The 43,306-nt window shown below is 68.8% G+C and carries 44 protein-coding genes and 1 pseudogene; 20 read left to right on the forward strand and 25 right to left on the reverse strand.

What is annotated here, in order from left to right; translation table 11 throughout:
- Nucleotides 1–130: 130 nt before the first annotated feature.
- Together KBZ33_RS15170 and KBZ33_RS15175 are read right to left on the reverse strand one after the other, a co-directional pair.
- Nucleotides 131–445 carry a hypothetical protein gene (locus tag KBZ33_RS15170; protein ID WP_254955262.1) on the reverse strand — a complete coding sequence of 105 codons (315 nt, stop codon included), beginning with the start codon at nucleotides 443–445 and terminating at the stop codon, nucleotides 131–133.
- Nucleotides 446–488: 43 nt separating this feature from the next.
- Nucleotides 489–1,337 carry a shikimate dehydrogenase gene (locus tag KBZ33_RS15175; protein ID WP_254955263.1) on the reverse strand — a complete coding sequence of 283 codons (849 nt, stop codon included), beginning with the start codon at nucleotides 1,335–1,337 and terminating at the stop codon, nucleotides 489–491.
- Between the two features lie 157 nt (nucleotides 1,338–1,494).
- Between KBZ33_RS15175 and KBZ33_RS15180 the strand changes: the two genes are divergently transcribed.
- The 3 genes from KBZ33_RS15180 to KBZ33_RS15190 all read left to right on the forward strand — a co-directional run bounded on the left by KBZ33_RS15180 (nucleotide 1,495) and on the right by KBZ33_RS15190 (nucleotide 3,403).
- Entirely contained in the window at nucleotides 1,495–2,187 is a 693-nt protein-coding gene (locus KBZ33_RS15180) for a hypothetical protein (protein ID WP_254955264.1), read from the forward strand.
- Nucleotides 2,157–2,567 (forward strand): hypothetical protein, encoded by a 411-nt coding sequence (locus tag KBZ33_RS15185; RefSeq protein ID WP_254955265.1) that lies wholly within the window; start codon nucleotides 2,157–2,159, stop codon nucleotides 2,565–2,567. Before KBZ33_RS15180 ends, KBZ33_RS15185 begins: the two co-directional genes overlap by 31 nt.
- Before the next feature lie 125 nt (nucleotides 2,568–2,692).
- Entirely contained in the window at nucleotides 2,693–3,403 is a 711-nt protein-coding gene (locus tag KBZ33_RS15190; protein WP_254955266.1) for a WYL domain-containing protein, read from the forward strand.
- A gap of 16 nt (nucleotides 3,404–3,419) precedes the next feature.
- Here KBZ33_RS15190 and KBZ33_RS15195 read toward each other — a convergent pair whose 3' ends face one another.
- Nucleotides 3,420–4,088, reverse strand: a complete 669-nt coding sequence (locus KBZ33_RS15195; protein WP_254955267.1) for a MarC family protein — start codon at nucleotides 4,086–4,088, stop codon at nucleotides 3,420–3,422.
- A gap of 14 nt (nucleotides 4,089–4,102) precedes the next feature.
- A complete protein-coding gene (locus KBZ33_RS15200; RefSeq protein ID WP_254955268.1) occupies nucleotides 4,103–5,113 on the reverse strand; it encodes an LCP family protein in 1,011 nt (336 codons plus the stop codon).
- Between the two features lie 139 nt (nucleotides 5,114–5,252).
- On the opposite strand from KBZ33_RS15200, the gene KBZ33_RS15205 reads away from it, so the two are divergent.
- Nucleotides 5,253–6,473 (forward strand): Coenzyme F420 hydrogenase/dehydrogenase, beta subunit C-terminal domain, encoded by a 1,221-nt coding sequence (locus tag KBZ33_RS15205; protein WP_254955269.1) that lies wholly within the window; start codon nucleotides 5,253–5,255, stop codon nucleotides 6,471–6,473.
- A complete protein-coding gene (gene malQ / locus KBZ33_RS15210; RefSeq protein WP_254955270.1) occupies nucleotides 6,470–8,023 on the forward strand; it encodes a 4-alpha-glucanotransferase in 1,554 nt (517 codons plus the stop codon). The genes KBZ33_RS15205 and malQ overlap by 4 nt, the downstream gene beginning before the upstream one ends.
- Here the strand turns inward: malQ and KBZ33_RS15215 are convergent.
- Together KBZ33_RS15215 and KBZ33_RS15220 are read right to left on the reverse strand one after the other, a co-directional pair.
- On the reverse strand, nucleotides 7,978–8,946 hold the full coding sequence (locus tag KBZ33_RS15215; protein ID WP_254955271.1) for a RodZ family helix-turn-helix domain-containing protein: 969 nt from the start codon (nucleotides 8,944–8,946) through the stop codon (nucleotides 7,978–7,980). The genes malQ and KBZ33_RS15215 overlap by 46 nt on opposite strands.
- A gap of 11 nt (nucleotides 8,947–8,957) precedes the next feature.
- A complete protein-coding gene (locus tag KBZ33_RS15220) occupies nucleotides 8,958–9,677 on the reverse strand; it encodes a pseudouridine synthase (protein WP_254955272.1) in 720 nt (239 codons plus the stop codon).
- Between the two features lie 89 nt (nucleotides 9,678–9,766).
- On the opposite strand from KBZ33_RS15220, the gene KBZ33_RS15225 reads away from it, so the two are divergent.
- Nucleotides 9,767–10,756, forward strand: coding sequence for an RpoD/SigA family RNA polymerase sigma factor (locus tag KBZ33_RS15225; RefSeq protein WP_255011830.1), 990 nt, complete (start codon nucleotides 9,767–9,769; stop codon nucleotides 10,754–10,756).
- Between the two features lie 66 nt (nucleotides 10,757–10,822).
- On the opposite strand, the gene KBZ33_RS15230 is transcribed toward KBZ33_RS15225, so the two are convergent.
- On the reverse strand, nucleotides 10,823–11,110 hold the full coding sequence (locus KBZ33_RS15230) for an RNA-binding protein (protein WP_254954381.1): 288 nt from the start codon (nucleotides 11,108–11,110) through the stop codon (nucleotides 10,823–10,825).
- Nucleotides 11,111–11,248: 138 nt separating this feature from the next.
- On the opposite strand from KBZ33_RS15230, the gene KBZ33_RS15235 reads away from it, so the two are divergent.
- The gene (locus tag KBZ33_RS15235; protein WP_254954382.1) at nucleotides 11,249–11,494 is read left to right on the forward strand and encodes a hypothetical protein; all 246 of its coding nucleotides are present in this window, start codon (nucleotides 11,249–11,251) and stop codon (nucleotides 11,492–11,494) included.
- A gap of 20 nt (nucleotides 11,495–11,514) precedes the next feature.
- Here KBZ33_RS15235 and KBZ33_RS15240 read toward each other — a convergent pair whose 3' ends face one another.
- From KBZ33_RS15240 to KBZ33_RS15255, 4 genes are all read right to left on the reverse strand, one after another.
- A complete protein-coding gene (locus KBZ33_RS15240) occupies nucleotides 11,515–11,715 on the reverse strand; it encodes a hypothetical protein (protein ID WP_255011831.1) in 201 nt (66 codons plus the stop codon).
- Between the two features lie 69 nt (nucleotides 11,716–11,784).
- Entirely contained in the window at nucleotides 11,785–12,273 is a 489-nt protein-coding gene (locus KBZ33_RS15245; protein WP_254954384.1) for a hypothetical protein, read from the reverse strand.
- Between the two features lie 53 nt (nucleotides 12,274–12,326).
- Complete coding sequence (locus KBZ33_RS15250) at nucleotides 12,327–15,200, reverse strand: hypothetical protein (protein ID WP_254954385.1); 2,874 nt, start codon at nucleotides 15,198–15,200, stop codon at nucleotides 12,327–12,329.
- Nucleotides 15,201–15,215: 15 nt separating this feature from the next.
- Nucleotides 15,216–16,880 (reverse strand): AarF/ABC1/UbiB kinase family protein, encoded by a 1,665-nt coding sequence (locus KBZ33_RS15255; RefSeq protein ID WP_261362474.1) that lies wholly within the window; start codon nucleotides 16,878–16,880, stop codon nucleotides 15,216–15,218.
- A gap of 49 nt (nucleotides 16,881–16,929) precedes the next feature.
- On the opposite strand from KBZ33_RS15255, the gene KBZ33_RS15260 reads away from it, so the two are divergent.
- Genes KBZ33_RS15260 through KBZ33_RS15270 form a run of 3 tightly spaced genes read left to right on the forward strand, consistent with a single transcriptional unit; the run spans nucleotide 16,930 to nucleotide 19,812 of the window.
- Nucleotides 16,930–18,291, forward strand: a complete 1,362-nt coding sequence (locus KBZ33_RS15260; RefSeq protein WP_254954387.1) for an aminotransferase class I/II-fold pyridoxal phosphate-dependent enzyme — start codon at nucleotides 16,930–16,932, stop codon at nucleotides 18,289–18,291.
- Nucleotides 18,292–18,296: 5 nt separating this feature from the next.
- Complete coding sequence (gene cbiT / locus KBZ33_RS15265; protein ID WP_254954410.1) at nucleotides 18,297–18,896, forward strand: precorrin-6Y C5,15-methyltransferase subunit CbiT; 600 nt, start codon at nucleotides 18,297–18,299, stop codon at nucleotides 18,894–18,896.
- 10 nt (nucleotides 18,897–18,906) lie between these two features.
- Nucleotides 18,907–19,812 carry a phosphatidate cytidylyltransferase gene (locus KBZ33_RS15270; RefSeq protein ID WP_254954388.1) on the forward strand — a complete coding sequence of 302 codons (906 nt, stop codon included), beginning with the start codon at nucleotides 18,907–18,909 and terminating at the stop codon, nucleotides 19,810–19,812.
- A 19-nt stretch (nucleotides 19,813–19,831) separates the two neighbouring features.
- On the opposite strand, the gene KBZ33_RS15275 is transcribed toward KBZ33_RS15270, so the two are convergent.
- A complete protein-coding gene (locus KBZ33_RS15275; RefSeq protein ID WP_254954389.1) occupies nucleotides 19,832–20,512 on the reverse strand; it encodes a DUF2993 domain-containing protein in 681 nt (226 codons plus the stop codon).
- Between the two features lie 33 nt (nucleotides 20,513–20,545).
- Nucleotides 20,546–20,857, reverse strand: a complete 312-nt coding sequence (locus tag KBZ33_RS15280) for a hypothetical protein (protein ID WP_254954390.1) — start codon at nucleotides 20,855–20,857, stop codon at nucleotides 20,546–20,548.
- 6 nt (nucleotides 20,858–20,863) lie between these two features.
- Between KBZ33_RS15280 and KBZ33_RS21635 the strand changes: the two genes are divergently transcribed.
- Nucleotides 20,864–22,396: an NAD(P)-binding protein gene (locus KBZ33_RS21635; RefSeq protein WP_315859213.1), complete on the forward strand. Its 1,533-nt coding sequence runs from the start codon at nucleotides 20,864–20,866 to the stop codon at nucleotides 22,394–22,396.
- Here the strand turns inward: KBZ33_RS21635 and KBZ33_RS15295 are convergent.
- The 5 genes from KBZ33_RS15295 to KBZ33_RS15315 form a co-directional block, all read right to left on the reverse strand.
- Nucleotides 22,347–22,808 (reverse strand): DUF1499 domain-containing protein, encoded by a 462-nt coding sequence (locus KBZ33_RS15295; protein WP_254954391.1) that lies wholly within the window; start codon nucleotides 22,806–22,808, stop codon nucleotides 22,347–22,349. The two genes, KBZ33_RS21635 and KBZ33_RS15295, sit on opposite strands and share 50 nt — an antisense overlap.
- Before the next feature lie 62 nt (nucleotides 22,809–22,870).
- Nucleotides 22,871–23,755 (reverse strand): alpha/beta fold hydrolase, encoded by an 885-nt coding sequence (locus KBZ33_RS15300; protein ID WP_254954392.1) that lies wholly within the window; start codon nucleotides 23,753–23,755, stop codon nucleotides 22,871–22,873.
- Nucleotides 23,752–24,855 carry an iron-containing alcohol dehydrogenase family protein gene (locus tag KBZ33_RS15305; RefSeq protein WP_254954394.1) on the reverse strand — a complete coding sequence of 368 codons (1,104 nt, stop codon included), beginning with the start codon at nucleotides 24,853–24,855 and terminating at the stop codon, nucleotides 23,752–23,754. Before KBZ33_RS15305 ends, KBZ33_RS15300 begins: the two co-directional genes overlap by 4 nt.
- A gap of 54 nt (nucleotides 24,856–24,909) precedes the next feature.
- Complete coding sequence (locus tag KBZ33_RS15310; RefSeq protein WP_254954395.1) at nucleotides 24,910–27,471, reverse strand: ATP-dependent Clp protease ATP-binding subunit; 2,562 nt, start codon at nucleotides 27,469–27,471, stop codon at nucleotides 24,910–24,912.
- 177 nt (nucleotides 27,472–27,648) lie between these two features.
- Nucleotides 27,649–28,113, reverse strand: a complete 465-nt coding sequence (locus tag KBZ33_RS15315) for a GNAT family N-acetyltransferase (RefSeq protein WP_254954396.1) — start codon at nucleotides 28,111–28,113, stop codon at nucleotides 27,649–27,651.
- A 62-nt stretch (nucleotides 28,114–28,175) separates the two neighbouring features.
- On the opposite strand from KBZ33_RS15315, the gene lysA reads away from it, so the two are divergent.
- From lysA to KBZ33_RS15350, 7 genes are read left to right on the forward strand one after another with little or no spacing between them, the layout of a single operon-like run.
- Complete coding sequence (gene lysA / locus KBZ33_RS15320) at nucleotides 28,176–29,591, forward strand: diaminopimelate decarboxylase (RefSeq protein WP_254954397.1); 1,416 nt, start codon at nucleotides 28,176–28,178, stop codon at nucleotides 29,589–29,591.
- Between the two features lie 48 nt (nucleotides 29,592–29,639).
- Nucleotides 29,640–30,455, forward strand: a complete 816-nt coding sequence (gene cdaA / locus KBZ33_RS15325; RefSeq protein WP_254954398.1) for a diadenylate cyclase CdaA — start codon at nucleotides 29,640–29,642, stop codon at nucleotides 30,453–30,455.
- Nucleotides 30,452–31,252: an isoprenyl transferase gene (locus KBZ33_RS15330; RefSeq protein WP_254954399.1), complete on the forward strand. Its 801-nt coding sequence runs from the start codon at nucleotides 30,452–30,454 to the stop codon at nucleotides 31,250–31,252. The genes cdaA and KBZ33_RS15330 overlap by 4 nt, the downstream gene beginning before the upstream one ends.
- Entirely contained in the window at nucleotides 31,249–32,232 is a 984-nt protein-coding gene (gene bioB, locus KBZ33_RS15335; protein ID WP_254954400.1) for a biotin synthase BioB, read from the forward strand. Before KBZ33_RS15330 ends, bioB begins: the two co-directional genes overlap by 4 nt.
- Nucleotides 32,229–33,173, forward strand: coding sequence for a rhodanese-related sulfurtransferase (locus KBZ33_RS15340; RefSeq protein WP_254954412.1), 945 nt, complete (start codon nucleotides 32,229–32,231; stop codon nucleotides 33,171–33,173). The genes bioB and KBZ33_RS15340 overlap by 4 nt, the downstream gene beginning before the upstream one ends.
- Before the next feature lie 4 nt (nucleotides 33,174–33,177).
- Nucleotides 33,178–34,182 (forward strand): DUF952 domain-containing protein, encoded by a 1,005-nt coding sequence (locus KBZ33_RS15345; RefSeq protein WP_254954401.1) that lies wholly within the window; start codon nucleotides 33,178–33,180, stop codon nucleotides 34,180–34,182.
- Complete coding sequence (locus tag KBZ33_RS15350) at nucleotides 34,176–34,676, forward strand: hypothetical protein (protein ID WP_254954402.1); 501 nt, start codon at nucleotides 34,176–34,178, stop codon at nucleotides 34,674–34,676. Before KBZ33_RS15345 ends, KBZ33_RS15350 begins: the two co-directional genes overlap by 7 nt.
- A gap of 520 nt (nucleotides 34,677–35,196) precedes the next feature.
- On the opposite strand, the gene KBZ33_RS15355 is transcribed toward KBZ33_RS15350, so the two are convergent.
- Nucleotides 35,197–35,376, reverse strand: coding sequence for a DUF2256 domain-containing protein (locus KBZ33_RS15355; protein WP_254954403.1), 180 nt, complete (start codon nucleotides 35,374–35,376; stop codon nucleotides 35,197–35,199).
- Between the two features lie 95 nt (nucleotides 35,377–35,471).
- Here KBZ33_RS15355 and KBZ33_RS15360 point away from each other — a divergent pair, with 95 nt between their 5' ends.
- Nucleotides 35,472–36,503 carry a magnesium transporter CorA family protein gene (locus KBZ33_RS15360; RefSeq protein ID WP_254954404.1) on the forward strand — a complete coding sequence of 344 codons (1,032 nt, stop codon included), beginning with the start codon at nucleotides 35,472–35,474 and terminating at the stop codon, nucleotides 36,501–36,503.
- Here the strand turns inward: KBZ33_RS15360 and KBZ33_RS15365 are convergent.
- From KBZ33_RS15365 to KBZ33_RS15380, 4 genes are read right to left on the reverse strand one after another with little or no spacing between them, the layout of a single operon-like run.
- Nucleotides 36,440–37,222 (reverse strand): ABC transporter ATP-binding protein, encoded by a 783-nt coding sequence (locus tag KBZ33_RS15365; protein ID WP_254954405.1) that lies wholly within the window; start codon nucleotides 37,220–37,222, stop codon nucleotides 36,440–36,442. The genes KBZ33_RS15360 and KBZ33_RS15365 overlap by 64 nt on opposite strands.
- The gene (locus tag KBZ33_RS15370; RefSeq protein ID WP_254954406.1) at nucleotides 37,219–38,364 is read right to left on the reverse strand and encodes an ABC transporter permease; all 1,146 of its coding nucleotides are present in this window, start codon (nucleotides 38,362–38,364) and stop codon (nucleotides 37,219–37,221) included. Before KBZ33_RS15370 ends, KBZ33_RS15365 begins: the two co-directional genes overlap by 4 nt.
- A complete protein-coding gene (locus tag KBZ33_RS15375; RefSeq protein WP_254954407.1) occupies nucleotides 38,361–39,572 on the reverse strand; it encodes an efflux RND transporter periplasmic adaptor subunit in 1,212 nt (403 codons plus the stop codon). Before KBZ33_RS15375 ends, KBZ33_RS15370 begins: the two co-directional genes overlap by 4 nt.
- Nucleotides 39,569–40,159: a TetR/AcrR family transcriptional regulator gene (locus KBZ33_RS15380; RefSeq protein ID WP_254954408.1), complete on the reverse strand. Its 591-nt coding sequence runs from the start codon at nucleotides 40,157–40,159 to the stop codon at nucleotides 39,569–39,571. The genes KBZ33_RS15375 and KBZ33_RS15380 overlap by 4 nt, the downstream gene beginning before the upstream one ends.
- A 98-nt stretch (nucleotides 40,160–40,257) precedes the next feature.
- Here KBZ33_RS15380 and KBZ33_RS15385 point away from each other — a divergent pair, with 98 nt between their 5' ends.
- On the forward strand, nucleotides 40,258–40,992 hold the full coding sequence (locus KBZ33_RS15385; protein ID WP_254954409.1) for a Mo-dependent nitrogenase C-terminal domain-containing protein: 735 nt from the start codon (nucleotides 40,258–40,260) through the stop codon (nucleotides 40,990–40,992).
- 25 nt (nucleotides 40,993–41,017) lie between these two features.
- On the opposite strand, the pseudogene KBZ33_RS21875 reads toward KBZ33_RS15385, so the two are convergent.
- Both KBZ33_RS21875 and KBZ33_RS15390 read right to left on the reverse strand, forming a co-directional pair.
- Nucleotides 41,018–41,212, reverse strand: a pseudogene (locus KBZ33_RS21875) (PAS domain S-box protein); the annotation flags it as partial.
- A 274-nt stretch (nucleotides 41,213–41,486) separates the two neighbouring features.
- The gene (locus KBZ33_RS15390) at nucleotides 41,487–42,932 is read right to left on the reverse strand and encodes an IS5 family transposase (protein WP_261362481.1); all 1,446 of its coding nucleotides are present in this window, start codon (nucleotides 42,930–42,932) and stop codon (nucleotides 41,487–41,489) included.
- Nucleotides 42,933–43,306: the final 374 nt, after the last annotated feature.

Below are 43,306 nucleotides of genomic sequence, written 5' to 3' on the forward strand. Positions count from 1 at the left end.
GGGATCCGCTCCTCGATCGAGACGTAGGAGAACAGGGAGCCGCTGCGCTCCTGTTGGCCTCGCATCAACGAATGGGCAGTTGATGCATTCTCGCAGAGGTGGCCGGGTTTTTCAGCAAACTCTTAGGCCCTCACTCGCCGCGTTCCTCACCGCCGTTCTCGCCCTCTTCGGCTTCACCGCCGGAGCCGCCCGCCGCTGGGGTGCCCGCCCCGGGTGCGCCGGGGTCCATCGTGACGCCGAGCTCACGGCAGGCGCCGATCGGATCGACGCCCGGTGCCAGGCCGAGGGCTTTGCGCAGCAGATCGATCTGGCTCACCGACTGGAGGTCGATCGTGTTGGCCACCTGCTGGCAGGCGATGGTCTGCAGGGCCCGGCCATCGGGGCGGCCGCACCCGGCCAGGAGGCCGAGGGCCGCAAGGGCGGCGAGAGAGACAACCCGAGTCATGGGGATGCCGGAGAGAACGCCCGCCAACGTAAAGGCGCCGGGCTCACTCGCCCAGGGCCTCGGCCACGGCGCGCTGGAACACCGCCTCCTCGGGGGTCACGCCGGTCCACTGCTCGAAGATCTGCATGGCCAGCTGCACCAGCATCTCGACGCCATCCACCACCGGGCAGCCGTGCTGCCGCGCCGTGGCCAGGAACGGGGTGATGCGGGGGTTGGTGATCACATCCACCACCACGCAGGCCGGATCGACCGTGTCCCAGCGGACGGGCACCGGCTCCAGCTCCGGCGCGCAGCCCAGGTGGGTGGCATTCATCAGCAGGCTGGTGCCCGCCGGCAGCGACACCTCCCCCTGCCAGGGCTGCCACACCGCCGGCACGCCGGAGGCGCGGGTGACGGTGTCCGCCACCTCCTGGCCCTGCTCCTGCCGCCGGGTGACCAGGGTGAGGTGGGCCGCACCGGCCCAGGCCATCTCCACCGCCATCGCCCGGCCGGCGCCGCCGGCCCCGAGCATCACCACCCGCTGGCCCGCCAGGGGCGCCAGCTTCTCGATCGCCTTCACCACCCCCTTGCCGTCGTTGTTGTGGCCGATCAGGCGGCCCGCCTCGATCGTGAGGTAGTTGGCGGCGCCGATGGCCCGCACGTCGTCATCGACGGCATCGAGCAGGGGCAGCACCGCCACCTTGTAGGGCACGGTGATGGCCATGCCGCGGTAGCCCAGGGGCACCAAGGCCCGCACCGCCAGGGCCAGGTCCTGGGTGTTGGCGATGTCGTTCTTCCAGAACTGCCAGCACAGACCGTGGTGGGCATAGACCGCATCGAACATGCGATCGATCGGGTTCTCGGCCACCGGATGGCCGAGCATGCCGGTCATCTGCTTCTGGGGGGGGATCACGGCGAGCGGGCGGCAGGCCCCAGGCTGGCAGGGGGTGGGGGTGATGCGGCGCGAGCGTTGAGATCAGTCGGCAACGATGCAATCGCCATGGCCAAGCCCGAGCGGCGGCCAGCACCGATCGCAGCAACAATGGGGCGCGTTCGAGGCAGAGGTCCTGGTGAGGGTGCAGCAGGGCTATGGCCGCCTCCAGGCGGCCGTGCCACTCGACAAGGAGAGCGGGTTGGCGCTGCTCACCGGACAGTTGCTGCTGTCGATGTTGGAGATGGCGCTTCCCGTCAAGGTGTTGGCGCTGCAACAACTGCAGGCTCAAGGCCGCAGCCTGCGCGCTCACCAACGGGAGGAACCCGATGACCTCCAGCTGGCCCGTCAGGAACTCGAGGGCCTCCTGCAGCAGATCCAGCCCGAGCCCTACAAGTTCTATGAGCGCTGGGAGGTGCTGCTCAGCACGGAGCGCGGCAGCCGGCGAACAGCAAGCCTGATCCGTGACCTCTGGCGCCACTTGCCAGAACAGTTGCGGCTGCGGCCTGAGGGGGCTGGCGATTTACGGCGCTTCAGAGGACTGCTGCAGGAAGCAAGGGGACTGTGCATCAAGCTCCAGCAGGACCGCCACCACGCCTCCCATTCCAAGGCCGATACGGCCTTTCACTCGCTCTCCTGGCATGTCATGGGGCCTGCTACGCCGATGTCGCCGCGATCCGTGGTGATCTGGGCTGGCTGGAGGCCAACGGTTTCTGTAGCGCCGTGCCCACCTCGGCACCGATCCAGTTGGCCCCGCTGGCCAAGGGTGCCCAGGGCCCCCTCCATGGCGGCCTGCCGCCCATGGGCGATGGGCCGGTGTTCCTGCGGGTGATGACCCTGCTGCGCCACCTGCTGCAGGTGCCCTTCGATCAGCCGGCCGAGCGCGGCGGCAACCTGCACCAGCACCTGATCGCCGCCACCGAGTCCATCCCGGGGGCCTACCTGCCGGGGGAAACGGCCAGCCTGCGCAAGGACCTCGAGAAGATCCTCACCCCCTACGGCTTCCGCGACCGCAACGACAACGTGCGCCATGGCTACTGCCTGGGCACCGCCGTGCTCTCGCCGCCACGGCTGCGGGAGCTCCACAACCTGGTTCGCCAGACCGCCGGGCGCCTCGCCGATCCCTCCGCCCAGGACCTGCGCACCGAACTCGATGAGCGACTGGGCTGGGCCGGCATCAGCGCCGATGGCCTGCCGCCGGTGCGTAGCTAGGCCCGCCACACGGTGGTGGACATGGCCCTGGTCCGTCGTGATTCGTTGGCCGCACCGCGCCGCGCCGAGGCGATCGAGACGGCGATCGTGGAACACCGGCGCGTGCTGCTGCATCGCTACCCGGGGTGGGCAGCTTTGCGGACAGCCCAGCCGGCGAGCTGCGGGTGTGGCCGCTGCAGCTGATCTTCCACAACGTGGGCTGGTATCTCCTGTTCGAGGAGGACCAGGTGGGCCATGGGCAGAGGCTGATCCGCAGCGAACGCCTCGATCGCCTCGCCATGCGCCAGGCCCACGGCGACCTGCGCCGCAGCCCAGAAGCACACCAGGCGGCCCTCAAGCGGCTGGAGCGGTTGCTGCACCACAGCGGCGGCATCTACTTCGGGGCGGATCTGGAGCAGCAACTCGCCATCGCGGGCGCCTCCCCCCAACGCCGCAGCCAGGCGCTGGTGACCCTGCGTTTCTGTTGCGCCCCCTGGGCCTTCGCCTTCATCCGCGAGGGCCTGCAGCGCTACCCGATCGAGCACACCCGCTTCTCCAGGCCGCTCGCCGGTGACACCTGGTGGCACCACCCCAGGGCCCCCCACGTGCTCGACCCCGGCCCGGCCGGCACCAGCCACCCCTACCCGGTGGAACTCGACCTGCCGAGCTGGACCGTGGCGGCCGACATCGACCTGCGCAGCTGGCTGTTCGCCTTCGGCGGCGGACTCCGCATCGAGCGCCCTGATGCTCTCAGCCAGGAGCTGGTGCAGCGCTGCCAGGAGGCGATCGAGGCCAACGGCAGCAAGGAACCCCACCCTGAGGGTTTCAGCTTCCGGAGGCGCGCCAGGCCCGATTGAGCGCCCCCGGCCACCCTCACATCCGCAACGTCACCTGCCCGAGGATGGTGCTGGCGCCGGTGGCGATGAACTGAACCCCGATCGCCAGGGTGAACAGGCCCATCACCTTGATCAGCACCGTCAGGCCCACATGGCCGAGCATCTTGGTGAGGCGGGTGGCGAAGGTGAACATCAGGCCGATCAGGATCGCCATGGCCAAGATGGCTGCAAACAGTTCAATGCGGTGGTTGAGGGTATGGGCACCTTCGGCGTACACCGTGATCGTCGACATCGTGCCGGCGCCGGTGGTGAGGGGAAGGGAGATCGGCACGATCGCCGAGGAGGTCATCTGCCCCACATCCATGTGCGACACATCGAAGTTCTTCTCGTGCGAATCTCCCGGATCGGTGGCATTGAGCATGCTCAGGCCGCTGAATCCCAGCAGCAGGCCGCCGGCGATCTGGAAGGCACTCACACTGATGCCGAAGAACTGCAGCACCGCCGTGCCGAGGACATAGGCACCCAGCATGATCAGCAGGCTGGACAAGGTGGTGATGCGAATCACCCGCCGCACGTGGCTGCTGGGCAACCCCTGGCTCAGGGTGAGGAAGGGCCCGATGGCGGGGAAGTTGTTGGCCACGGCGAACAACCCCAGCAGGTAGTGCTGGAAGGTGCTGGGCAGGAGCAGTTCGGGAGTGATGGCCATGGTGCCCAGTATCGCTATGGGGCCTCAGGCTCCTTCCACAGCGGTGGGGTTGCGCCGGGATCCAGCTGGCGCAGACCCTTGTGCTTCTCCTCGGCGGGCTTGAGCGGCAGGCTGGCGTACTGAACCGGCTTGCTGCCATCCAGTCCGGCCGCCAGCAGGCTCAGGGTCTCACTCGGCGAGAGGTTGGTCTCCAGCTTCGGCTGCAGCTGGCTCACCAGGAAGGGCAGCTTGGCCAGCCGCTCCGGCTGCAGCATCCGCTCCCGCAGGCTGGTGGCCACCAGTTGCTGGTTGCTGCGCCGGCCGGTGTCGCCGAGCCACGGGTCACGGAAGCGCACCAGCTGCTCCACCTTGGCTCCCCCCAGTTGCTGCAGCCCGGCCTCCAGGTCGATGGTCAGCTTCTGGCTCTTGTCGGTGTAGCTCATCCGCCGGGGCGGGCTGAGTTCCAGGCCCCCCAGGCCGTTGACCAGATCCCTCAGCGCCCCCCGCGGGAGCACCAGGTAACGGTCGGGACTGGGGGGCTGCAGCCCCACCAGCTCCCGCACCGCCTCGGCGGTGAGCGCCACACCCCCGAGGCGGAACGCCTCAGCGAGCCGTTTCGGGCCCTTCTGGCCAGGCAGGTTCACCGCCAGTTCGGTGGGCAAGTTGAGCACCTGCAGGGGTCCCTCGGGGTTGATGCGCACCAGCAGCAGGGCATCGGCGTTGGCCGGGCCGGCGGGGGCGGCACCATTGACCGGCGAGCCAATCCGCTCGGCATCGCTGCCGATCACCAGCAGGGTGATGGCCCGCGCCGGCTTGGCGGCCAGGCTGGCCGGGCCGACCTCGGGCGTGGGGGCCAGGGCCCGATCCGGCATCGGCCAGAGCAGCCCCAGGGTGGCCAGGCCCACCAGGGCGCCGGCGGCGGTGATGCCGAGGCTCTTCAGCCTCCGCCCGGTCAGCAGGGGCCGCTTCGGGGCCGAAGCCGCCACGGTGGATGTGGCGGAGCCGGGGGTTTCGGCGGGGCGGCGGGGCTTCCGGCGGGCGGGCATCGGGGCCGAAACGGAGGGGTGCTGGGGGCACTCTGACGCAGGCGTCGTCTCCCTTCGGTCCTGGCGCTATCAGGGGCCGGCGGCATCGAAGCGCAACGACGGATAGCTTGAGCGTCGAGCCATCGCGCCCCTCCACCGCTTGTCCACCGTTCCTTCACCGGCGCCGTCGTCGGTGGCGCCGCACGATCGAGCCCGACCCCTGGCCAAGGGCAGCCCCAAACCCGCCAGGGATCTCTGCAGCGACTGCGGCCTCTGCGACAGCCGCTGGGTGGCCTACGTGCGCCGGGCCTGCGCCTTCCTGGAGCAGCGCTTCGAGGCGATGGAGGAGCAGGCCCACGGCCGCAGCCGCCGCCTCGACGACGAGAACGAGCTCTACTTCGGTGTCCACCAGCGCATGGTCACCGCCCGCCTGCGCCAGCCGATCGAGGGGGCCCAGTGGACGGGCATCGTCAGCCGCATCGGCGTGCGGGCCCTGGAGACGGGCCTAGTGGATGCCGTGCTGTGCGTGCAGCAGAGCCCGGACGACCGTTTCACGCCGGTGCCGGTGCTGGCCCGCACCCCCGAGCAGGTGCTGGCGGCGCGGGTGAACAAGCCCACCCTCTCCCCCAACCTGGAGGTGCTGGAGCAGCTGCCGGGCAGCGGCATCGAACGGCTGCTGGCCATCGGCGTGGGCTGCCAGATCCAGGCCCTGCGGGCGGTGCAGGCCACCCTGCCCCTGCAGAAGCTCTACGTGCTTGGCCTGCCCTGCGTCGACAACGTCAGCCGCCAGGGGCTGCAGACCTTCCTGGAGAGCGCCAGCCGCTCCCCCGACACGGTGGTGCACTACGAGTTCATGCAGGACTTCCGCATCCACTTCCGCCACAGCGACGGGAAGGAAGAAACGGTGCCCTTCTTCGGCCTCGACACCCCCGCCCTCAAGGACGTGTTCGCCCCCAGCTGCCTGAGCTGCTTCGACTACACCAATGCCGGCGCCGATCTGGTGGTGGGCTACATGGGCGCCGGCTTCGGCAGCCAGTGGATCACCGTGCGCAACGCCCTTGGCCAGCAGCTACTGGAACTGGTGGAACCGGAGCTCGACCTGGCGCCGGTGACCAGCTCCGGCGACCGCCGCCAGGCGGTGCAGCAGGGCATCGACGCCTACGAGAAAGCCCTGAAGCTGCCCATGTGGCTGGCCGAACTGGTGGGGGTGTTCGTGCAGCGCTTCGGGCCGAAGGGCCTCGAATACGGCCGCTTCTCGATCGATTCCCACTTCACGCGCAACGCGCTCTGGCTGCAGCGCCACCACCCGGAGAAGGTGGAGGCCCACATCCCCGCCTTCGCCCGAAAGATCGTGGCCCGCTACCGCCTGCCCCAGCCATGAGCGGCGATCCTCGGGCCTGCGGCGTGCTGCTCCACCCCACGGCCCTGCCGGGCACGCCGGCCTGCGGCAGCTTCGGAGCGGCGGCACGGGACTGGATTGATCTCCTGGCCGCCGAGGGGGTAGGGGTGTGGCAACTGCTGCCCCTGGCCCCCACCGATGGCACCGGCTCCCCCTACAGCTCCCCCAGCGGTTCGGCCCTCAACCCCTGGCTGATCGATGCCGACGACCTGGTGACCGAGGGCCTGATCACCCCCGCCGACCGGGACGCCCTGCCCGCCGGGCCCCTCGATCGCCTCGATCCGGCCAGCGCCGCCGATCGGGCGGCGGCCATCGCCGTGGCCCTGGGGCGCCGCTGGGCCGGGCAGCCACCGGAGCGCCGGGCGGCCTTCGATCGCTGGGAGGAGCGCCAGCGTTTCTGGCTGGTCGACCATTGCCGCTTCATGGTGATCCGCCGTCTCCAGGGGGGGCGCCCCTGGTGGGAGTGGCCCGAACCCCTGGCGCGGCGCCATCCCCCCGCCCTGCGGGCCCTGGTCGAGGCCCAGAGCCGGGCCCTGCAGGAGGAGGGCCTGCTGCAGTGGCAACTCCAGGTCCAGTGGAGCCGCCTGCAGCAGCGGGCCCACGACCAGGGGGTGCGGCTGGTGGGGGATCTTCCCTTTTATGTGGCTCACGACAGCGCCGATGTCTGGAGCCACCGGCGCCTCTTCGCGCTGCGCTCCGATGGCGGACTGGTGGAGCAGAGCGGCGTGCCGCCCGATTACTTCGCCGCCACCGGCCAGCTGTGGGGTACCCCCGTGTACCGCTGGTGGGCCCACCGCCTGGGCGGCTTTCGCTGGTGGCTGAAACGCCTGCAGCGCCAGCTGGAACTGATGGATCTGCTGCGGCTGGATCACTTCCGGGCCCTGGAGGCCTACTGGAGCGTCCCGGGCGGAGACACCACCGCCGAGCACGGCACCTGGCGTCCCTCCCCCGGCCGCGCCCTGCTGCGCCGCCTGTGGTGGCGCTGCCGCCGCCAGGGCCGGTTGCTTGATGGCGGACGCCTGCCGCTGATCGCCGAAGACCTGGGCGTCATCACCCCGGCGGTGGAGGCCCTGCGCGATCGCTTCGCCCTGCCGGGGATGAAGATCCTGCAGTTCGCCTTCGACGGCAACGACGACAACGCCTACCTGCCGGCGAACTACAAGGGCAGCCGCTGGGTGGTGTACACGGGCACCCACGACAACGCCACCAGCCTCGGTTGGTGGCGGGATCTCGACGACGACGCCAGGGGACGGGTCGCGGTGGTGGTGGGGGGCGAGGTGCGGGCGCCGAGCTGGCAGCTGCTGGAGCTGGCCCTGGCCTCGCCGGCCGAGCTGGCCGTGGTGCCCCTCCAAGACCTGCTGGAGCTCGGCGACGAGGCCCGCTTCAACACCCCCGGCACGATCGAAGGCAACTGGAGCTGGCGGCTGTCCCGACCCATCGCCGAGCTGGCCGGCCCCCTGCAGGGCTTCGGGGCCATGGCGGCCCGCTACGGCCGCGGACGGGAGGGCGCGGCAGCGGGCAGAGGCGGGTAGAGGAACTGCGCCTGGCCCTGGCCGCTGGACGGGTCGGGGCTCTCGGCGGCAGGGGTGGCGGGCGCCAGGGGCTGGCCGTTCCAGCGCACGGATCCGGCCGCCGGGGCCGGATCGAGCCGCAGGCTGAAGGGAGGCAGGACCGGCAGGCTGAGGCTGCCCTGCGCCGCCGGCAGCTGGGTTTCCACGCCCCGATCGCTGCGCAGCGACACCCGGGTGGGCTTGGACAGCTCGAGGCGCAGCAGGCCGAGGGCCAGATCAGGGCGAATCTGGCTGGTTTCACGGCGCAGCCGCTGCAGCCCCTGGCCGGCGGCGGCCTTGCCCAGGGGGCGCAGGTCGGGGTAGGCGCCGAGGATCGCCCGATCGGCATCCTCCAGATTCGCCTGGTCGGCCTGGGCGGCACTCAGGGGCGGAATGGGCCGCAGGGCGTTGAGGCCCTGGGCGGCCAGGTGGCGCTGCTGCAGGTTGAGGCCATAGAGGAGCCCGGCGCAGAGCACCGCGTAGAGAACGGTGCCCTGCCAGGTGGTGAAGACATCGATCGAGCCGGGGGTGAAGCGCAGCAGCACCGTGTCCCGCCGTCGCCCGTGGCGCCGGTCCGGCTCCGGTGGCAGCACCCCGTCCAGACAGCCGGCGGGCAGCTCCAGATGGTGCTCCAGCAGGGGAAGCATGGTGCGCAGGTAGGCCGCTTCCGGCAGCCGGTCCCGCCAGCCCCGCTCCAGGGCCTCCAGCACGGCGGTGCTGATGCGGGTGTCCAGCGCCAGCTGGCGCAGGCCGATGCCGCGGCTCTCCCGGGCTTCGCGCAGCTGCTGGCCGGCCAGCAGCAGGGGATCCTGCCGTCGCTCCTCCACCACCTTCCCCATGCGGCGGCGCTGCCCCGGCAGGCGCTCGCGCAGACGCTGAAACAGCGACGGGGCCGGCTTGGGCAAGGAAGGGGGGCTCAGGGAGCGACGGCCAGGGGAGCCCATTCTCCCGCTTCGACCGCACGCCAGGATCCTTCCGCCAGATCGCCCAGCTGCACCGGGCCGATGGCGATTCGCCTCAGATCCAGCACCGGGTGGCCGAGGATCGCCGCCGTGCGCCGGATCTGGCGGTTGCGACCCTCCCGCAGCACCAGCTCCAGCAGGGTGGCGCCGCGGTGGTGGCGCCGCCGATGCAGTTCCACCGGCTGGCTGGGCAGGCCATCGAGGGGCACACCGGCTCGCCAGCGCTCCAGGGTGGCCGGCGGCGGCCATCCCTCGACCCACACCTGGTAGGTCTTGCGATGGCCGTAGCGGGGGTGGGTGAGGCGCAGGGTGAGGTCGCCGTCGTTGCTGAGCAGCAGGGCGCCCCGGCTGTCGGCATCGAGCCGGCCCACCGGATGCAGGCCGCGGCGCCGCTCCGTTGGCAGCAGGTCGAGCACGGTGGGGCGGCCGTGGGGGTCGTGGCAGGTGCTGAGCACCCCGGGCGGCTTGTTGAGCAGCAGGGTCAGGGTGGAGCGGGGCAGCTCCAGGGGCTGGCCGTCGACGCTGATGCGGTCGCAGGCGGGATCGGCGCGGTCGCCCAGCTGGGCCAGGTCACCGTTGACCCGCACCCGGCCGTCACGCAGCCACGTCTCCGCCTCCCGGCGGGAGCAGAGCCCTGCGGCAGCCACGAGTTTCTGCAGACGATCGGCAGCCATCCCCCCATTCTGCGGACCACTCCAGGTCGGAGCGAGTCCGCAAAGTGATGGTAGGGTTACGAAACCACATGGTTTCGTAACAAGGGAAGATGCCTTCGATCACCATCACCGCTGCTTCCGCGTCCCTGCTGGTTCCCACCGGAGATTCGTTGCGCTCCTACCTGCGGGACATCGGCCGCGTGCCGCTGCTCAGCCATGAGCAGGAGATCACCCTGGGCCGGCAGGTGCAGGAGCTGATGGCCCTGGAGGACATGCGCGAGGAACTCAGCCTGCGCTCCGGTGGCGAGGAGCCCAGCCCCGAACTGCTCGCCGCCGAGGCGGGCCTCACCCCGGCGATGCTGCGCAAGCGTCTGCACGCCGGCCGCCGCGCCAAGGAGCGGATGGTGGCGGCCAACCTGCGCCTGGTGGTGAGCGTCGCCAAGAAGTACACCAAGCGGAACATGGAGCTGCTCGACCTGATCCAGGAGGGCACGATCGGCCTGGTGCGGGGTGTCGAGAAGTTCGACCCCACCCGCGGCTACAAGTTCTCCACCTACGCCTACTGGTGGATCCGCCAGGGCATCACCCGCGCCATCGCCGAGAAGAGCCGCACGATCCGGCTGCCGATCCACATCACCGAAACACTCAACAAGCTCAAGAAGGGCCAACGCGAACTGAGCCAGGAGCTGGGCCGCACCCCCACCCTGAGCGAACTGGCGCTGGCGGTGGAACTCCCCGAAGACGAGGTGAAAGACCTGCTCTGCCGGGCCCGCCAGCCGGTGAGCCTGGAAACCAAAGTGGGCGACGGGGAGGACACTGAGCTGCTGGATCTGCTGGCCGGGGACGACCTGCTGCCGGCCGACCTGGTGGACGGCGAGTGCCTCAAGGGGGACCTGCGGGCCCTGCTCGAGCAGCTGCCGGAGCTGCAGGGCCGGGTGCTGAAGATGCGCTACGGCATCGACGGCGAAGAGCCGATGAGCCTCACCGGCATTGCCCGCACGCTGGGGATGAGCCGTGACAAGACCCGCAATCTGGAGCGGCGTGCCCTCGAAGGTATTCGCCACCACTCCCGCTCCCTCGAGGCCTACCTGGTGGCCTGAGCCACCACGGCCCGTCAAAAAGCCCCCGTTTCCGGGGGCCCTGTGCCTGCCATGCGCGGCTTGGCTTCAGTAGCGGGGACGGCCACCACCGGTGCCGCCGCCGCCGCCACCAGTGCGGGGCTGGGCCTTGTTGACCCGGATCATCCGGCCCATCCACTCGACATCCTGAAGATCGTCGATGGCCTTGGTTTCATCGGCCTCATTGGCCATTTCCACGAAGGCGAAGCCGCGCTTGCGGCCGGTTTCCCGGTCGACGGGCAAGCTGCAGTTCCGCAGTTCTCCATACTGCGCAAACAGATGGTTGAGATCCTCCACCTCCGCATCGAAGGAGAGATTTCCAACGTAAATCGTCATGAACAGAGAAACAATTATGAACAGATTCGTCGATAGCCCTTACGGGACGTTGTCACTCGCCGAAGAGAAATCTATGAATCAGTAGAAGCGTACAGCCTGGCTGGGCTGGCAGGCTGGGGCCGTTGCGCAGGGCGAAGCATGAAGGAGAAAACAACGGCCATCGCCCTGGTGGCGCTCTGGGTGCTCGGCTGGGGCGTCGGCGGTTCGCTGATCGATGCCGGCCTGATCAGGGCGGAGGTCTACAGCCTGGAAGGGGGACAGGTGGGAACCCTGATCACCTTCGTGCTCTGGAGCCTGCTGTGGGGCGGACTGGGCCTGAAGCTGTGGCAGAGAAGGGGCTCTGGGGGATCCCAAGACGCCCACCCAGAAGAAGGCGCACCCTGACTCTCACCAAGAGCCCTGGGCTACTTGCGGATACCGAGCAGCTGGGCGCCGTAATGCTCGCTGAATTCGGCCTGGTGCTGCCAGGCGGAGAGGAGGGTCTTGGCGACCTTGCGCAGTTCCGCGATGTCGTCGCAGCTGTCGATGGCGCGGGAGTGGACGGCGATCGAGAACTGACGGTTGAGGGAGAGGGAGGCCTGCATGACGTTCTTGCGATATTTCATTACGTTACAAGCACTTGCTGACTGGTAGGCGGGGGCAACCCGTACCGTCAAGCCAGTAGGTCTGGATGCTCAGAAGAACTGGTCGAAGTTGTCAAAGTCGACCGCGCTGAAGGTGCCGTCCTGCACCTGGGCCATCAAACGCTCCAGCTGAACCCACAGGGCACCGCCGGTCAGCAGCGACAGCACGAAGGCCACCAGCAGGGCGGTGCCGGCGCCGAAGCCGAACACCTGCAGGCTGGCACCGATGAAGAGGGTCACGCCGATCACCAGGCCCCCATAGGGCAAGGTCGTTTCCACGTTGGAGATCGGCAACAGGGCCAGCCTGTCCTGCTTCCAGCCCTCGAGCCGGTTCTGGATCATCTTGGCGAAGGTGAGGCCACACAGCACGGCCATGGCCAGGCCAATCCCGGCCAGCAGGTAAGGCGGGTAAGTGAGCGGGGCGTACTCCAGGAGGATCTCCAGGGCATCCAGATCGCCGAAATCGCCGCTGGCCTGGTCCAGCCCCGCCTGCTGCAGGGTCACCGGAGCAGTGGAGAGGGCGGCCAGCAGCTGGGTCACGGCAGGGAGTCAGGAAGCGATCGGGCCCGACCCTAGGCGCCGAGGCCGCCTCCTCAGCGAAATCGGCTCCGCAAGCGGTGGACGATGGCATTCAGGGCCAGCAGCAGCAGGCCCACGCCGATGAACACCAGACCCCGCAGACCCAGGTCTGCCTGGGCCATGTCGATGGCCAGCAGGCGCAGCAGGCAAGCCCCCAGCCCCACCAACGCCACCAGGCGGAACTGGGGCTCGCTCAGCACCACCCCTAGCAGATAGATGGTGAAGGCTTCGCCGGTCCACAGGAGCGTCAGCAGGGCGCGGTCGTAGCCGCTGGCCAGCACGAGGGCCACGGCGACAAACAGGGGGTAGTACAGCCAGAGGTTGCGGCGCTGCGCCACCCGCGCTCCGATCCAGACCAGCACTGGCCATCCGCCGGGCTGGGCCAGCCGTTCCAGGACGAGCCAGCGGTGGGAGGCCACAACGAAGGCCGTCTGCAGCGCGATCGCCACCACCCCGGCAGCCTGGGCGACTGGGCTGAGCATGGGGAAGAGCGAAAGACCCGCACCGAGGCTGTCCACCAGCGCCAGCACCGACAGCCAGTAAACGATCACGCCATACACCTGCAGCCGGATGGCGAACAGCCTCACCAGAGCCGGGCAGACCAGCACCAACGCCAGCAGCGACCAGGCGACGGGTCGCCAGGGGGCGCTGATTTCCCCCTGCAGCGTCAGGCCCACACCCAGCAGGGCACCCTCAAGGAAACAGGGCTGCACCAGCTGCCAGGGCCGCAGCCGGGCCAGGTCCGCCCCCGCCCGGAAGAACCAGCCGTGCAGACAAACGGCGATGGCCAGGAGCTCGATCAACCAGCGACCCCGCAACTGCAGGGCCCCGAGCGTCACCAGCTCCTGGCTGGGCCCGATCACCAGCAGATAGGCGACGCCGAAACCGGCCAGGTAGATCAGAGACAGCACCAGAGCCACCCGCACCGCCGCCGCCCGCAGCCGGTGGGTGGTGGCCAGGGCCGCGGCGGACAGCAGCAGCCAGGCCGCCCCTGGCAACAGCGGCGAGATCGGCTCCAGCAGCCACAGGGCGCCCAGTCCCACATCAAAGCCCAGCAGGCCGAGGCCGAGGCCTTGCAGGCGGCCGCTGCCACCCCTCACCGCCAACAGCAACGCCAGCAGCCCCAGGGGCAGCAGGCGCCCGAGCAGGGCGACCGGCGGCCAAGGGGCCTGGGCCAGAAGCGCCAGCCAGCCAAAGGCGTGGGCCGCCCCAATGGCCACGCTGACGCCCAGCAGCAGGCCGGGGGGACGCCAGCGCCGTGCCGCCACCAGGAAGGCCCCCATCACCACCAGGCTCAATGGAGAGCGCCAGTCCTGCGGCACCACCAGCGCTGGCCCCACGGCGATCAGGCCGCCGGCCAGCCAGCCCAGCAGAGGTGGCAGGGGTAGCGGCACGCCGCGACGCTGCAGCAGCACCTGCATCCCGGCCAGCAGGGCGGCCCCGCCGGTGAGCACGGCGCCGGCCTGCAGCTGGGCCACCGGATCACGGCTCACCAGCGCCGCCACCAGGCCCGTGATCGCCAGCAGCTGGCCCGCCGCGGCGCTGAGCCACCAACCGACGCGGCGCAGGGGCTCGGAGCCCTCCCGCACCGCCAGGCCCAGGAACAGCAGGCACTCCAGCAGCACAACGCCGGCCAGCAGCGGCCCATCGGCGATCACTGGCGCCAGGCTCAGCAAGGCGACCAGCACCAGGGTCTGCCCCACCAGCGCATCGCCCAGGGCCAGCCAGCGTGGGCCACGGCGCCGGGCACCCCGCCTGAGCAGCAACGCCGCCGCGGCGCTGAGCGCCAGGGCCGTGGCCCTGGCGGCCGCCCCACGGGGATAGAGCAGCAGGGCGAGGCCGAGGCCGCCCCAGAGACTCAGCAGCAGGGCCGCGGGCAGGGCCTGAAACCGGGCTGGCGCCGCCCCCGGCCGGTGCAGCCGCAGCAGGCCCAGGCCGAAGACCAGCACCGCCGCCAGGGCGGCGCCGCTCGTCAGGAGGCTGGAGACAGCCAGCGCCGGGCCGTTGGCCAGAAACCAGGCGAGCTGAAACAGGCCATAGACCCAGCTCACCACCAGCCGGTGCCACGGCCAGCGGTGCCGCAGGGGCAGCTCGCCGCCCACCAGGGCGATGACCGTGGCGATCGCCAGGGCAGGGCCGCCCTGGGGAGCGATCGCCAGGGGCACCAGGCTCACGGCCACGTGCAGCGACGCGATCGTGGCGGTGCGTGCTGTGGCGGCCAGGCCGAGGTTGACCGCCACACCCATGGCCAGCAGGGCCAGAACCGCCGCCGGGTCCTCCACCCACTGCAGCCCGAGCTCGGGCAACCCACCGGCGGCGGCGCAGGCGAACAGGACCAGGGCACCGCCACCGCTGCGCAGGCCATCGGTGAGGTCACGCCAGCGCTCCCGACGGCCCCAGAGCAGCGACGGCAGGGCCAGGAGCCCGCCCGCCAGCAGGATGACCAGAAAGCCCTCACGGGCCTCCAGCCGGAAACCTGCGTTGATCGTCATGAAGGTGACCCCGGCCACCACCACGAGCACACCGAGCAGGCCGCTCCAGTTCTCCACCAGCCGCCGCTCGATCCGCTTCCAGGGTCCGGCGGCGCCCTTGGCCGACCGCAGCGGAGCCCCGGGCGCGGGCGCGGGCAGAATCACCTCTGGCTCCAAGGCCGCCGGCACCAGGGCCACCGGCTTCTCCGCCGGGGCGATCCGCGCCTGACCGGGCCAGGGTTCGCCCGCCAGGCGCTTCTCCAGGGCCTCGCTCCACAACGACAGGGCGAAGAAGCGCTGGCTGAGTGAAACGGTGTGACGCTCGAGGCGTCTGAGACGCCGCTCCAGGGACAGGGTCTGCAGGATCCACCCGGCCACCAGCAGCACCAGGACGATCAGCAGCAGTGCCTCGGTCAAGGGGCCGGTGGGGGGTCAGGCAGCGAGCGGATTCAAGCGGGCCAGCAGACCCGTGGCCAGCTTGCGGGCCGAGAAGGTGCGGCCCATCAGCCCCAGCAGGGACTGGAGATCGTCGGTGTGCAGGCGGTCGTGGCTCACCAGGCTGAGCAGCAGTCGCTGACGCAGGCTGGTGCCCTCCTTTCCGAACAGCAGGCGCAGCCCGTCACGCGCCACCGGCAGAAGATCGGTGGACGTGGTGCCGTTCTCGACCACCGCCAGCAGATTCTCCAGCCGCTCCACCCGCAGGCGCCCATCCCGGTCGAAGATCACTTCCAGCAGCTTCTCGCGCATCTCGGCGGTGTCCCCGGCCAGCAGGCGCCGCGCCACATAGGGATAGGCCACACGGATGATGCGGAAGTCAGGGTCGAGCCGCATCGCCAGCCCCTCCTGGGTCACCACCGCCCGGATGATCAGGGCGAAGCGGGCCGGCACCCGGAAGGGGTAGTCGTACATCAGCTCCGAGAAGCGGTCGGTGATCGCCTTGAAGTTGAAGCTGCCCACATTCTCGCCCAGGGCCCCGCCAAGCACTTCTTCAAGTGCCGGCACGATCGGCCCCAGGGGAGTGCTGGGATTAAGAAAACCGAGCACCACGAAGTCGCGGGCCAGGGCCTCGAAATCGCGGTTGATCAGGTGCACCACTGCCCCGGTGAGGGTGAGACGGTCGGAATCGCTGAGGGAGTCCATCATGCCGAAGTCGACATAGGCCACATGGCCGAGGCCGTTGGTCTTGCCCGGCAGGGCGAACAGATTGCCCGGGTGGGGATCGGCGTGGAAATAGCCGAACTCGAGCAGCTGCTGCAACCCGGCGATCACCCCGGTGCGGATCAGGGCCGCCGGATCGAGGTGGTGGGCCTCCAGTTCGCGGCGGCTCTGCAGCTTGGTGCCATTGATCCAGCTGGTGGTCAGCACCCGACGGCTGCTGAGGGTCCGCACCACCGCCGGAACGGTCACCTCGGGATGGTCCTGGAACAGGGTGGCGAAGCGTTCGGCGTTGTCGGCCTCACGTCGGTAGTCGATCTCCTCGAACAGGGTGGAGCCGAACTCATCGATGATCGCCCCAAGACCGAAGCCCAGATTGAGGGGCAGGAACGGGGCCGCCAGCACCGCCAGCGAACGGATGATGACCAGGTCGCGGCGCAGAACGAAGGGCAGGTCGGGCCTTTGCACCTTCACCGCCACCCAATGGCCCTCAGCCAGGCGGGCCCGGTACACCTGCCCCAGGCTGGCCGCCGCCATCGGGTAATCGGGGAACTCCTCGTACAGCTGGTGGGCCGGCGCCCCCAGTTCCTCCTCAATCAGGGCCAGGGCGATCGCGTGGGAGAAGGGGGGCAGATCGTCCTGAAGCCGGGCCAGTTCCTCCAGCCAGTCGCGCCGCACCAGGTCGGGGCGGGTGGAGAGGGCCTGCCCCACCTTGATGAAGCAGGGCCCGAGGTCGTTGAGGGTCTCGAGGATGGCCCGGGCCAGCCGCTGCTGCACCCGGGCGTCGGTGCTGCTCGACTGAACCGCCAGCCGCAGGGCCAGCCCCGCCAGCCGCCAGATCACCACCACCACCCGGCTGATCAGAACCCACGGCCGCAGCAGCAGCCAGCGCAGATCTCCGTTGGGGTCGTAGGTCGGGGTGGGGGTGACGACCTCAGCCAGTGTTCTGCCGCAGCGATGGCCAGACTCTAGGAACTGTGTTCCCTAGTCCATGGGCCCCTTCTGGCGGTCAGCGCCGCTGGCCCTGCACCTGCCGGCCCACGGCCGGGGCCAGGCCCTGGCCCCCGCCCTGCGCCAGCTCCTGCGCCAGCCGCCGGGGAGCTGGGATCTGCCGGAACTGCCCGGCTTCGGCGGGCCCCTCGAACCGGAGGGAACGGTGGCCGAAGCCCAGCGACGCGCGGCGGCTCTGCTGGGCGCGCAGCGCTGCTGGTTTGGAGTGAACGGGGCCTCGGGGTTGCTGCAGGCCGCCCTGCTCGCCCTCTGCCCGCCGGGGACCCGGGTGCTGCTGCCCCGCAACCTGCATCGCAGCCTGCTGCACGGCTGCGTACTGGGCGACATCGAGCCACTCCTGTACGACCTGCCATGCGATCCGCTCACCGGTCTGTGGCGGCCGCCCGAGCCCCAGCGGCTGGAGCTGGTGCTGGCGGCGGCCGCCGCCCTGCCAGGCGCGCCCGTAGCGGCCCTGGTGCTGGTGGATCCCACCTACCAGGGGCTGGTGGCCGACCTGCCGGCCCTGGTGGACCTGGCCCACCGGGCGGGCCTGCCGGTGCTGGTGGACCAGGCCCACGGCGGCGGCGAGGCCCTGGCCGCCGGCGCCGATCTGGTGGTGCTCTCCGTGCAGAAGAGCGGCACAGGCCTGGCCCAGAGCGCCGCCCTGCTGGCCCAGGGCGAAAGGGTGGCACCGGAGGCCATCGAGCGGGCCCTGCTGTGGCTGCAGACCTCCAGCCCCAGCGCCCTGCTGCTGGCCTCGACCGCCGCGGCCCTGGAGCATGCCGCCAGCGACGCCGGCGCTCGCCAGCGACGCCGGGCCGAAACCAGGGCCGCCCGCCTCAGCCGGCGCTTGGAAGCCCTCGGCCTGCCGCTGGTCGCCAACGGGGATCCCCTGCGGCTGGTGCTGGCGACGGCCCCGCTGGGAATCAACGGCCTGGAGGCCGACGCCTGGCTGCTGAGGCGGGGGGTGATCGCGGAACTTCCGGAACCTGGCAGCCTCACCTTCTGCCTGGGGCTGAACCCGCCCCGGGCCCTGGAGCGGCGCCTGCCGCGGCGGCTGCAGGAGCTGCGCCGGTCCCTCGGCAGGGAGCCGCTGGCGCCGTTCACGCCGCCACCCCTGCCACTGCTGGCGGCACCGGAGCTGCCGATCGGCGTGGCCTGGCGGAGCCCGGCCGAGGCCGTTCCCCTGGAGCGGGCCGCCGGCCGGGTGGCGGCGGCACCGATCTGTCCCTACCCGCCGGGGATTCCGCTGCTGGTGCCCGGGGAGCGGATCGATCCGGCCCGCGCCCAGTGGCTGCTGGGTCAACGGCACCTCTGGCCCGGTCAGATCGCTGATACGGTGAGCGTTGTGGTCGGTTCGTGAGCCCGTTGCCGAACCCCTTCCACTGGGATTTCGTCACCCCCGGGCTGCCGGACAGCGCCTTCGAAGACGCTCCGGGATTCAGCCCCACGCCGCTGGAGCTGCGGGTGATGCTGCTGGCCCATCTGCGCCCCCGCGCCGATTCGCTTGTCTGGGACGTGGGCGGCGGCACCGGTGCCCTGGCCCTGGAGATCGCGCGGCTGATGCCCACCGGCGCTGTGCACACCCTGGAGCGGGATCCGGAGGCGATCGACCTGCTGGAACGCAACCGGCAACGCTTCGGCATCCACAACCTGCACATCCACGCCGGCGAGGCCCCGGATGGCCTGGCCCTGCTGCCCCCCAACCCCGACCGGGTGCTGCTGGAGGTGGGCCGCCCCCTGGAGGGCGTGCTTCGGGCCGTCTGGGGAGCCCTGCAGCCCTCCGGACGGCTGGTAATCAGCACCGTCAATCTGGAGGGTCTGGTGAAGGCCACCGACACCCTCGCCCAGCTGGGGGCCCACGATGTGCAGGTGGTTCAGGCCACCGTGCACCGCATGCAGCGCCGCGGCAGCCAGGCCAAGCTGGCCGCCGCCGAACCGCTGTTCGTGATTGCCGCCGAGCGTTGAGTCCCAGCCCTTGCCTCCCGCCCCCCGCACCGCCACCTCCCTCTCCCGCCTGCTGAGCGGCTGGCTGGCCGGCGGCTTTGGGCTGGTGGTGGTGGGTCTGGGCGGCTGGTGGTTCACTGTCGCCGTGGGGGTGATCGTGCACCTGGGTCTGCTGGAGTTCTTCCGCATGGCCCAGTTCAAGGGCATCCGACCCGCCGCCAAGACCACCCTGGTGGCGGTGCAGCTGCTGTTGGTCTCCACCCAGGTGGCCGCCGGCAGCCTCTGGCCGGGGGGCGGCATGGCGGGCGACGTGGCGGCGGCCGTGCTGCCGGCCTCCGGGGCGGTGATCTGCGGCTGGCTGCTGCTCCAGCCGGTCACCGGCACCATCGCCGACATCGCCGCCTCGGTGTTCGGCCTCTTCTATCTGGGCTTTCTGCCCAGCCACTGGATCAAGCTGCGGGATCTCACCGACCCCGCCCTGGCTCCCGCCCTCGACGGGCTGGGCTGGCCCTGGAGCCCGGGCATGGCCCTCACCCTGCTGGCCTGCCTGATGATCGTGGCCACCGACATCGGCTCCTATGTGATCGGGCGGCGCCTGGGTCGCCACGTTCTCTCGCCGATCTCCCCCGGCAAGACGGTGGAGGGGGCCCTGGGCGGGGTGCTCTGCGCCCTGCTGGTGGGGGCCGTGGGCGGGGTGCTGCTGGGCTGGCGCTGGGGCTGGCTGATCGGGGCGGTGCTGGGGGCGGTGGTGTCGCTGTTTGCCCTGGTGGGCGATCTGACCGAATCGATGATGAAACGGGACGCGGGCCTCAAGGACTCCGGTGATGCGATCCCCGGCCACGGCGGCATCCTGGATCGGATCGACAGCTACCTGTTCGTGCCGGCGGTGGTGTATTCCCTTGTGACCCTGGTGCTGCCGCTGCTGCAGCGAGGCTGAGGCTCCAGCTCCGGGGCCCTCAGGGGGAGACTCGGGCCTCGCCCTCCAGGTGCAGCAGGCCGGCACCGAGCTCGGCCCGTTCGATGCGGATGTTGGGATCCATCGGCAGCCGGACCTGGGGGGGTCCTTCCGCGCAGCGCAGCTCGACGGTGCCGCCGTCGGCCCGCACCGCCACCTCCCGCTCCACCGGCTCGCGATCGCCGCTGGCGAAGGCCCGCAGCACCAGCCGGTCCTCCCGGATGCGCAGCCCCGCCAGGGGTGTCAGACCCAGCAGGTCGTCCGCCAGGCCATCGCCGAGGCCGCGCCAGGCCGGGGTGCTGAGCGAACGGCTGAGGCCGTCGGCACTGAAGCTGACCTGCCCCTGGATGCGGAAGGGCTGCTCCAGCTGAACCGCCTGGTTCCGCACCAGGGACCCCAGGCGCACCTGGATGCCGTCGCAGCGCAGCTCCACCTCCTCGATCTCCATCGCCTGATAGACGACCCGCCGGGCCCGCAGCCGCACCCCATCCAGCCGGCCCCGCAGCAGCCGCAGCCCCGAACCCTCCAAGGTGATCTCCAGCCGCTCGATGACCTCGCACTGCTGCCGCAGCCAGAGTTCCAGACCACGAGCCAGCAGAGCCATCACGGGGCCACCGGAGGCCGCCTCGGCGGCGCGTTCCGGTGCCTCAGGGGGACGGTCGCCGGCTGGGGTGTCGCTCATCCGCCACCAGGGGGCACAGGGATCAGCCGATTCTCATTCCTTCCGGGCCCGACGGGCCTCGCGAAAGGCCTCCGCCGCCGTGAGCGCCGCCAGCAGCAGCAATCCCCCCAGCCCGATCAGCTGGTTGCGGGGATCGGCGGCCTGCAGATCCGCGGTGGTGCCGGCGCCGCCCAGCACGGCCCCCAGCAGGAACCAACCCGTGGCCAGGGCCGTGGTGATCCAGTAGGCCCGCCAGCGGCGCTGGTAGATGTAACCGGTGCCCAGGCCGGGCACCACGTTGAGCAGGGCCCCCAGCCAGGGGGCGGAGGCGGCCAGGATTGTCTTGTCTTCAGGCGTCATTGTCATCACGGCATGGCTGGATCCCGGGGTGAGTCTGGTCGGGCGCGACCCCGAAACGCGCCATCGCTGGCGGTGATCGGCGCCGGGGTGGCCGGTTGTGCCCTGGCCGCCGGGCTGCGGCGCGGCGGCTGGGAGGGATCGATCGTCCTGTTTGAGGCAGGTCGGGGTCCGGGCGGCCGGGCCGCCACCCGTCGCTCCCGCCAGGACGCCGGTTGGCGCCTCGACCACGGAGCACCCCTGCTCAACCTGCTGGAGGTCCCCGCACCGGAACTGGTGGCGCCCCTGCTGGACGGGGGCTGGATCGTGCCCTGGCAGGAGCCGGCGGCGGTGTTGTTGGGCGAGGGGACACTGGGGCCGGCCCAGGAAGATCCCCTGCTGCGCGGCTCTTTGTATCGGGGCCGCCAGGGCATGGACGACCTCTGCCGCGGTCTGCTGGCCCTTGCTCAGGCCCAGGGGCCGCCGGACAGCCTCCGTTGCCGCTACGGCACCCTGGTGCGCCACCTGGAGGTACGCCCTGAAGGGGGCTGGCGCCTGGCCGAGGCCACCGGGGCGGCCCTGGGGGAGGCCGACTGGCTGGTGCTCTCGAGCACCCTGCTGGCCCATCCCCGCGCCATGGACCGCTTCGGCTGGGCGGAGCTGCCGCTGGAGCGCGCGACGGAGGGCCTGGGCGATGGGGCCCTCGCGACTGCCCTCGCTGCCATCGCCAGGATGGAGACGGCAGCCCGCACCAACCTGATGCTGACGATCGACCCCACGACGGCGGCCCGGTGGCTGGCCCTGCCCTTCAGGCTGCTTGGCTTTGACAGCCAAGCCCAGCGGCGCTGGGGGCTGCGGCGGCTGTCGATCCAGCCCCTGACCGACGGCCGCTGCGCCGTCGTGGCCCATGGCGTCAGCGTCGACGCCGCCGTGGACTGCACCGCCTTGGAAGGGGCCGTCGCCGGCGCCGTGGAGCCCTGGCTCGGGGAGCGGCCCAGCGGCGGCGAAGCCCTGGCGGGGGTGGCCCAACGTCAACTGATGCGCTGGGGGGCCGCCTTCCCCGTTGCCCCGGGCCTACCCACCGCCGCCTTGGTCTGCCCCGCCAGCCGGGTGGCTTTCTGCGGCGATTTCATCGAGGGGCCGGGCTTCGGCCGCATCGAGGGGGCCCTGCGCAGCGCCCAGGCCCTGGCGGGTCGGCTACTGGCCCTGGTGCTGCTGCTTTGCCTCGCCCTGGGGGGACCGTCAATGGCGGCGGCGGAGGTCGTCCCTTACCGCTGCGAAGGCGACCTGCTCCTCGCCACCAGCGACAACGGCGCCGTGGATGCCCCGGGGATCCCCAACACCAGCGGCGGCACGGTGCCTGGCGCCACGGTGCTGCTCGCGTGGCGCGATCTGCGTTTGCAGCTGCCACGCACCAACAATGTCGGCCCGCCCAGCTACACCGACGGTCTTTGGTGGTGGAGCCTGGAGGACCCCCAGCAGCCCCGCTTTCTGCACCGCCGTGGTGCCATCGAGAGCTTCAGTTGTCAGGCAGTTCCTGCCGCAGCGCCGCCAGACGACGGGCGTTGACGCCCAGGTCCGAATCCCCCAGCCGTGAGCTGGAGCGGGCCTGCAGCACGCCGGTGGAGGGCAGGGCCTGCAGTTCGAGGTCGTCCACGAAGCCGAACAGCCGGCTGGTGGCGGTGGCGTGCAGATAGCCACCCTCACGCTCGACGATCCGCACCCCCTCGGTGGTTTCAAGGACGGGCACCAGCGCGCTCAGGGCCGCCGCCGGATCGCTGAGGGCCCAGTCGAGCCTGGCGCAGTGGGCCGGCGCCGCGCAGGGAGAGAGGGAGCCGCCGTGAACGCCGAGGTCCTCCGGCTGCGGCCCCTCCAGGTGCAGCAGCGAGGCCTGGGCCGGGCCGGGGAGGGTCAGCCCCACCACCGCCAGCAACAGGACGAGCAGCAGGCCGGCCACCAGGCGCGGCAAGGTCGTGGTCATTGGGGGGTGGGGAGCGAGGCGCAGGGCCGGACCTCCAGGATGGCTGGTTGCGGCTGGGTTGGTCAGCCCCCGGCCCGCCAGGCGGCGGCGACCCGATCGGTCTGGTCGATGTGGGGCAGGTGGCCGCACTCCGCCAGCTCGCTGATGCGAGAGCCCAACAGAGCCTGGGCGGCCCGTTTCTGCGGGGCGCGCAGGATCCGGTCATCGGCGCCCCAGAGCACCGCCAAGGGCTCGGGGGGCAGCGGAGCGCCGCAGCCGGCGAAGCCGCCGCTGCGGGCGAAACGGCGCAGGGCCTCGGCCCAGCCGGGCGTCCTCAGGTGCAGCGAGGCGATCTCCAGCTCCGCCGGGCCGACGTCCCGATCGGGGTCGGCAAAGGCGCTGCGGCAGAGGCCGCGGCGCACCGACGGCAGGGCCAGGAAGCGCACCCCCAGCCCATCCAGCAGCGGTGGCAGGGGCATGGGGCGGCCGGTGAGTCCGGCCGGGGCCAGCAGCAGTAACCGCTCAAAGCGCCCGGGGTGGCGCCGGGCCAGGGCCACCGCCACCGCACCGCCCATCGAGGCGCCGATCAGGCCCAGCGGCTGGGCGCCGGCAGGCTGTTGGCGATCGAACGCCTCCAGAAAAGCGTCCAGGTGCCGCAACACAGCCTCAGGGGTGTAATCACGATCAGCGGGCCTGGGGCAGAAGCCGAAGCCATGCAGGTCGGGGATCAGCAGCCGGTGGCTTGGCGCCAGCAGGGGGGCGAGGCGGCGGAACTCCAGGAAGGAACTGTCGAAACCATGCAGCAGCAGCAGGGGCGGCCCCTGCCCCAGCACCGCTACCGGCCAGAGCTCAGGGTGCTCGGGCAACTCCCACCACTCCACGGCGCCGGCCAGGCTGCGACCCAACGGGTCGAGCAGGGAGTCAGCGGCAGCGGCGACCAGATCGCGGCCGTCTGGGCTGTCCTTCACGCCTGCTGCCGGTCAGCGGTGGCGCCCACCATGGCGGCCAGCAGGTCTTCGGGGGCCACCGTGAAGGGCAGATGGTGCAGGTCGGAGCCCTCGCGGCAAGCGAAGCGGCAGACCTGACGCAGCTCCTCAAGCGTGGCCCCGCCGAGCCCCACGGCCTCGAGATCGGTGGGCAGCCCCAGCCGGCGGAAGAAGGGGAGCAACTGGCGGCGGGCCTGGGCCGCCAGCCGGTTGCCCGCCAACTGCTCCTCCAGCCACAACTGCACCAACACCCCGAATCCCACCTTCTCGCCATGGAGATGGCCGTGGGTGGCGGCAAGCTGGGTGAGTCCGTTGTGGACGGCATGGGCGGCCACGGTGCGGCAGCGGGCGCCGCCGATGCCGCCGATCAGTCCGGCCGTGAGGCCGCAACCCTCAGCCACCCGCACCCAGGTCTCACTGCTGGGGTCCGCTACGGCCGCTTCCCCTTCCAGCAGCAGCAGATCCCGCAGCAGGCGGGCCATCTGCACCGCCTGCTGCACCAGGCCATCGCCACTGGAGCCGCTGCTCACCGAGGCCTCGTACCACTTGGCCACCGCATCGGCGATGCCGCTGGCCAGGGTGCGCGCCGGCGCCTGCCGCACCAGGTCGTGGTCGAAGACGAGCAGATCGGGGCAGCGATCAAGGGCCACATCGCCCAGGAAGGCCCCGTCAGGGGTGTAAAGGTTGGCCAAGGCCGTCCAGCCGGCACAGGTGGCGGCACTGGTGGGCACGGTGATGCAGGGCAGACCGAGGCGATGGGCCAACAGCTTGCCCGCATCCAGCACCTTGCCGCCTCCGGCTGCGATCAGGGCGTCACAGCCGGAGGCACGAGCCTGCTGGGCCAGGGGCCCTAAATCCTCCTCGCAACAGTCGCGCAACCCTTGGCTGGCCGCCGGTTGGGCTCCGGCCCGCTCCAGATCAACCAGTAGCTGCTGGCGCAGCGGGTAGGTGGAAGCACTGCGCCCGAGCAGGAAGGGACGCTGGCCCAGGGCCACGACGCGGGGCAGGGCTTCGGACCACGCCCCGCCACCACGCAGCACCACGGCTGGAGCGATGGCGTTGGTCTGCAGGGAATCCGTCATGGCCGACTACCTATCATTGAAATGTAGAAGTCGGCCGATCGGCGTTGCGTCGACTCAGGCGCTGGCACCGGCCAGTTCCGGCAGAGGGGGGGTGATCGACTGCTTGCGGATCACCACCTGCTTGTCGTCATCGACGTCCACCAGACAGGCATCGCCATCGCTGATCCGGCCGGAGAGGAATTCCTCCGCCAGCGAATCCTCGAGCAGACGCATCACGGCACGACGCAAGGGCCTGGCGCCGTAGCTGGGGTTGTAGCCCTCTTCGACGAGACGCTCCTTGAAGGCCTCGGTGACGGACATGCCAATCCCCTTGTCCTGCATGCGGGCGAAGACCTCCCTCAACATGATCTCAGCGATCAGCTTGACTTCGTCGCGGGTGAGCTGACGGAAGACAATGATTTCGTCGAGGCGGTTGAGGAACTCAGGGCGGAAGTACTGCTTGAGCTCTTCGTTGACGAGGGAGCGGATGCGGTTGTACTGGGTTTCCTCCACGTCGCCGCCGCCGAACTCGAAGCCCAGACCACCACCGCCTTTCTCGATCACTTTCGAACCGATGTTCGAGGTCATGATGATCAGGGTGTTCTTGAAGTCGACCGTCCGGCCCTTGGAGTCGGTGAGCCGCCCATCCTCAAGCAGCTGGAGCAGGAGGTTGAACACATCGGGGTGGGCCTTCTCGATCTCGTCGAACAGCACCACGGTGTAGGGACGACGGCGAACGGCTTCCGTCAGCTGGCCGCCCTCGTTGAAGCCCACGTAGCCAGGAGGCGAACCGATCAGCTTGCTGACGGTGTGGCGCTCCATGAATTCGCTCATGTCCAGGCGGATCATGGCGTCTTCGCTGCCGAAGAAGTAAGCCGCCAGGGCCTTGGTGAGTTCCGTCTTACCGACGCCGGTGGGGCCGGAGAAGATGAAACTGGCGATCGGTCGGTTGGGGTTCTTGAGGCCAACGCGGGCCCGGCGGATGGCCCGGGACACGGCCTTGACGGCCTCGTCCTGGCCGATGAGGCGCTGGTGGAGGGTCTCCTCCATGTTGAGCAGCTTCACCGACTCGCTCTCGGTGAGCTTCTGCACCGGCACCCCGGTCCAGGAAGCGACGATCTGGGCGATGTCCTCCTCGGTGACCAAAGGAGCGCGGCTTTCATCGGTGCCGCCGCCATCATCGGGGGGAGCGACTCCGGAGAAGGAGGAACCTCCCGTTTCGGCAGGGACAGGGGAACTGGCGGGTTCGTCGTCGCGGCGGGCCTGGAGGATCGAGCGAATCTGGTCGCGCAATTCAACTTCCTTGTCGCGCAGTTCACCGGCCTTGCTGAAGTCCTGCTGGCGGACGGCGTCCTCCTTCTCCTTCTGCACGCCGCGCAACTGCTTGTCGACCTCCTTGGCCGCCGGAGGCAGCTTGGAGTTGAGCAGCCGCACGCGGCTGCCTGCCTCATCGATCAGGTCGATGGCCTTGTCGGGCAGGAAGCGGTCGCTGATATAGCGGTCGCCCAGGGTGGCGGCGGCGACCAGGGCCTCGTCGCTGATCTTGAGGCGGTGGTGCTGCTCATAGCGCTCCCGCAGCCCCTTGAGGATCTCGATCGTGTCGATCACCGAGGGCTCGCCGACCATCACCGGCTGGAAGCGGCGCTCGAGGGCCGCATCGCGCTCGATGTGTTTGCGGTACTCGTCGAGGGTGGTGGCGCCGATGCATTGCAGCTCACCGCGGGCCAGGGCGGGCTTGAGGATGTTGGCGGCATCGATGGCGCCTTCGGCGGCGCCAGCACCGATCAGGGTGTGCACCTCGTCGATCACCAGAATCACGTTCCCGGCGGAGCGGATCTCCTCCATGATCTTCTTGAGGCGCTCCTCAAACTCACCGCGGTATTTGGTGCCGGCCACCAGCAGGCCGATGTCGAGGGTGAGAACCCGTTTGTCCTCCAGGATGTCGGGGATCTCGCCCTGGGTGATGCGCTGGGCCAGACCTTCGGCGATGGCGGTCTTGCCGACGCCGGGTTCGCCGATCAACACGGGGTTGTTCTTGGTGCGGCGACCCAGGATCTGGATCACCCGGTCGATCTCGTTGTGGCGGCCAACGACCGGATCAAGCTTGGCCTCGGCGGCCAGCTGGGTGAGGTTGCTGCCGAACTCATCGAGGGTGGGGGTCTTGGTGGATCCCTTGCCCGAACTGCCGGAGGCCACTTCGGCCGTTTCGCCCAGCATGCGGATCACCTGGGTGCGGACCTTGGCCAGGTCGACGCCGAGGTTCTCGAGCACACGGGCTGCCACCCCCTCACCCTCACGGATGAGACCGAGCAGGAGGTGCTCAGTGCCGATGTAGTTATGGCCGAGCTGGCGGGCTTCCTCGAGGGACAACTCCAGTACCCGTTTGGCTCGCGGCGTGAAGGGGATCTCGACGGCAACGAAGCCGGAACCCCTGCCGATGATCTTCTCGACCTCGACCCGGGCGTCTTTGAGGTTGACCCCCATCGACTTGAGAACCTTGGCGGCGACACCGGTGCCCTCGCCGATCAGGCCCAGCAGGATCTGCTCGGTGCCGACGAAGTTGTGGCCGAGGCGGCGGGCCTCTTCCTGGGCCAGCATGATCACCTTGATGGCCTTCTCGGTAAACCGCTCGAACATGGGGCGGGACCTGATGCAAGTGCACCCAACCTATCAGGGTTGAAGGGCTCAGTGGGAGGCCGAGAGCACTCTTTAGCGAAACGCTTGTGCCGCAAGCGCTCAGGGGAAGCTGAAAACAATCAACATGCAGAGAATGATCGGATGTAGGTATAGATATCTACGGTTATCCGCACCCTTTCACCTCTTCAGGTTGACCCATTGGATCAGGGCATCCTCGCCATTGCGGTAGTAACCATGACGGATGCCGGCGGTACGGAACCCCAGGGCCCCATAGAGCCCCTTCCCGGGCCCGTTCCCGGCCGCCACCTCCAGGGTGGCCCGGGTGGCGCCGCTGCGCAGCCCGGCCTGCATCAGCGCCTCCAGGATCCTGCGCCCCAGTCCCCGACGGCGGTGGCTAGGGGCCACCGCCACCAGGGTGATGTGGAGCTCGTCGACCACCAGCCAGCCGCAGGCCATGGCCAGCAGGTCCGGCCCCTGGGCCAGGCCGAGACCCGGCCGTGCCTCCTCCTCCAGTTCCCGCTGCCACTGGGCCAGGCTCCAGATCCCACCCAGGGCGGCCCGATCCAGCTCCAGGCAGGCGCCCGCGTGGCTTGGGGCCAGCTGGATCAGCGTCGGGGACGGCAGCGATGACGGGGACGGCACAGCCGGTGCGCACGGAGATCCTTACGATCAGACATCTTGATCTCTTCCCTGGGCAGGCCGTCATGGTGACCAGCGCATCTCCGGCGACCGATTCGGTCGCGCCTGCCGCCGGGGAGGCTGCAGCGCCGTTCGAGCAAGGACGCGATCGCCTCAGCCCCAACCGCAACCTGGCCCCGCTCACCGCCCAGCTCGACGGCCTCGGCCGACTGGAGGTGGGGGGGATGGCGCTGGGCGATCTGGCCCAGACCTATGGCACCCCGCTCTACGTGCTCGACGAGGAGACCCTGCGGGCCACCTGCCGGGCCTACCGGCAGGCGCTGGCCGCCCATTACCCGGGCGAAGCCCTGGCCCTCTATGCCTCCAAGGCCAACAGCTCCCTGGCGATCACGGCGCTGGTGGCCTCCGAGGGGCTGGGCCTCGATGCGGTCTCGGCCGGCGAACTGCTCACGGCCCTTCAAGGCGGTATGCCGGCGGAGCGCATCGTCTTCCACGGCAACAACAAGTCGGCCGAGGAGCTCCAGCTCGCCATCGACCGGGGCGTCACCGTGGTGCTCGACAACTGGAATGACATTGACCTGCTCTCCGCCCTGGCGGCCGGGCGGAGCCAGCCGCTGCGGCTGCTGGTGCGATTCACACCGGGCATTGAGTGCCACACCCACGAGTACATCCGCACCGGCCACCTCGACAGCAAGTTCGGCTTCGACCCCGACCAGCTGGAGTCGGTGCTGCGTCACCTGGCCGGCTGCCCCTGGGCCCGGGTGGATGGCCTGCATGCCCACATCGGCTCCCAGATCTTCGAACTGGAGCCCCACCGCGATCTGGCTGCGGTGATGGCGGAGGCCCTGGTCGTGGCCCGCTCCCTGGGCCACCCCTGCGGCGATCTCAATGTCGGCGGCGGCCTCGGCATCCGTTACGTGGGCTCGGATGATCCCCCGAGCATCCAGGAGTGGGTGCGGGTGGTGGCGGGGGCCGTGGCGGAAGCCTGCAGCCAGCGCCAGTTGGAGCTGCCACGGCTGCTGTGCGAACCCGGCCGCTCCCTGGTGGCCACGGCCGGCCTGACCCTCTACACGGTGGGCAGCCGCAAGGACATCCCGGGCCTGCGCACCTACGTGTCGGTGGATGGCGGCATGAGCGACAACCCCCGACCGATCACCTACCAATCCCTTTACACGGCCGTGCTGGCCGACCGCCCCCTGGCCGAGGGCAGCGACGTGGTGACCGTGGCCGGCAAGCACTGCGAGTCCGGCGACGTGCTGCTGCACGACGTCCGGCTTCCCGTCACTGCGCCGGGAGACGTGCTCGCCGTGTTCGCCACCGGGGCCTACAACGCGGCGATGGGCTCGAACTACAACCGCATCCCCCGGCCGGCGGCGGTGCTCGTCCACAACGGTGTGGCGGATGTGGTGCAGCGGCGGGAACAGCCGGAAGACCTACTGCGCTACGACGTTCTGCCGCACCGACTCCTGCCGGTATCCTGACAGCGTCAGGCGGCTTTCCGTTGAACCGGCCTGCCCATCTGTTGTGTTGTGATCTGGCTGCGGCTCATCGATTTCCGCCTGCTGCTCGATCTTCTGTTCGCCTCCCTGCTCGGGCTGCTTCTGCTCGGGCGGGTCACGGAAGAGCGCACCCTTTGGCTGCTGCGGGGCTATCTGTTCCTGGTGGCGCTGGCCTGGTTCGTGCAGCGCTACGCCAACCTGCCGCTCACCAGCAGCCTGGTGGACGCCCTGGTGCTGGCTTGCAGCCTCGCCCTGGCGATCCTGTGGCAGGGGGAATTGCGGCGCCTGATGGAGCTGCTGGGCACCGGGCGCCTCGGGGTGCTGTTCGCTGATCGCAGCCGTGATCAGCTGGCGTCGGGGTCGGTGAACCTGCTCACCGAAGCCGCCGGCCGCCTCTCCCAGGCCCGTTGTGGGGCCTTGATCGTGCTCGACCTGGGCAGCGATCTGCGCCCCGAAGACTTCCTCAACCCCGGCATCCGCATCGACGCCCACCTCTCCGTCGACCTGATCCTCAACCTGTTCGCCGTCGATACCCCGCTCCACGACGGCGCCATGCTGATCCAGAAAAACCGCATCGTGGCGGCCGGTGTGATCCTGCCCCTCTCCCGCCAGGGGCTGAACCGCTACGGCACCCGCCACCTGGCCGCCATGGGGCTGACCGAGCGCCACGACGGCTGTTTCTGCATCGTTGTCTCCGAGGAAACGGGCACCCTGTCGCTGGCGTCCCAGGGCCGGCTGGAGCGGCCGATCACCAGTAGCCGGCTCCACGACCTGCTCAGCGAGGCCCTGGCCTCCGCGCCCACGGGGCGTAGCGTGGCTGCGGACCTGCCGGAACATCGCGGATGAGTCGCGCCCTGGCGACCACTCCATCGTCCGATCCCGACCAGCTGCCCGCCCAGCTGGATCCGGCTCGGCTGCCCCGTCACGTGGCGGTGATCATGGACGGCAACGGCCGTTGGGCCCGCCAGCGCGGTCTGCCCAGGGCCATGGGTCACAGGGCCGGGGTGGAGACGCTCAAGCGCACCCTGCGCCACTGCAGCGACTGGGGCATCGGCGCCCTCACGGCCTATGCGTTCTCCACCGAGAACTGGACCCGACCCGGCGAGGAGGTGGCCTTCCTGATGGCCCTGTTTGAGCGGGTGCTCGCCCGGGAGCTGGAGGCGCTTGAACGCCAGCAGGTGCGCATCCGCTTCCTGGGCGATCTGGAGCCCCTGCCGGAGGGCCTCAAGGAGTTGATCAGCGACGCCACCGAACGCACCGCCGCCAACAGCGGCATCCATTTCAACGTCTGCACCAACTACGGCGGCCGCAGCGAACTGGTGCGGGCGGCCCGCCGTCTCGCCGAGCAGGCCGCCCGGGGCGACCTCGATCCGACCAGCATCAACGAGGACCTGTTCGCCTCAGAGCTGTTCACGGCCGGCGATGCCGACCCCGACCTGCTGATCCGCACCAGCGGCGAGCAGCGCATCAGCAACTTCCTGCTCTGGCAGCTGGCCTACGCGGAGCTGCATATCACCGAGGTGCTCTGGCCCGACTTCGACACCGGGGCCCTGCTGGCGGCGCTGCTCGATTATCAGGGGCGCCAGCGCCGCTTCGGTGGCGTCCAGAGTGGCGTCCAGAACGGTGTGGAGAACGCCCCATGACCCTGCGCCACGACTGGTCCCGCCAGGAGATCCAGGCCCTGCTCGAGCTGCCCCTGATGGATCTGCTGTGGCAGGCCCAGGGCGTCCACCGCAACGCCAACCCCGGCTACCACGTGCAGCTGGCCTCGCTGCTGAGCGTCAAGACGGGAGGCTGCGAGGAGGACTGCGCCTACTGCCCCCAGTCGATGCACCACCCCAGCGACGTGGGCGGACGACCGCAGCTGGCGGTGGCAGCGGTGCTGGAGCGCGCCCGCCAGGCCCGGGACGCCGGAGCCCATCGCTTCTGCATGGGCTGGGCCTGGCGGGAGATCCGCGATGGGGCGCCGTTCGAGGCGATGCTCGCCATGGTGCGGGGCGTGCGGGAGCTGGGTCTGGAGGCCTGTGTCACGGCCGGCATGCTCACAGGCGACCAGGCGGCCCGGCTGGCGGAGGCGGGGCTCACCGCCTACAACCACAACCTCGACACCAGCCCCGAGCACTACGGCCGGATCATCTCCACCCGCACCTACCAGGAGCGCCTCGACACCCTGCAGCGGGTGCGGGGCGCCGGCATCGATCTCTGCTGTGGCGGCATCATCGGCATGGGCGAGACCCAGGACGACCGGGCCGGGCTGCTGCAGGTGCTGGCCTGCCTGGATCCCCACCCCGAGAGCGTGCCGATCAACGCCCTGGTGGCGGTGGAGGGCACCCCACTGGAGCAGCGGCCAACGGTCGACCCCCTGGAACTGTTGCGGATGGTGGCCACCGCCCGCATCCTCATGCCCCACAGCCGGGTGCGGCTCAGTGCGGGGCGTGAACAGCTGGGGCGCGAGGCCCAGATCCTCTGTCTGCTGGCGGGCGCCGATTCGATCTTCTACGGCGACACCCTGCTCACCACCTCCAACCCCGCGTTGGCCAGCGACCAGGAGCTGCTGCGGGCCGCCGGGGTCAAGGTGGTGCAGCTCGAGGGCCAGCCGCTCGCCGCCGCCGCCGGCCGCTGAGGGTGCAGGTCGCCGCGTTCTACCGGTTCGTCCCCCTGGCCAGTGAGGAACTGCCCGATTGGCAAACCAGGCTGCTGGCGCTGGGGAGCGAGACCGGTCTGCTGGGCACCATCCTGCTGGCCAGCGAGGGCATCAACGGCACGGTCGCTGGATCGGCCTCCAGCGTGGCCGCGCTGCTGGAGCTGCTGCAGGCCGACCCGCGCCTGGCAAACCTGGAAGTGAAGCGCAGCGAGGCCGAGGGGCGGGTGTTCCACCGCTTCAAGGTGCGCCTCAAGGCGGAGATCGTGACCATGGCCGAGCCCTCGGCGCAACCGTCGCTGGGCACGGGGGTTCCGGTTCCCCCCGAGCACTGGAACGCCCTGCTGGGCGATCCCGGCACCCTGACCATCGACACCCGCAACCACTACGAGGTGGCCCTGGGCAGCTTTGAAGGCGCCATCGACCCAGGCACCGACAACTTCAGCGATTTTCCCGCCTGGGTGGAGCAGCGGCTCAGGCCGCTGCTGGCCGAGACGCACCCCCAGCGGCTGGCCCTGTTCTGCACCGGCGGCATCCGCTGCGAGAAAGCCACCGCCTACCTGCTGGCCCAGGGGTTCGAAAACGTGCTGCAGCTGCAGGGCGGCATCCTCAACTACCTCGAGCGGGTGCCGGAAACCGAGAGCCGCTGGCAGGGGGAGTGCTATGTGTTCGATCAGCGGGTGGCCCTGAACCACCAGCTGCGGCCGGGGAGTTACCACGTGTGCCACGCCTGCGGCCTGCCCCTGGCCCCTGCCGACCTGGAGCTGGAGAGCTACGTGGCGGGGGTGAGCTGCCGCCACTGCATCCATCGGTTCACAGCCGCCGACCGGGAGCGCTTCGCCGAGCGCCAGCGGCAGATGCGGCGGGCCGAGGCCTGCGGCGAGCCCCACATCGGCCGGGCGATGCCCCCCACCGGCGGTTGAGCGGATGGCGGCCAACCTGCCGATCCTGTACAGCTTTCGCCGCTGCCCCTACGCGATCCGGGCGCGGCTGGCCCTGGCGGCGGCGGGGCTGGAGCCGGGGCTGGATCTGGAGCTGCGGGAGGTGCACCTGGGCCGCAAGCCGCCTGAGCTGCTCGCAGCTTCCGCCAAAGCCACCGTGCCGGTGCTGGTGCTGCCAGCCGAAGCCGGAAGTGCGGCTGGGGGAGGCGAGTGTGTGTGGCCCGAAAGCCTGGCGGTGATGGCCTGGGCCCTGGTGTTGCACGATCCGGACAACCTGCGCCGCAGCGGCGACAGCGCCGCCGCCGCCGGCGAGCGGGCCAGGATCGCCGCCCTGATCGAGCAGAACGATGGGGTGTTCAAGCACCATCTGGATCGCTTCAAGTACGCCCATCGCCACCCCGGCGACGACCCGGAGTTGCATCGCGGCGCCGCGCTGGAGATCCTGCGGGGCTGGAGCGCCGCCCTGGAGCCCGGCGGCTGGCTGGTGGGGGAGCGGCCGTCCCTGGCCGATGTGGCCGTGCTGCCCTTCGTGCGCCAGTTCCGGCTGGCCGATGTGGAGGGCTTTGATCGGCGGAACGACCTGGCTCCGCTCCAGGACTGGCTGCAACGTTTCCTGCAGGGGCCGGAACTGGCGGCGGTGATGGCCGGGTCCTGGGCGCCGCGGCGAGCCTGGCGCTCCCGCCGCTGGATCTACCACCTGGCCCTGGCGGGCGAATGGCGCCAGGGCCAGACCGCAGGGGTGTACGAACGCTCGACCCGCGGCCAATCCCTGCAGGACGTGGGCTTCATCCATGCCAGCGGAGCCGAACAGGTGGAGGCCACCTATCGGCGCTTCTATGCCGATGCGGGGGAGGTGCTGCTGCTGACCATCGACCCCGATCGCCTGACGGCACCACTGCGCTGGGAGCCGGCTCCGGACACGGGCGAATGCTTCCCCCATATCCACGGTCCGTTGCGGCTGGAGGCGGTACTCGCGGCCGAGCCATGCTGAGCCTGGCCGAAATGGAGGAGCGGGCCAGGGGCCACGGACTGCTGTTGCGGCTGCAGGTCCGAAGGCTGGCGGGGGTGCGGGGGCTGAGGGTGGCGGTGGCCCGGCCGCGGGCGGAGCAGCCACCGCTGCTGCTGGGGGAGCTCAAGGGCTGGTGCCTGCCCCTGGCCGATGGCCTGCGTCTCGACACGCTGCGGGTGCAGGGGGAGCGCAGCGAAGCCGTGGGGCCGCTGATCTGGGCGGCCACCTTTGCCTGGGCCCTGGAGGCCACCCCCTGCAGCTCGGCCCGGTTGCTGGCGATCCGCGACGGGGAACGCCAGCACCAGCGCCTGCGGCGCTACTTCCGGCGGCTCGGCTTCACGCCCCTGAGGGAGCTGGGCGGCGGCCCGCTGGATCTGGCCCCCCGGCTGCTCTGGGGTGGGGCAGGTTTGCTGATGCAGGGCGACTGCAACGAAGGCCTGCGTCGCAGCCAGCGGTGGCTGGGGTGCATCCGCTGACAGCACCGGTGCAGCCCCGCTGAACCGCAGATACCGCCACCCTGACCGTCAACAATCAGTCGGGCAGCAATCTTTCCTACGTCGTCGGGCCGGGCTTCGCCGTTCAGCCGCTCCCACCCGCTCAGAGCAACGCGCTCTCCCAAGGTCAGAACAACATGGCCATGGACAACAGGCCTTCTGGGCGCCGAATGTTCCCCAGGCTGGATCCCAAGCAGACCTATCCGGCCTTTGGCTTCGACTTCTCCATCAACACCGCATGGAACGCCATGAATGGCGGTTTAGGGGCACATGTGGCCCAACCCAGGGAGTAACAGTTATTTCGCCCAACACTGGAATGTGTGGGACTGCGGATCTACGAATGCCGATCCAAGTGCGGACAAGCCAAGCCCAAACTTCTCCTTTGCAGCGAATGCTTACACGGCCACGCTCCGCTCGCTTCTTCAAGGAGACACCGACGGCAATGACAAGAGTGACTTTGAAGTGATGCTGAGGGATCCAGTCCTATTTTCGCCGTCCAATCTCATCCTTTGATGAACGAACGCTCGCCAGAACGATCCGGGAGCGCACCGTTGCGGTTGCGGCGGCAGCGCTCCGAGCAATACCGCACCTCCTCCCAGACATCCTTCCACTTTTTGCGCCACTGGAACGGTCGTCCGCAGACCGGGCAGATCTTGGTGGGGCGGTCAACGTGATGGGGCATCCGGTGACGAAGCAGAACCGCCAGCTTGACAAAACCGAAGGCGTTGCCGTGGCACGACCCACCTACTCTTTTGTCAGCCATCCATCCCCGTCGACGTGCCTGACGCCTGCTTTTATCAGATCGGCCGCGATGGCCCGGCGCAGCGCGTTGCATCGGCCGTGGCGGCTGTCGCCGCCACCGAAGTGGATGGCTTTGCCTGGTTGCATTACCGCCAGGCCACCAAGGAAGACCTGACAGAGCTTGTTGGGCTGCTCGGCCTGCACGCCCTATCGATCGAAGATTGTTTTGATGATAATCAGATTCCCAAGATCGACGATTTCCCCGACAACACCTTCATTCTCTTCAACACGTTTCAATACGATCATGGCGTCCTGGACGTCGGTGAGATCAACCTGTTCCTCGGCAAGCGATTTCTGATCAGCATCAGTCATGTTGATTCCAGCCATCACTCCTACCTCGACGGGGTCGAGCAGATTGTAGCGAGGGGCATCGAAGAGACCCGCCAAGGCCCGTCTCACCTCATGCATCTGATCCTTGACCACGTCGTCGATCAGAAGTTTGTGGCCATTGAGGCGCTGGAAGATGAGCTGGATCGTGTGGAAGGAGCCCTGATTGCCGATCCCGCGAGTTTCAAGCCGGCTGAACTGATCCGGTTTCGACGCTACCTGTTGCGGCTGCGCAAGAGCCTGTTTCACGAACGCGAGATCCTCAGCAAGATCTGCCGGCGGGATTATCCACTGATCTCAGAACAGACGATCTATCACTACCGCGACATCTATGACCATCTGGTTCGATTTTATGAGGTCACCGAGTCGTACCGGGACATCGTGACCAGCCTGATGGAGATGTATCTGTCGATGCTCAACAACCAAATGGCCAAAGCAGCCAACGAAACCAATGCCACCGTAAGGCGCTTGACGCTGATCACAACGATCTTCATGCCGCTGACATTGCTGGCGGGCATTGGCGGCATGTCCGAGTGGACGATGATCACCGGCCCCAGAAACTGGCGTGTGTCCTATCCGGCCTTCATGCTCGCCATGGTGGTGATCGGCTTTGTCAGTTATGTGTTTCTCAACCGCCTGGACCGGAAGCGAACCGGTGCGTCGCGAACCCGTTCCCGTTGACCTTCGCCCACGACCCCATCGCGCACCACATAGATCCTCTGCAGGCGGGGCAGGATCTTCTCGTCGTGGGTGACCACGATCACGCTCGTGCCCATCTGGCCGGCGAGCCGCTCCAGCAGATCCATCACCGCCATCGCCCGAGGGCTGTCGAGGGGGGCGGTGGGCTCATCCGCCAGCAGGATCGGCGGCCGGTTGATCAGGGCCCTGGCGATCGCTACCCGCTGCTGTTCCCCACCGGAGAGCCGGTTGGGCATGGCGTCGGCGCGGTGGGCCACATCGAGATCGGCCAGCAGCTGGTCGGCAGCGGCGCGGGCCTCCTGATTGGAACGGCCCAGCAGCATCGCCAGCAGGGCGACGTTGTCTCGCACCGAGAGGAAGGGCAGCAGGTAAGGCGACTGGAAGATGAAGCCGATCTGCTCCCGCCGCAGGCGGGTGAGGTCGGGATGCAGCCAATGATCCCCGTCGAACACAAGCTGCCCTCCCAGTTCCATGTGCCCCCCGGAGGGCGTCAGCACGGCCCCGAGGCACTTGAGCAGGGTGCTCTTCCCCGATCCCGAAGGGCCCACCAGCCCCACCACCTCCCCGGGCTCCACCCGCATCTGCACATCCCGCAGGGCGGTGACGGCGGCGCTGCCGCTGCCGAAGGTCTTGCGCAGACCGCTGACAACGATACCGGCGGGTCGCTCTGGCTGTGGAGGCGGTGGCGCGCTGCTGATCACTGGATCGCCTCCGCCGGATCCACCCCCAGGGCCGCCTTTACCCCCACCAGGCTGGCCAGGCTGCTGCTGGCCAGGGCCACCACGGCCGCGGCAATCAGGTCACGGCGCTGCAGCACCACGTGGCGGGGAAAGCGCGGCGCCATCACGGTGGCAAGAGACGTTCCCAGCACGAAGGCGAACAGGCCGAGCGCCACCGCCTGCTGCACGATCATCCAGGCGATCAGGCGGCTGGGCATGCCGATCAGCTTGAGCACGGCGATCTCGCGCAGCTTCCCCTGGGTCAGGGTGAAGACGATGAAGCCGATCATGGTGGTGGTGACCAGCGTGAGGATCACCAGAAACAGGCCGATCTGGCGGGCAGAGGCCTCGATCAACTTGCCCACCATCGCCGCCTGCATCGCCGGGCGGGTGTAGGCCGTGAGCCCCAGCCAGCGTTCGATCTCCGCTGCCACCAGCTCCGGCCGGGCGGTGGGTTCAAGCTGCACCAGCACCGCATTGGTGAGCGCCTGACGCTCGACGGGTCGATCGCGGCGTCGACGCTGGCGGGCGATCGCCTCATTGCCGGGCAGGAACTGGAGATCCTGGCCATCACGGAAGGGCACGAACAGCATCGGGTCGCCGGTGGGGGACACCATGCGGGTGGTGAGACCGACCACGGTGAAACGCTTGCGACGGATCGGCACCACCTCCCCCAGCTGCAGTCCCGTACCGGGGTCGGCCAGCAGCTCATCGCGGTCGCGCAGCAGCGACCGACCCGCCACCAGCCCGGGCGGTTGGCCCAGGCCACCGGGCACCCCGACCTCCACGCCAGCCACCAACACCCGCAGGCTGCGGCCGGGGCGCTGGATCAGCAGGGTCTGGAAGCTGCCGTTGATGGCCCGTCGCACCCCCGGCAACTGGCGGATGCTGCGATGGAGATCGTCGTCGATCCGCGAGGCCTCGGCGAAGGGGCCGAGGGTGTGCTGCTCCACCACCCAGAGGTCGGCGCCGCTGCCCCCGATCAGGACCTCGGCATCCTCCACCATGCCGCGATAGACCCCGGCCATCGACACCGTCACACCCACCAGCAGCCCCAGCCCGCAGCCGGTGATCAGCAACTTGCCCCAGTTGTGGCGGCTGTCCGGCCAGGCCAGGTTGATCACGGTGTCGCCTCCTGCCTGCTGGTGGTCTGCAGCCGATAGCGCCGCAGGCCGGCAGGATCGGCGGGGGGCTGCAGCAGCAGCCTCGCCCCCGGCTCCAGGCCACCCAGCACTTCCACCCGGCCTTCAGCGTCGTGGCGGCCGAGGCGCAGGGGGGCAAACACCAGGCCGCCATCGCCGGCCAGCCAGACCCCCAGATCATCCCTGCGACGCCGCAGGCTCTGGGCCGGAATCGCCAGGGCATCGTTGGCGGCCGGCAGCGCGACGCGCACTTCGGCCAGCTCCCCCAGCGAGACTGTCAGCCCCGCGGCCGCCAGGGCCCCGGGCATCAGACGCACTTTGGCACGCATGTCTTCGGTCAGGCTGTCGGCGGTGGGTTCGATGCGTTCGACCACCCCGGCCACCCGTTGGCCCTGCAGGCGGCGGAATTCCACCGTTGCCGGCTGCCCTGGAGCCAGACCGGTGGCCTGGCGCTGATCAAAGCGGACATCGATCCAGAACTGGCCAGGGTCGGCGATCTCGAGCACCACCTGACCAGGCACCACGGTGCTGCCGGGATCCACCAGACGGCGCAACACCAGGCCATCGGCCGGTGCCACCAGGCGCAGGCTCTGGCGCTGGGCCTCCAGGGCCGCCAGGTCCGCCGCCGCCTGCCGTTCCGCCGAGCGGGCCGCCTGGTGCAGGGCCGCGGTGGTGGCCACGCCCGCCCTGGCCTGGGCCAGGCTCTGGCGTCGCTCCAGGAGGGCGTCGTCACTGACGGCGCCCTGGGCGGCGAGCCGTTCGAAGCGAGCCGTGTTGCTGGCCACATAGGTGAGGGTGGCCTGCGTCTGGCGCCACTGGGCGGCGGCGGCGGCGCTCTGCTGGCGGCTGGCCTGCAAGACCGCCCGGGCGGCTGACAGCCGTTGCGGCAGATCGACTGGATCCAGCAGACCGAGCAGCTGCCCCTGCTGCACCCGGTCGCCGGTGCCCACCGCCAGGGAGAGCAGACGGGCCGAAACCACACTGCTGAGCTGGTGGGTGCGGCGTGCCTCCACCCGGCCGATGCCCACCAGGCCCGGTTGCATCGGCAAGCGCTCGGGCCGGGCCACCTCCAGAACCTCCGGGGCCAGGGGCCCGACCCGCTGGCTGAGCGCCACCACCAGCAGTGCAGCGCCGGCCAGGGCCAGCCACCAGGGACGGCGGTGCCGCGTTGCGGGGCGTTGGGACGTCATGGGCCCTCGACCAAGCCTGGAAGCAGCAGCGGCAGGACGGCATCAAGCTGGCGCGGCAGCGGCGTCAGATCCCCGGCCAGGAGTCCCTGCAACACGAGGCCCTGGAGCTGGGCCAGCAGGACATTGGCCAGCAGCTCGGGGTCCGGTAGCGGCTTCAGCCGCTGGGCCAGCAGGGCACGGAAGCGAGCCAGGAAGCGTTCCACCACCGCCCGAGTCTGGCTGGGAGTTGGGTTCTGCAGCTCATGTAGCAACAGACGCGCCACGCCCGGCCGCTCACTCACCAACGCGGCATGGCTGCGCAACAACGCCGCCACCAGGGAGCAGGACGGGCCGTTCTCCTTAGGCCAGCATTGGTTCAGCGCCTCGATCCGCTGCCAGCTGAGGCTGGTGATGTGCTCCAGCGCCACTTGCCAGAGGGCCTCCTTGGTAGGGAAATGGCGAAACAGGGCGGGCTGGGTCACCCCCATCCGCTCGGCGATCTCGGCGGTGCGAATGCTGCTGGGCGCCCGCTCCCAGGCCAGCGCCAGCAGGGACTCAATGGCCTGCTGGCGGCGCTGGTCGGCAGGAGCGGCAACGGCACGGGGCAAGTAAGTGAGTGCTAACTCACTCTGTTCTACACGACCCGGCGGCCGTGGCCAGCACAAAATAGATGTGGCGAGTTCCTTGCATCGGCCTGCCACCTCCCATGGTCCACCCTGCTGCCATCGACGGCCTGGACGCCACGGCCGCGCGACGACGCCTGTGGCTCGCTGCGCTGCACCAGCTGGCCCTGGCCGACGGCGATTTCTCCCCCGCTGAGGAACGGCTACTGGCGGAGCAGCTGTCCCTGGACCTCCCCGGCCTGGGCCTTGACGACCTGCGCCATCCCGGCGACGGGGCCCTGATCCACCGCTTCGGGGTCGGTACGCCCACCGCGGAGGAGTTCCTGCGCTCCGCTGTGCTGGTGGCCCTGGCCGATGGCCATCTCAGCGCGATCGAATGCGAATGGCTGCAGCACTGGAGTGAGCTGCTTCAGGTCGGTCAGACCTTGATCGAAGACCTGCTCAAGATCCCGACGAGCCGCGACGGCAGCAGCGACGTCCGCTGCGACACCCATCAGCACCCTGGGCGCCTCGATGCTGTCCGGCACTGGATGGATGGCCTCGATCCTTCCGATCCGGAGGTGGCCCGTTTCCTGGTGCGGCTGATCCCCGCCCAGTGTCCCTTCGAGCGCGACGTCAAGCTGTTCGGCTGGAAACTGGTGCACATCCCGCCGATGTGCAAGATCAACCCGCTCTACGAACAACTGATGGCACTGCGATTCCGCTGCCTTTGCCGCTTGGAGGAAGGCGGGGACGCGCCGTCCTTGCAGTCGTACTCCAACTCGGACCGGAAAGGTCAGGCCGGCGCCCTGCTTCGACATCGGACAACAGCTGGCTGAAATAGGCCTGGGAACAGGCCAGTGAATCTGGTGGGTGAATCTGCTCCTGGGGCTGGGTGGCAGCCTCCTCAGGGGTGAAGCCACGCAGCTCAAGAATGGAAGGACTGATGTAGCTGATAGCACCATTGGGCTCCATGGTCCAGATCAAATCACGGGCATTCTCCGCCAGCAATCGATAACGCTCCTCGCTTTGCCGTAGCTGTGTTTCGGTTTCGACCATGGCATCAACAATCAGGAAATGGCCAACGCAATCCTCAAGGCAACCAGAGGAATTGTAGAATGGACTGGCGTGGGTTTCCGTCCAGTGAACCGTGCCATCGCTGGCCAGGATCTAATCACGGGCAATGTTGGTCTCTGACTTTGAATGAAGTTCCTGAAGTGCCCGGTGTCAACTACGTAGGGCTTGCTGAAATTTCCCAAGTCACGCCAGGTCGTTCTGCAGCTCTTACAGTATGAGCGTCGGCATGAGGGACGACTAGAACTTCAGATGGCGACTAATTGCAGGCAAGACGCTTCACATGCCGCTCTCTAGTGGTCATACTGGCGAACATCATGTAAACACACACAAACAAAGCAAATAAAAGGCGCAGTAGCCTTAGGATTTTCTCTGCATTCATCACAAATAGTGCCATCCCGATCACGGATCTGGATGTCTCAACCAACTTGGTCATGATCAGATCTAGGCCATACTTGCGCTTGCTTGTGCCGATCCGTCCTTCGATCACGGATCTTTTTCTCAGGTCGGACTTGAACAGATCCTGCTGCTCAGGTGATTCCGTAGGACTGGCCACGCGCTTGCTTCTCCCCCTGCCACTGAGCCGGATATGATGCTCGGTGCAATACCTCTTGTTTTCAGCTGTGATGTAAATAGCATCTGCACATACACGCTCTGGGAAATAGCCTCGTTCTTGCTTGTACTGCTCAACTCGCCGAATCAGGTCATTTGCTTCATTATAATTGTCCCAGCTAATGCGATCCAGATCGACAAACCCATTGTCATCTGAGATTGATATCTTGGCTCCAAACTCGGTCTTCTTGCCCGCCTTGCCCCTGACGATGGGACGCACGTGCGGTTTGGCTAGGTTAACGATCCTGTTGGCAGTGCGGCAGCTATCAGCATCGTACATTTCCTGCTGCTGACGGTACACTTCGCTGCTGACAAGCAGCTTGCGATACAGATGGCTGCCAAGCTCAAGAAGCACTGCGCCAGAATGGATCAGGGTGTCTATTGCAGCTAAGTTGCGCCTGATCTCATTGAGTTGGAACCTCTTGGCTTCGCGAATCTCAGGCTTCCTGGGCCTTTTCTTCTTGATGATCGCGAGGAATAGATTCCTTGCCTTATCACGATTGCAGCGGGGCTTCCGATTTACTTTGTCGGACACCTGCTTGAAAAGGACATCAATGACCAGTTCCGTGGTTTCACGGGCTTCGTTGAGTAACCTTAGATCCACCGGATAGGGAATATCATCAGGAACACAGGTGGCATCAAGCATCAGCGTGCCCCAGTTTTTGCTGGGGTCATGCGAAAAGGGGGGCTCACCCAGCTCTGACTCGATGGCCGCGAGTTCCTTGTTTTCGCCCTCAGTGCATTCTTCTTCTGGAAGCGACGATAGAAGCTGTTTGACCAACGCGATACCACTCGCCTTTGTCATGTCATTGCAGATCTTGATTAGATCAGGGCCAATCCGTTTCCGGAAGTGCACCATCATCGAGGCGTCGAACGGGTGCGTGAACTGATAGCCACTCAGACCGATGAAGAATTGCAGATAGGGTGATTCCGTAATCAGCTCAACAGTCTCCCGATCCGTTACGCCAAGCCGCTGCTGGATATACAACGCACCAAAGGCCATCCGGAATGGCTTGGCCGGTGCACCAGTAGTGGCGCTGAATAATGGTGCGTAGCGGCTTTCCAGAGGATCCCAAGGGATGATGCTGGCCAGCGCAACTCAGCGATTGTTCGGATCCAGCTTGCCGCCAAAGGGGGCATGAAACTCCTCAATGGATAGCTGGCCGTTGTGCTGAAAGACGTACATTTACAGGTCAGCGAATTCTTCTAGCCCACAAATGGCTGATGTGCGCGCATTCTAGCGTGAGACTCTGACTGGAACCAGCTGCGCTGCAGTTGATCTGGGTTCCTCAGCAAGCCCTACGTAGGTGGGTCGCGTCAATTACGTAGGCGGGTTACCCCAGGGCCGACTGAAAGTCTTGTTAATCCCTTTCCAGCGTCTGGATCCCGCTCCAGCCGAGCATCCTGTTGATGTCGTGGGCCACGGCCATCAATCCAGCTCTGATGGAGCGGAAGCCATTGGTCCGC

This window comes from Cyanobium sp. Cruz-8D1 (genome assembly GCF_024345975.1).
Taxonomy (GTDB): Bacteria; Cyanobacteriota; Cyanobacteriia; order PCC-6307; family Cyanobiaceae; genus Cyanobium.

What these genes read in the sequence shown, in the direction of transcription:
- KBZ33_RS15170 (WP_254955262.1), bottom strand. Translation starts at nt 445, where the DNA reads ATGACTCGGGTTGTCTCTCTCGCCGCCCTTGCGGCCCTCGGCCTCCTG.
- KBZ33_RS15185 (WP_254955265.1), top strand. Translation starts at nt 2,157, where the DNA reads ATGGGCGATGGGCCGGTGTTCCTGCGGGTGATGACCCTGCTGCGCCAC.
- KBZ33_RS15195 (WP_254955267.1), bottom strand. Translation starts at nt 4,088, where the DNA reads ATGGCCATCACTCCCGAACTGCTCCTGCCCAGCACCTTCCAGCACTAC.
- KBZ33_RS15200 (WP_254955268.1), bottom strand. Translation starts at nt 5,113, where the DNA reads ATGCCCGCCCGCCGGAAGCCCCGCCGCCCCGCCGAAACCCCCGGCTCC.
- malQ (WP_254955270.1), top strand. Translation starts at nt 6,470, where the DNA reads ATGAGCGGCGATCCTCGGGCCTGCGGCGTGCTGCTCCACCCCACGGCC.
- KBZ33_RS15220 (WP_254955272.1), bottom strand. Translation starts at nt 9,677, where the DNA reads ATGGCTGCCGATCGTCTGCAGAAACTCGTGGCTGCCGCAGGGCTCTGC.
- KBZ33_RS15225 (WP_255011830.1), top strand. Translation starts at nt 9,767, where the DNA reads ATGCCTTCGATCACCATCACCGCTGCTTCCGCGTCCCTGCTGGTTCCC.
- KBZ33_RS15230 (WP_254954381.1), bottom strand. Translation starts at nt 11,110, where the DNA reads ATGACGATTTACGTTGGAAATCTCTCCTTCGATGCGGAGGTGGAGGAT.
- KBZ33_RS15235 (WP_254954382.1), top strand. Translation starts at nt 11,249, where the DNA reads ATGAAGGAGAAAACAACGGCCATCGCCCTGGTGGCGCTCTGGGTGCTC.
- KBZ33_RS15240 (WP_255011831.1), bottom strand. Translation starts at nt 11,715, where the DNA reads ATGAAATATCGCAAGAACGTCATGCAGGCCTCCCTCTCCCTCAACCGT.
- KBZ33_RS15260 (WP_254954387.1), top strand. Translation starts at nt 16,930, where the DNA reads ATGGGCCCCTTCTGGCGGTCAGCGCCGCTGGCCCTGCACCTGCCGGCC.
- KBZ33_RS15275 (WP_254954389.1), bottom strand. Translation starts at nt 20,512, where the DNA reads ATGAGCGACACCCCAGCCGGCGACCGTCCCCCTGAGGCACCGGAACGC.
- KBZ33_RS15280 (WP_254954390.1), bottom strand. Translation starts at nt 20,857, where the DNA reads ATGACAATGACGCCTGAAGACAAGACAATCCTGGCCGCCTCCGCCCCC.
- KBZ33_RS21635 (WP_315859213.1), top strand. Translation starts at nt 20,864, where the DNA reads ATGGCTGGATCCCGGGGTGAGTCTGGTCGGGCGCGACCCCGAAACGCG.
- KBZ33_RS15295 (WP_254954391.1), bottom strand. Translation starts at nt 22,808, where the DNA reads ATGACCACGACCTTGCCGCGCCTGGTGGCCGGCCTGCTGCTCGTCCTG.
- KBZ33_RS15305 (WP_254954394.1), bottom strand. Translation starts at nt 24,855, where the DNA reads ATGACGGATTCCCTGCAGACCAACGCCATCGCTCCAGCCGTGGTGCTG.
- KBZ33_RS15310 (WP_254954395.1), bottom strand. Translation starts at nt 27,471, where the DNA reads ATGTTCGAGCGGTTTACCGAGAAGGCCATCAAGGTGATCATGCTGGCC.
- lysA (WP_254954397.1), top strand. Translation starts at nt 28,176, where the DNA reads ATGGTGACCAGCGCATCTCCGGCGACCGATTCGGTCGCGCCTGCCGCC.
- KBZ33_RS15330 (WP_254954399.1), top strand. Translation starts at nt 30,452, where the DNA reads ATGAGTCGCGCCCTGGCGACCACTCCATCGTCCGATCCCGACCAGCTG.
- bioB (WP_254954400.1), top strand. Translation starts at nt 31,249, where the DNA reads ATGACCCTGCGCCACGACTGGTCCCGCCAGGAGATCCAGGCCCTGCTC.
- KBZ33_RS15345 (WP_254954401.1), top strand. Translation starts at nt 33,178, where the DNA reads ATGGCGGCCAACCTGCCGATCCTGTACAGCTTTCGCCGCTGCCCCTAC.
- KBZ33_RS15350 (WP_254954402.1), top strand. Translation starts at nt 34,176, where the DNA reads ATGCTGAGCCTGGCCGAAATGGAGGAGCGGGCCAGGGGCCACGGACTG.
- KBZ33_RS15355 (WP_254954403.1), bottom strand. Translation starts at nt 35,376, where the DNA reads ATGCCCCATCACGTTGACCGCCCCACCAAGATCTGCCCGGTCTGCGGA.
- KBZ33_RS15375 (WP_254954407.1), bottom strand. Translation starts at nt 39,572, where the DNA reads ATGACGTCCCAACGCCCCGCAACGCGGCACCGCCGTCCCTGGTGGCTG.
- KBZ33_RS15385 (WP_254954409.1), top strand. Translation starts at nt 40,258, where the DNA reads ATGGTCCACCCTGCTGCCATCGACGGCCTGGACGCCACGGCCGCGCGA.